This window comes from Sphingomonas prati, assembly GCF_014643515.1.
Classification (GTDB): Bacteria; Pseudomonadota; Alphaproteobacteria; order Sphingomonadales; family Sphingomonadaceae; genus Sphingomonas_R; species Sphingomonas_R prati.
This window is the reverse complement of sequence record NZ_BMJP01000002.1, coordinates 507,294-559,893: the sequence shown is the minus strand read 5'-3', so window position 1 is coordinate 559,893 and position 52,600 is coordinate 507,294. Positions and strand designations below refer to the sequence as shown.

Genomic DNA, 52,600 nt, shown 5'->3' with positions numbered 1-52,600 from the left:
GTGATCACATAAGCGATCCAGGATTGCCTCAGCGCCTCATCCCGTTTCCGGTGAAGCGCCACTGACAAGAAAGCTTCTAGGCGGACCAACGACGGGGGTCAATATCAAATTGCAGTTTTGTGGCAGAAGGGAGTGGAACCGGCTCAGAATGCCGGTTTGCGGGGGCTGTGGAGGTGGTTGACGGGCTGGGTTGGGGGTTTGGAATTGGCGAATCAGGCGTAGGTGTGAGTCGCGTACCCGCCTCCACAGCTCCGTTCCCCGGCGAAAGCCGGGGGCCTGGACACAGGTGTCTGACCTAGGCCCCGGCCTGCGCCGCGGAACTCACAGGGTGGCTCCCCTACCCCGCGCTGATGTAATCCCGCAGCGCGGCGGCTTCCGCCTCGATGCCGTCGATGCGGTGTTTCACCAGGTCGCCGATCGAGACGAAGCCCACCATGCGCTCGCCCTCCATCACCGGCAGGTGCCGGATCCGCCGGCGGGTCATCAGCGACAGCGCGGCCAGCACCGGCATGTCGCCCGTTACGGTGATCGGCGGCGCGGTCATAACCGACTCGGCAGTCCGGTCGATCACCGCCGCGCCCTCCGCCGCCAGGCAATGGACAAGGTCGCGTTCCGACAGGATGCCGACCACCCGGTCGCCGTCCATCACCGGCACCGCCCCGATCCGGCGTTCCGCCAGGAGGGCCACCACCGCGCGCACGGTCGTATCGACCTGTACCGCAACCACGTCGCCATCCCGTCCCCGCATCATCCGCGCGATCGTCATCTCCGCATCCTCCCTGTCCGGCGCGGCATTGTCCGCGTCCACGGGTTGATGATGCGCCCGGACACGGGATAAGGCCACAGGCTGCACGCATCCGTGCCACCAGCGGGACTATGCCCATGGACGATCCACGCAACCGGCTCGCCGATCCGGACTATGCCGCCTTCGCCTGGGGGCGGTATCGCCGGCTGATGCGCTGGATGCTGCTGGCCGCCGCCGTCGCGATCGCAGCTGCGCTGTTCTACCTGCACAGCGCCGGCGCGCCGTTCACGATTGCGCTGGTCGTCTCGACCATCGCCGGGGTCGGCGGCGTCGTGTTGCTCGGTGCGGCGCTGATGGGGCTGGCCTTCCTGAGTTCCGGCAGCGGCCACGATGCCGATGCCGCCATCCACGAGGACGAAACATGACCGACACACCGATCACCGCACCCGTCGAAACCCGCACTGACGAACCCGTCCTGCGCGTCGTCCCCCGCCCGGGCGACATCAACGCCAACGGTCACATCTTCGGCGGCTGGGTGCTCAGCCAGATGGACATCGCCGCCGGCATCGTCGCGGGCCGCACCGCCGACGGCGCGGTCGCCACCGTCGCGATCGATGCGATGGCGTTCCTCCAGCCGATCCTGCTGCTCGATGTCATCTCGGTCTATGCCAAGGTCGAACGCCGCGGCCGCACGTCGATGTCGATCCGGATCGAGGTCGTCGCCAGCCGGGACCGCGGCCGGCGTGAGGTGAAGGTCACCGAAGGTGTCTTCACCTTCGTCGCACTCGATGAGAATCACCGCCCGCGCCCGTTGCCGCCGGAATGATCGCCTGGGGGCTGCTGCTGCTCGGCGGACTGGGGGAGGTGGGCTTCACCACCTGCCTGCGGTTCGTCGACGGGTTCCGCAACCTGCCCTGGACGCTCGGCTTCCTCGTGTCGGTCGCGCTGTCGATGACGTTGCTGGAGGTCGCCGCGCGCACCATTCCGATGGGCACCGCCTACGCCGTCTGGGGCGGGATCGGCGCGCTCGGCACCGTGATCGTCGGCATGGTGTGGTTCGGGGAACCGGTCACGCCCGTGCGGATCGCGCTCGTGCTGGGCGTCGTGCTGTGCATCGGCGGGCTGAAGCTGACGTCCGGCAGCTGACCCGCACCCATCCTGCCCTACGCCGCCGACGGCGATCGGGGCAGGATGGGGTCTGGTGTCGGAATACTATTCCTTGATCGGCCGATCGCCCTGGAGCTGCGACCCGGGATTCTCACCCTTCGCCTTGGCTTCCTTGGCCGCTTCGATCGCCTCGACGATGATCCGCTTGGCCTCCGCCGTGTCGCCCCACTGGCCGACGCGGACCCACTTCTTCTTCTCCAAATCCTTGTAGTGCGTGAAGAAGTGCTCGATCTGCTGCATCACGATCTCGGGCATGTCCGAGCTTTCGGTGATCTTGCTGTAGTAGGGGAACGTCGCGTCCACCGGCACGGTCAGCAGCTTCTCGTCGCCGCCGGCCTCGTCTTCCAGCTTCAGCACCGCGATCGGCCGCACGCGCACCACCGAGCCCGGGATGAACGGCGAACGGGCCACCACCAGCGCGTCGAGCGGATCGCCGTCGGGCGACAGCGTGTGCGGCACAAAGCCGTAGTTCGCCGGATAGCGCATCGGCGTGTGCAGGATGCGATCGACGAACAGCGCGCCCGACTTCTTGTCGAACTCGTACTTCACCGGCTCGCCCCCAACGGGCACCTCGATGATGACGTTGAGGCTGTGCGGCGGATCGTCGCCGATCGGGATATATTCGATGTTCATGGGTGGGGGGAGTATCGCGGCGCCCGTCTACGCTCAAGCACCATTTAACTGCTTTCTGCACCAGTCATCTGGTATCTGGAACGGATTGTAGGAAACGAACCAGCCGGTCGCACGACTCCGGCCCGCGGCGCACAAATGGTTCCCCGTGCCTGCGATCCGTTCTAGGACGCGGGCCGACATGACCAAGATTGCCACACCCCGCCCGATCCGCGGCACCCAGGACATGCTGGGCGAGACTGCGGACCGTTTCCACCACGTCGTCGACATGTTCGACCGCGTTCGCCGGCTCTACGGGTTCCGCCGCGTCGAGATCCCCGTCTTCGAATCGACCGCCGTCTTCGCGCGCTCGCTGGGTGAGACGACCGACGTCGTGTCGAAGGAGATGTACTCGTTCGACGACCGCGGCGGCGAATCGCTGACGCTCCGCCCCGAATTCACCGCCGGCCTGGCGCGCGCCTACCTGACCGAGGGCTGGCAGCAGCACGCGCCGTTGAAGGCCGCGGTCCACGGCCCGGTGTTCCGCTACGAACGCCCGCAAAAGGGCCGCTTCCGCCAGTTTCACCAGGTCGATGCCGAGATCATCGGCGCGGCCGAGCCCGCCGCAGACGTCGAACTGCTCAGTTTCGCGGACCAGCTGCTCCGCGAACTCGAGATCGCCGATGACGTCACGCTGCAGCTCAACACGCTGGGCGATGCCGCCACGCGCGACGCCTGGCGCGCCGCACTGGTCGCGCATTTCGAGGCACACCGCGGCGAGCTGTCGGAGGACAGCCTCGTCCGCCTCGCCAAGAACCCGATGCGCATCCTCGATAGCAAGGACCCGCGCGACCGCCCGATCGCCGACGCCGCCCCCGGCATCGACGACTCTATGTCGGCGGAGGCGGGCGCGTTCTTCGAGGCCGTCACCCGCGGGCTGGAAGCATCCGGTGTCGCCTGGACCCGCAACGCCCGCCTTGTCCGCGGGCTCGATTATTACCGCCACACCGCGTTCGAGTTCGTGACGGACCGGCTCGGCGCGCAAGGCACCGTCCTGGCCGGCGGCCGCTACGACGGCCTGATCGAGACGCTCGGGGGCCCGCACACCCCCGCGGTCGGCTGGGCCGCCGGGATCGAGCGGCTCGGCATGTTGATCGATGCGCCTGCTACCGAAACGGGTTCAGTCGCGATCATCCCGGACGGCGCGACCGACGCGGAGGCGCAGACCGTCGTCGCCGCACTCCGTCGTGCCGGGATCGCCGCCACGCTCGCCTTCGCCGGCAAGCCGAAGCGCCGGATGGAAATCGCGACGAAGGCCGGCGCGGAATACGCCCTCTACCTGCGCGGCACCGATGCGGCCGAGCCGCTCAACCTCGTCCATATGGCAAAGGACCGCGCCAAGGCCGACGCGATGCTCCCAACGATCCGCGCCGCCCTGCCCGGCACTTACGCCTGATGCCGGCCACCCACGCGAGGCAGGTCCGTACCCCCGACCGTTCCCCGGCGCAGGCCGGGGCCTAGACGCCACCGCTTCACCCAGGCCCGGCCTCCGCCGGGGAACAACATCGTCCCCCTACACGTCCAAGCCGCCAGACAGACCACCGGAACCCCCCACCGCATGACCACCATCACCCCCGACCGCATCCGCCAGATCGAGGCGCGGCGCGACGAGCTGTCCGCGATGATGACCAAGGCGGACCTGCCCGCCGAACAGTTCGTCCAGCTGTCGAAAGACTATGCCGAGATCGAACCGGTGGCGCAGGCCGCGACGAAGGTCCGCGAACTGCGCGCCGCGGTCGACAGCCTGACCGAGATGACGCGCGACGCGGACGAGGACATGCGCCAGATGGCGGCCGAGGAGTTGACGGAGGTCCAGGCCGCCCTCCCCCCCGCCGAACGCGCGCTCGCGCTCAGCCTGTTGCCGCGCGATGCCGCCGACGAACGCTCCGCCATCCTTGAGATCCGCGCCGGCACCGGCGGGGACGAGGCGGCGCTGTTCGCGGGCGACCTGTTCCGCATGTACCAGCGTCATGCCGAGGACCGCGGCTGGCGCGTCGAGCTGATGTCCGCCTCCGCCGCCGACATGGGCGGCTACAAGGAGGTCGTAGCCTCCGTCACCGGCGCCGGCGTGTTCGCCCGGCTGAAGTTCGAATCGGGCGTCCACCGCGTCCAGCGCGTCCCCGTCACCGAATCGGGCGGGCGCATCCACACGTCGGCCGCAACCGTCGCGGTGCTGCCCGAGGCGGAGGAGGTCGACGTCCAGATCGACGAGAAGGACCTGCGGATCGACGTCTACCGCTCATCCGGCCCCGGCGGGCAATCGGTCAACACCACCGACAGCGCGGTCCGCATCACCCACCTGCCGAGTGGGCTGGTCGTGATCCAGCAGGACGAGAAGTCGCAGCATAAGAACAAGGCCAAGGCGCTCCGCGTCCTGCGCTCCCGCCTCTACGACCTCGAACGCGAAAAGGTCGACAGCGCCCGCGCCGGCGCCCGCCGCTCGATGGTCGGCAGCGGCGACCGCTCCGAACGGATCCGCACCTATAATTTCCCGCAGGGCCGCGTCACCGACCACCGCATCAACCTCACCCTCCACCGCCTCCCCGAAATCCTCGAAGGCCATATGGACGAACTCATCGGCGCCCTGATCGCCGAGGACGAAGCCGCCAGGCTCGCAGCGCTCGATGGCTGAGGACAACACACCTTCTAGCCCTCTCCCCCCTGGGGAGAGGGTTGGGAGAGGGGTGGCCACAAGCGATGGTCGTTCAGCAAACGCGAAACAAAGCCCTCCCCCCTCTGGGGGGAGGGTTGGGTGGGGGGCTGCGGCTGGCGGCGACCGTCCCACCAAGAACAACCCCCCACCCCACCCCACCCCCCATGGGGGGGAGGGAGTCCGGTCAGCGCTCGCGCAGGCAACCCAACTCCTCACCCAAAGCACCACCCCCCGCCTCGACGCCGAACTCCTCATGGCCCACGCCCTGAACACCACCCGCGACCAGCTCCTCCTCACCCACCTCGACGCCCCCACGCCGGACACCTTCCCCCCCCTCCTCGCCCGCCGCCTCACCAACGAGCCGATCGCCTACATCACCGGCACGCGCGGCTTCTGGAGCATCGACCTCACCGTCGCCCCCGGCGTCCTGATCCCGCGCCCCGACAGCGAAACCCTGATCGAGGCCGCGCTCGACCATTTCGGCACGCTGGGCCCGCGAACGATCCTCGATCTCGGGACCGGCTCCGGCGCACTCCTGCTCGCCGCGCTGACCGAATGGCCAACCGCCACCGGCACCGGCATCGACGCCAGCCCCGCCGCCCTCGCCCAAGCGCAGGCCAACGCCGACCGCCTCGGCCTCGGCCACCGCGCCCGCATCATGCCCGGCGGCTGGCACGGTACCGGCGACGCCTACGACCTCGTCCTCTGCAACCCGCCCTACATCGGCACCGCCGAACCGCTCGAGCCCGACGTCATCGACCACGAACCGCACGCTGCGCTGTTCGCCGGCGCGGACGGCCTAGACGACTACCGCGCGCTCGCCCCACTCCTCGCCCGCCAGATTGCCCCCGGCGGCATGGCCGCGGTCGAGATCGGCGCAACGCAAGCCCCCGCCGTCACCGCACTGTTCCAGGCCCACGGCCTCGCCACCACCACCCGCCACGACCTCGCCGGCCGCGACCGCTGCATCGTCGCCACGCCCGCAAAGCCGTAAGGTAACGCCCCCACCGAACTGGAATTCCACCCGCACCCCCGTAATTCCGCTTGGAATCGGCCTCGGACCTGCCTAGAGGTTGTACGGGGATCAGGTTCCAGCGGCGGATGACGCCCGGACATGGTCGCCACCACCCCTATCTGCACCGTCGCCTCTGTCCGGGGCGCGGACAGGCAAAGGGCCGAAGCGTCTGCGGTCACCGGATCGCATCACTGCTCCGGACGGTGCCGGCACACTCCACGGGATGGGCCCGGCATGACGAAGTGGTGAGAAACATCCCACGTACGACAAGGACAGCGACTTGATCAACAATCGCCAGAACGGCCGCCGTGGCCGTGGCCGCAACGGTGTGCGTCCCCAGGGCAGCGGCAGTGGCGGGGGGACCGGTCGGCCCGAACAGGGCAACCGGATCGACAATCGCGCGCGCGGCAACGCAGCGCAGCTGCTCGAGAAGTACAAGGCGCTGGCCCGCGACGCGCAGATGGCCAGCGACCGCGTCATGACCGAATATTATCTCCAGTTCGCCGACCATTATTTCCGCGTGCTGGCCGACACCCGCGCGCGCATGGACGAACAGCGCCGCCCCCAAGGCGAGCCGCAGGGCGCTAACAGCTACCAGGACGATGACTACGCCGACGACGGCGAAGGCGACATCACCGACAGCTTCGACGATCCGCGTCCCGACCAGCAGCCCCGCTACCAAGACCGCCAGGACCGCGGCCAGAACGGCCAGGGCCAGAATGGCGGCCAGCAGGGCCAAGACCGCAACCGCGGCGACGGCCAGGGCTACCAGCGCAACGGCAACGGCAACGGCCAGGATCGTCAGGATCGCAACCGCGACGGCAACGGTCAGCAGGGGAACCAGCAGGGCTATCAGGACCGCGGCCCCCGTTCGGACCGCCAGGACCGCCAGCAAGCCGACGGTCAGGACCAGAACGGCTACGCCCAGGATCGTGGCCCCCGCCCCGACCGCGGCGACCGCCAGGACCGTCAAGACCGCCCGCGCCGCGACGGACAGCAAGACGGCCAGCGCCAGGACCGCGGCCCGCGCCAGCGCGACGACGGTCAGGAACGCGGCAACGAAGGCCAGACCTACCGCACGATCCGTGCCGAGGGCCGCGCCGAAGGCCCCACGGACCGCGACCAGCAGGATGGCGCCGACCGCACCGCCACGCGCCCGTCGTCCGATCGCGGCCCCGTCGCCTCTCCGCTCGCCGCGTCGCAGCCGGCCCCCCAGCCGATGCAGCAGCCCGCCCAGCCGGCCGGCGAGACCGGCGAAGCGGCCCCCCGCCGCCTGCGCACCCGCCGCCCCGCGGCTGATCAGGCAACGCCGGACTTGATGCCGCCGGTCGAGGCCGCGCCCGCGCCCGCGCCGATGGCCGCCCCGGAAGAGGCCGCCGCCGAAGCCCCGCGCCGCGGTCGCCCGCGCACCCGCGCAGCGGCCCCGACCGAGACGGACGAACGGATCGATCAGCTCGCGCTGCCGCCCGCCTTCCTCTCCACCCCGGCCGCCGCGGAACCTGCCCCCCGCCCCGAACCGGTCGCCGCCGATGCCGGCGCGACGGAAGACAAGCCCCGCCGCCGCCGCCGCCCCCGCGCGGAGATCGACGACACCGGCGACGTCGCCGCCTGAACCCAAACGAAAAGGGGCGGTGCATCCAACGATGCACCGCCCCTTTTCTATGTTGCACCCTAGCCGCGGGGTCTGAACCAATCCAACGCCCCGTCCTGGCCTACGCCTCGGCCCGGCAGATGCGATCCGGGCCATTGATGGTCACGCGGTGCGGGCCGCTGCCCTATCTAGCGGCTTGGACAAGTAGAGCGACGATGTCGTTCCCCGGCGAAGGCCGGGGCCTAGGCGCAGCGGTTGCATCTAGGCCCCGGCCTGCGCCGGGGAACCGTCAAGGTGGAGTTGGCGGCGCCGTATCGAGTACGTTCACCGCTCTCGCGTATCCCCGCGCAGGCGGGGATCCAGGTCGGAGCGTGGACCTAGACCCCCGCCTACGCGGGTGTACGGATGTGTGTCGCGAGCGGGGCACGCATCCCAGATCCGAACGCTACCCCGCCGCCAACCGCTCCAGCGCAGCACCCTCGATCCGCCAAGGCTGCCACCCGGTCGAAGGCCGCGCCCCGATCGCCTCGTAAAACCCCGCCGCGGTCTCGTTCCAGTCCAGCACCGCCCAGTCGATCCGCGCGCAATCGCGCCGCACGGCCTCACGCGCCAGGGCCCGGAACAACGCCTTGCCCGCCCCGGTCCCGCGCGCCGCATCCGCCACGAACAGGTCCTCCAGATACAGGCTCGGTCGCCCCGTCCACGTCGAATAGGTCTGGAACCACAAGGCGACCCCCACCACCGCCCCATCCAGCACCGCGACATGCGCAAACACCTGCGCACCCTCACCGAACAACGTCTCACGCAGCGACGCCGCCGTCGCCTGCACCGCATCCGGCTCCCGCTCATACACCGCCAGCGCAACGATCAGCGCCAGCACCGCCGCCACGTCGCCGGGTTCCACCCGCCTGATCGTAACCTCCGTCATCTGCCGCTATCTGATCCGCGCCATCGTCTCAAGCCGGACGGGTTCCGCCAGCCAGTCGGCATAAGACCGGAACACCGCGGCGGTGTAGGGCTGCGCATGATGCAGGCGCAGCGCCGCGTCATCCGCCCATTCCTCGTACAGATAGACAGTTGCGGCCGCGTCATCGGCATGCACGACGAACTGCAGGCACCCCGCCTCCGCCAGCGTCTGCGGCACGATCGCCAGGATCGCCGCCTTTGCCTCATCGAAATGCGCGGGCCTCAGCACGATCCGCGCCATCGCGATCAGGCTCAAGCTGCCACCCCCTGCTGCGCTTCCGCCGCCAACTCCGCGGCCGCTTCCGCCGCCTCGATTTCGGCCGCCTTGGCTTCCACCAGCCGGACGATATGGTCGACCATACCCTCGTCCTGCACCGTGTGGTCGGTGATCCCCGACAGATACACCATGTGCTTGCCGGCCCCACCGCCGGTCAGGCCGATGTCGGTCTCGCGCGCCTCGCCCGGGCCGTTCACGACGCAGCCGAGTACCGACAGCGACAGCGGCGTAGCGATATGGCTCAGCCGCGCCTCCAGCGCCTCGACCGTGCGGATCACGTCGAACCCCTGCCGCGCACAGGACGGGCACGACACGACCCGCACGCCGCGCGTCCGGATGCCGAGCGCCTTCAGGATCTCGTAGCCGACCCGCACTTCCTCTTCGGGTTCGGCCGACAACGACACGCGGATCGTGTCGCCGATCCCGAACCACAGCAGCGATCCCATCCCGATCGACGACTTCACCGTCCCGCCGATCAGCCCGCCCGCCTCGGTGATGCCCAGGTGCAGCGGGCAATCGACCTGCTCGGCCAGCTGCTGATACGCCGCCACCGCCAGGAACAGGTCGGACGCCTTCACCGCGACCTTGTACTCGTGGAAATCATGGTCCTGCAGCAGCTTGATATGGTCCATCGCGCTCTCGACCAGCGCGTCCGGGCACGGCTCGCCATATTTCTCGAGCAGGTGCCGCTCCAGGCTCCCGCCGTTCACCCCGATCCGGATCGAACAGCCGTTCGCCTTCGCCGCGCGCACGACCTCCGCCACGCGCGCGCTCGACCCGATATTGCCCGGGTTGATCCGCAGGCACGCCGCGCCCGCGTCCGCCGCTTCCAGCGCGCGTTTGTAGTGGAAATGGATGTCCGCCACGATCGGCACCTTGGCCGCCCGCACGATCTGCTTCAGCGCGACGGCCGACTCCACGTCGGGCACCGACACCCGCACGATGTCGACGCCCACCTCCTCGCACCGCCGGATCTGGTCCACGGTGGCGCGCACGTCGGTGGTCGGCGTGTTGGTCATGGTCTGCACCGACACCGGCGCATCGCCCCCGACGGGGACTTTCCCCACCATAATCTGGCGGGACGGACGACGGACGATATCGCGCCACGGACGGAGGGACATGGGTTTTCCCGGATGGTTGGTGTCCGACCTATATAGCGGAGTACGCCCGAAAGCCCAAGCAAAGCCCCCTCCCTCTCAAGGGAGGGGGTTGGGGGTGGGTGCAACAGCACCTCAAACGCACCGTATCAGACACGCCGAACCGCGATCCCATCAGCCCCTCTCCTTCAGGGGAGGGGTTGGGGTGGGGGCAACAGCACCTCACCCATAACCTTGCGACGATGAAGAGGTAGCCCCCACCCCAACCCCTCCCCTAAAGGAGAGGGGCTAAGAAGAACCAACCGGAGCCCAGCACAATGACCCCCACCACCCCCCGCTGGACGCTCGTCCTGCACGGCGGCTCCGGCTCGATGACCCGCGACACGCTCTCGCCCGAAGCCGACGCCGCCGGCCGCGAAGGGCTCCACGCAGCCCTCCTCGCCGGCAGCCGGATCCTCGCCTCCGCCGGCTCCGCGCTCGACGCGGTCGAGGCCGCAATCCGCGTGCTGGAGGACGATCCCGCCTTCAATGCCGGCCGCGGGTCGGTCTTCACCGCCGACGGCACGATCGAATGCGATGCCGCGATCATGGACGGCTGCGACCGCCGCGCCGGGGCCGCCGCCGGGCTCACCACCACGCGCAACCCGGTCACGCTCGCCCGCGCCGTCATGGAACGCAGCCCGCACGTCCTGCTCGCCGGCCCCGGAGCCGACACGTTCGGCCAGGAACAGGGCCTCGATCAGGCCGACCAAACCTGGTTCGCCACCCCCGAACGCCGCCGCCAGCTCGACGAGATGCTCGCCAATCCCGACGGCGCGTTCGACATCGGCATGAAATACGGCACAGTCGGCGCGGTCGCGGTCGACGGCGAAGGCCATGTCGCCGCCGCCACCTCCACCGGCGGCCTCACCGCGAAAAAATGGGGCCGGATCGGCGACTCCCCACTGATCGGCGCCGGCACCTATGCCGACGACCGCGCCGCCGCCGTTTCCTGCACCGGCGCGGGCGAATATTTCATCCGCCTCGGCGTCGCGGCCGAGATCGCCGCCCGCGTCCGCCTGTCCGGCACCACGATCGAGGACGCGGCGGACACCATCATCGACGAACTGGGCGAACTCGGCGGCAAGGGCGGCGTCATCGTCGTTGGCCCCGACGGCTCCGGCGGCTGGGCGTTCAACACCCCCGGCATGTACCGCGCCATCGCTACCCACGACGCCCCCCCCGAAGTCGCGATCTACGGCGACGAGTGAAGCGCAACCTAACCCCCTCCCCCCACCGGGGGGAGGGTCGGGGCGGGGGGCTTGGCTTGGGGTGAGCGAGCCTCACTCAAGAACTCCCCTCGCAGTAACGGCGAACTCCCCCCAACCGCTTCACCCAGAAAAGCCCCCCACCCCAGCCCTCCCCCCGACGGGTGGAGGAAGCCACCTCACCCTCGACCCACCGCCCCCCTGTCGCTAACCTTGGCGTCATGAAGCTCTCCACCCTACGCCTCCCCGCCGCATGGGCGACCGTCGCCGCGGCCCTCCTCGCCCCGACCATCGACCCCGCCGCACTCGGCCCCGCGCTCGCCGGGCTCCTGTTCGCCTGGCTGCTCGGCATCATCTTCTGGTCCGCGTTCGGCGTGGTGCACGAGGCGGAGGAGCTGGCCGAGGCGCTCGGCGAACCGTTCGGCACGCTCATCCTGACGCTCTCGATCGTGATCATCGAGGTCGCGCTGATCGCCGCCGTCATGCTCGGGTCGAAAGACGTCCCCACGCTCGGCCGCGACACGATGTTCGCGGTGCTGATGATCGTGCTCAACGGCGTTGTCGGGCTCGGCCTCCTGATCGGCGGCCTCCGCCATCACCAGCAAAGCTACAACCTCCAGGGCGCCAGCGCCTATCTCGCGATCACCATCCCGCTGTCGATGATCGCGCTCGTCATCCCCAATTTCACCACCACCACGGTCCGCGGCACGCTCTCCACCGCGCAGTCCGGGCTGTTCTCGCTGCTGACGGTGGCGCTCTACGGCGTCTTCCTCTGGCTCCAGACCGGTCGCCACCGCAGCTTCTTCCGCCCCGTGCCGGCCGGCGCCGCCCCCGCCGCGCTGCCACCCGCCGAAGGCGCCGACGCCCCAGCCACCCCGATGCCGCACGCCGACGCCGCGACGTCGAAATCCACCACCGGCCGCCACGTCGTCCTGCTGCTCGCCAACATCCTGCCGATCGTCATCCTGTCGAAGAGTCTCGCCAAGCTCCTCGACGCCGGCATCGCCGCACTCGGCGCCCCCGCCGCGCTCAGCGGTGTCGTCATCGCCATGATCGTGTTCACGCCGGAGGCGATCTCCGCCCTGCGCGCCGTCCACGCGAACCAGCTCACTCGCGCGATCAACCTGTGCCTGGGGGCCGCCGCCTCCACGCTCGGCCTCACCGTGCCGGCGGTGCTGCTGATCGGCGTGCTGACCGGCCAGTCGGTCGTGCTCGGGCTCTCGTCCGCCAACATGGTGCTGCTCGCGATCACACTGGTGCTCAGCACGCTCACCTTCTCCGGCACGCGCACCACGATCCTGGAGGGCACAGTGCACCTGTCCATGTTCGCGGTCTTCCTGATCCTGGTGTTCGCCCCCTGATCGCTGCTCGCTTTCATCCCACGACGGGCGTAGCGGAAAGCCATGATTCGCCCCTTTCGCATCGCCGCGCCGTTGCTGGCCTTTGTCGCGCTCTTCACCGCCGGCCCCGCCGCCGCGTGGTGGGAATATGGCCACCAGACCATCGCCACGATCGCGATGGCGGAGGTGAGCCCCAAGACCCGCGCCGCGATCCGCCGGCTGATCGCGCAATCGCCGCAGCTCCGCACCCCGACCTGCCCGATCCGCTCGATCGAGGACGCCAGCGTCTGGCCCGATTGCGTCAAGCCGCTCGGCGACCGGTTCAGTTACGCCTATAGCTGGCACTATCAGAACGTCGACATCTGCAAGCCGTTCGACATCAAGACGCCGTGCGCCGACGGCAACTGCGTCTCCGCACAGATCGAACGCGCCGCCCGCATGCTCCACGACGCGAAGCTGCCGACGGTCGACAGGATCGAGGCGCTCGCCTTCCTCGTCCACTTCGTCGGCGATCTGCATCAGCCACTCCACGCCGGCGACCGCTCCGATCGTGGCGGCAACGATCAGCCCGCGAACTACGGTATCATGGCCGGCCGCCGGAACCTGCACACCGTGTGGGACGGGCTGCTCGCCGATCGCGCGATCTCGACGCCCCCCGGCGGCGCGCTCGGCGTGCTGTCCGAAATCCCGGCCGCCGATCGCCCCGCCGCCGCCGCGGGCAGCGTGGCCGACTGGTCGCGCGAAAGCTGGCAGGCGTCGCACACCGCCTATGCCGACCTCCTCGGCGGCGACGGCTGTGGCCCGCAACCGGCCGGCCGCCCGACATTGTCGAACGAGGCGATCGCCCGCGAAATCCCGCTCGCCCGCCGCCAGGTCGCGCTCGGCGGTCTCCGTCTGGCCAAGCTCCTCGACGAGGCGCTCGGCGACGTCGCACCCGATCCGTCGCGCGTCCCCCGCCCGCGCCGCCGCTGAGATGCGTTATTTCCTCGACACTGAGTTCAACGGCTTCGGCGGCGAACTGATGAGCGTCGGCCTGGCCGCCGAACATGGCGACGACGACTATTACGTCGTCCTGCCGCTCCCCGACCAACTCCACGACTGGGTCGCGCGCCACGTCGTCCCCTATCTGCGCAGCGTCCCGCCGATGCTTCACACCGAACTTGACCGCATCGCCGCCGCGCACGACATCGCCAACTATCTCCGCGCGGACCGCGACCCCGTCATCGTCGCCGACTGGCCGGAGGATATCGCGCTGTTCTGCCGCCTGCTGATGACCGCGGAGACCGACGTCGTCGACCTCCCCGGCCTCCGTTTCGAATATCTCCGCACCCCCGGCTTCTCCACTGCCCGCAACAGCAAGGTCCCCCACAACGCCCTCCACGACGCCCGCGCCTTGCGCGACTTCGTGCTGGGGAGTGAGCGGTAGGGATTAGGAATCAGCTAAGGAGCACGCGTCCCGCACTACTCAACCGCATCCCGGACTTGATCCGGGATCCAGGATCACAAGCGCTGCCGACCGAGGTAGCGCAACAACAAGCCCCCTCCCTTTCAAGGGAGGGGTTGGGGGTGAGTGCAACAGCACCCAAACGCGACCTCAACGGAAAAGCAGAAACCTCAACGCCCCCACCGCCAGCGCCACCGCCCGCCTTCGGTGTGCCGCGCCGCCAGCAACACCATCACCGCCACGATGGCAAGGACCGCGCCACCGCCGACCGCACCATCCAACCAGTGCCGCGCCACGACCAGCGCCCCGACGCTTCCGACCAGCAAGGCCCAACCCTGCCAGGCCACCGGCATCCCCGCGCCATAGCCAAACGACTTCGCCCGAAACCAGACCTGCCTGCCCGTATCCGCCATGACGACCGTTCCAAGTTCGGCGCAAAGTTACACCTGGAGCGAACAGCCTTCAACGAGGATCGCAGCCGGGACGACTGGCGCGCTTCTAGGTCTCGAAGCCCCAGCCTCGCAGGTACCAAGCCGGGCGCACGCATCGCACCCCCGGCCCGGCCCCCGCCGCAATCACATGGAACCCGCGCCGACCGGCACCACGGTCACCGCACGGCGGTTCTGAGCGTATGCGCTCTCGTCCGAACCGGTCGCGACCGGCCGTTCCTTGCCGTAGCTGATGACCGAGATCCGGCTCGCATCGACACCGTTCGATGCCAGAAAGTTCTTCGCCGAATTGGCGCGGCGATCGCCCAGCGCCAGATTATACTCGCGCGTCCCACGCTCGTCGCAATGCCCCTCGACGGTCACGCGGACGTTCGGGTTGCGCTGCAGCCACTGCGCCTGGCGCAGCAGGATCGCCTGCGCTTCGGAATCGACGTCGGAACTGTCGGTCACGAACAGCACCGTGTCGCTGCCGGCCTGCGCGATGAAGTCCGCGCGGCTGCCGGGCACCGCGGCGCCACCGATCGCGCCACCGGTCGGCGCGTTGTTCGTGCCGTCGTCGATCATGCCCGAACCGGCGGGGGGCGGCGGCAGGACCGCAGGCTTCTTCTTGGCGCAACCCGCGACCGCGACCAGCATGGTGCCGGCCAGGACCAGTTTCGTCAGATGGTTCATGTTCGGTCTCCCTTGAACATTCGCGGCCCCGCCTCGGCCTTTAAGAACAGTCTGGCGGATGCATCAGGGCAGCAACGGCCCCCACGCAGGATCGGATCCGTCGAGCGGGGTCGGCACCGGGCGCAGGTTCTTGCCGGTCAGGTCGACCGACCACAGATCCGCTTTCCCGCTGCCCTGCCCCGTCCGGAAGAACAGGATGACGCGGCCATTGGGGGACCAACTGGGCCCCTCGTCCTGCCACGCGTTCGTCAGGATGGTCTCGTTGCCGCCGCCCGGCGTCATCGTCCCGATCCGGAACCCGCCCCCGATCTTGGTGAACGCGATCAGGTCGCCGCGCGGGCTCCACACCGGCGTGCCGTAGCGCCCCCCGCCGAAGCTGATCCGGTTCTGGCCCGATCCGTCCGCGCCCATCACATAAAGCTGCTGCCCGCCCGAACGGTCGGATTCGAACACGATCCGGCTGCCATCCGGCGAATAGCTCGCACCCGTGTCGATCCCCGGCGACGTCGTCAGCCGCTGCGGCGTGCCCCCGCTGGTCGGCACGCGGTAGATGTCGGTATTGCCGTTGACCGACATCGAAAACACGATCGACCGCCCGTCCGGCGAGAAGCGCGGAGCAAACGTCATGTTCGGCTGGTTCACCACCAGCCGCTGCTTGCCGCTGCCCACGTCGTAGACATAGATTCGCGGCCGGTCGTTCTCGAACGACATGTATGCGATCGTCTGCTGGTTCGGCGCGAACCGCGGGGTCAGCACGATCGACCGGCCGTTGGTCAGGAACCGGTGGTTGGCACCGTCCTGGTCCATCACCGCCAGCCGCTTCAGCCGCCGCGTCTTCGGCCCGGTCTCCGACACATAGACCACGCGACTGTCGAAATACGGCCCCTCGCCGCTCAGCCGCGTATAGACCTGGTCCGCGCATTTATGCGCCGCGCGCCGCCACTGCGCCGGCGGCACGACGAAGCCCTGCCGCGTCAGTTCGGTCTGCGCGAACACATCGTACAGATAGCAGCCAACCGTCAGCGTCCCGTCGCCATTGGCCTGCACGAAACCCTGCACCAGCGCCTGCGCGCCCGTGCTGCCCCAGCCGGCAAAGTCCGGCGCGGTCACCTGCGGGAACGACACGGGGCGCAGCGCGGACCCGACCAGCGGTGTGAACAGCCCGCTGTTGCGCAGGTCGTTGGTGATGATCTCCGACACCTGCCGCCCCAGCGACGCGGTATCGCCGGCGGGCGTGCCGGCCGCGGCGGGTGTCGGCATCACCGGCACCGCGATCGGCATCGGCGCGGAGATCCCGCCGACCACGTCGACCTCGAGCGGTCCGCTCGATGCGCCGGCGGGGGGCGCGGCCGGTGCAGGCGGCGGCGTCTGAGCGACCGCGGTCCCGGAAGCCAGCAGCGCGATCATGATCGAAAGGGTGCGCGTCATGTCCATCCTCATCCGGGCAGCTTGTAGCGTATCACGATATCGTTCCAACCCTGCCCGTTTCCGACCTCGTAGAGTTCGGGCGGCAGTTTCAGCGGCGAACATTCGCGTGCGATGCCGATCGCCAGTTCGCCGACGCGCGTCGCGTACCGGCCATTCTCGTCGTCCGTGCCGGTCTGGCCCAGCACCGTCGGCGCGGTCGCCAGCGTCCCGTCCTTGCGGAACTGCAACCGCATCCGCGTCACGATCCGGTTCGATCCCGGCCCGGGGCTCGACCGCCGGTCCGCGCACGGCAGCAACTGCCGCTGGATCGCGCCGACCAAGCCCGCCATCTGCGTCGCGCTCACCGTCGCGGCGCGCGGCGTCTGCGTCTTGCTGGTGCTCTTCTCTGCGGTGATCCCCTTCAGGAAATCATCGCCCAGCGCCGCACCCGCGGTCCGCTTGCCCGTGCCCGCCCCGGCCTTCGCCGTCGCGGTCGCGGCCTTGCCGGGCGCCGGCCGGCCATTGCTCTTGGACGGTGCCGCCTTCGACGGAGCAGCCTTGGACGGCGCCGCCTTGCTCGGTGCGGCCTTGGCGGGTGCGGCCTTGGCCGGCGCGGGCTTGGCCGGCGTCGGTTTCGCCTTTGCGGGCGTCGGTTTCGGCGTCGGCTTTACCACCGGCTTGGGCACGGGTTTCGGCACCGGTTTCGGCGCGGGGGTGGGCTTCGGTTTCGGTTTCGGCGTGGGTTTGGGCGTCGGCGCGGGGGCCGGCGGGGTCGGTTTCGGCTTCGGCACCGGCACTGGGTCCGGCTCGGGTGCCGGCGGCGGCGGCGTCGGGCGCGGTTCGGGAGGCGCGGGCTCGGCCTCCGCGGCGGACGCTTCCTCGGGCTTGCCCAGCTCGGGCGCTTCGGACTGCGCGGGCACCTCGGTCGCCGGTTCGGGCGCGCCGGACACCAGCCCGACCTCGTCGGCGAACTGGATGTCGATCGGGTCGCTCACCGGCTTCGGCGGCAGCGGTTTCGGTGCGAGCAGCCCCAGCGACAGCACCGCCAGCAGCGCCGCATGCGCCGCAACCGATATGGCGAGGCCCGCCTTCTCCGACCGTTCCATCGTCATCGGGTCAGCGTGCGCCCGCCGCCGTGTCGCCGGTCGACACGGCACCCGCCGCCCCGCCACCGGACACTTCGGCACCGACGGTCACCAGCGCCACCTTGTTCAGCCCCGCGGCGTTCAGCTCGCCCATCACCTTCATCACGCGGCCATAATCCAGCTGCCGGTCCGCACGCAGGAACACCTGCGGCGGATCCTTGCCCGCGCCGTCCGCGGCCGCCTGGGCAAGGCGCCCGGGCAGATCGGCATCCGACACCTCGGTCTCGCCGATGAACACGCGGCCCTGCCCGTCGAGCGACAGCTGAATCGGCTCCTGCTCCTGCTCCAGCCCGCCCGCGCGGCTTTCCGGCAGCTCCACCGGCACGCCCGCGGTCAGCAACGGTGCGGTCACCATGAAGATGATCAGCAGCACCAGCATCACATCGACCAGCGGCGTGACGTTGATCTCCGCCATCGGCGCGCGCCGGCCGTTCGACCCGCGCCCGGAAATGGGACCCATCGCCATCAGCGCGCCCCCGCGCCGGACCGGTCGCCCCTCACGCCTCCAGCTCCCGGCTCAGCGTCGCATGGAACCCGTCTGCAAACCGGTTCAGCTTCGCCTCGAACCGGTTCAGCCGGTGCGTCAGGCGGTTGTAGGCGATGACCGCGGGGATCGCCGCGAACAGCCCGAGCGCGGTCGCGAACAGCGCCTCGGCGATGCCCGGTGCCACCACCGCCAGGTTGGTCGACTGCTTGCCCGCGATATCGGTAAACGCGCGCATGATGCCCCACACGGTGCCGAACAGCCCCACGAACGGCGCGACCGACCCGATCGTCGCCAGCACGGAAATGCGGTCGTACAGTCGGTCCATCTCCGCACCGACCGATGCCGCCATCGCGGTCGCCAGCCGGCTGCGCGTGCCCTCGCGGTCCACCACCTTGCCCGCGGTCGACCGCCGCCACTCGCTGACGCCCGCGGAAAACACCCGCGCCGACGGCAAGTCTTCCTTGCCCGCGCCGTCGTACAGCCGGTCGACATCCTCCGCCTTCCAGAAATCGCGCTCGAACGCCTCCGACTTCGCCCCCACGCGGCGCAGCTTCATGCCGTGGCCGATGATGATCACCCACGTCCAGATGCTGGCGAGGGTCAGCCCGATCATCACCGTCTTCACGATGATGTCGGCCTGCAAGAAGAGCGTGATCGGCGACAGCATGGATGCGCTCGTCGTCACTTCGATACCGGTCATGCGCCTTGGTCGTCCTCTGTCAGTCGTTCGAAAATCTCGGTCCACGCGCGCGGTTGCCGCCGTGGGCGCCCGCCCGGTGCCAGGAACGCCGCGGTCACCTCCGCCGTGGCCAGAACCTCGTCACCGTGCATGACTGTCTGATGAATGACGCAGGTCGCCGCGCCGGATCGCACCACGCGGCTGACCACCTGCAACGCATCGTCCAGCCGCGCGGGGCGGAGATAGCGGATCGCCAGGTCGGCGATGGCGTAGGCGCCGGTCCCGTCGTCATGTGCCGCCCGCTGGTCGATCCCGGCGGCGCGCAGCATATCTGACCGCGCGCGCTCCATGTAACGCAGATAGTTGGCGTGGTAGACGACCCCGGTCAGATCGGTATCCTCGAAATACACGCGCAGCGCGAACCGGTGCTCCGCGCCCACAAAGCCCCCCGCATAGGGCCGGTCCAGATCGTCCCGCGTCATGTCGGCGGGTCTAGCGGTTAACGAAAACGAGACAACCCGATTCCGGGCGGGCGAATGATCCCTGCAGAGATGCCTGCCGACCCGCCGGTTACCGCTAAGCCGAAATAATCTCACGAAACACCGCTTGCTCCGCTCGGAACGATCCTGTCATCTAACTGACGCGCGAATGTCGTTAGTCGGCGTCGCAAATGAAGCACCGGGGAGGGGCGTTGTCTTGTTCAGTCAGGGTTTGCGAAGAATAATATCGAATGCCGGTTAGGGCCATATTGTCTCGGGGGAGACCGCAGAGGGACATCTGATCGCGTGCCAGTATCAGCATGTCCGGCCGGGCACATATCGCGTGGAATTCGATCTGGCCGTTTTTCCTGCGACCGGGGGGCCATCGAATCCAGCGGACGTCGTGGCCGAGATCGACGTGGTGGCGGCGTCCGGAATGGCGGTCCTGGCCAAGTACGTGGTCGCGAGGGCCGATCTCGGGCTGGATAAACGGACAGTCTCGCTGGATATTATGCTGCGCGAATTCAGGTCGCTCGAATATCGCGTCCAGGCCGCGGGCCGTGGGTCGATTAAGGCGTGGGAGCCGCGTCTGATCAAGGTTTCCGACCAAATTGATCCCTGGCGCCCGCCGATCCGCAGACCGATACCACCGATCCGGTGGAACTGGCGCGACAGGTCCACGCCGTGCTCCGCCTCCTCGAACCAAAGGCGGCAGTGGGATATGCCAAGATCCGGCTCGGCAACGTGGGCGATGGCGGCTATGTCTCGCTCGACGATTTCCGGTCAGGCGACATCGCGTTATCGCTCGGCATCAACGACGATATCAGCTGGGATCTGGATACGGCAGACCGCGGACTGACGATCTACCAGTTCGATCACACGGTCGACGATCCCGCCCCGCATGATCCGCGGATGATCTTCCATAAAAAGATGATCGGCACGCACAACGATTGGGGCACGCAGCGGCTGGCGGACCTTGTCCACGCGCACGACAAGCGCGAGGCGCGCCCGAATCTCGTTCTCAAGATCGATATTGAAAGCAGCGAGTGGCCGGTATGGGACGACATGACCAAGGAAGAACTCGGCCGCTTCTCCCAGATCCTGTGCGAGATCCATTCTCTCAACGATCTTGGCAATCTCGAATCACGACGGCGCATCCATCGCTGCCTTCAGAAACTGCACAGGAACTATGCCGTCATTCACGTGCACGGGAACGTCTGCGGGGGCATCACGAACATCGGAAACGTGATCTTCCCGAGCGTCCTGGAGGTCAGTTTCGCAAACCGTAGTTGCTATGATTTTGTCGCGACGGACGAACTGTTCCCCACCTCGCTTGACGCGTCGTGCGACGCCAACGCGCCGGACATGTTCCTTGGCGCCTTCCGGTTCTGATGCGGTAGGCAAGAGGGCGATAGTCGCGCGTTCCATTCAGCCGCGCGCGCATTTCCAGACCTCTCGTCGGGTTCGCTGACGGAACTGCTGCCGACCGACCGCGCAAGCCGTCCGGCCCATCAGGAATTGATGGGCCGGATCGTTTCGTGCTTATTGCGGGTCGTTGTTGCCCGGCGTGGTCTTGCCGGTCGCGTCCGACTTGGTCTGCGTGCCGGTGCGGTTGCGCTTCGACGTCGCCTTGCGCTGCTTGCTGCTGTTGGTCGTGGCACGGTCGGTCGAGGAATCGGTCGAGCCCATGCTCGTTCCTGAACCGGTCCCCATGCTGCCCGTGCCACCCATCGTCCCGGTGCCCACGCAGCCTGCTGCGCCCGAACCCATGCTACCGCCCATCGATCCGCTCTGCACGCCACCGGCGGCGCCCGTGCCACCCATACCGCCGGACTGCGCAACCGCACCGGTCGTCAAGCCCAGAGCGGCAACCGAAATCACAATCATCTTGAGATTATTCATGATGCATACTTCCTATCGTGGACTCTCCCAACGTCCCGATGTTCACTAAATTTCCCCGTCTTTTAAATTAAGAAGTACCGGTTGATGTGCATCTATATACTAGATCAAATTATCTGCGGTGGATAAGTACCGGGTAAACTATGAACATGCAGCAAATCCCGCTCCCGCATCTCTTCGGGGCGAATACGCCGCGGTCCATTCCCCTGCACGATCGTGCTACCCCTCGAACAGCCCACCCTGCACCACCGTGCCCTCCGGCTCCGGCAGGCCGATATGCCCCCACGCCCGCGAATTGAGGCATCGTCCGCGCGCCGTCCGCGCGACCAGCCCCAGCTGGATCAGATAGGGTTCGATCACCTCCTCGATCGTATCGCGCGGTTCGCTCAGCCCCGCGGCAAGCGTCTCCACCCCCACCGGCCCGCCGCGATAGATGTCGGCGATCATCAGCAGGTACCGCCGGTCCATCGCGTCCAGCCCGAGCGAATCGACCTCCAGCCGGGTCAGCGCGCCGTCCGCCACCTTTGCATCCACCACCGCCGCGCCCGCCACATCGGCGAAATCGCGCACCCGCCGCAGCAACCGCCCCGCGATCCGCGGCGTACCCCGCGCCCGCCTGGCAATTTCCACTGCGCCGTCCGCCGAAATCGCCATGCCGAGCAGCCCGGCCGCGCGCGTCACCACGCGCTCCAGTTCCTCCACCGAATAGAATTGCAGCCGGATCGGGATCCCGAACCGGTCGCGCAGCGGCGTCGTCAGCAACCCCTGTCGCGTCGTGGCGCCCACCAGCGTGAAGCGCGGCAAATCGATCCGCACGCTTCGTGCCGACGGTCCCTCGCCGATCATCAGGTCGAGCGCGCGGTCCTCCATCGCGGGATACAGCACCTCCTCCACCGCGGGGTTCAGCCGGTGAATCTCGTCGATGAACAGGACGTCGCCGTCCTCCAGGTTGGTCAGCAGCGCGGCGAGATCGCCCGACTTGGCGATCACCGGGCCGGATGTCGCACGGAACCCGACCCCCATCTCGCGCGCCACGATCTGCGCCAGCGTCGTCTTGCCGAGGCCGGGCGGACCGAAGAACAGCACATGGTCGAGCACGTCGCCGCGCGCCTTGGCCGCCGACACGAACACGCGCAGATTCTCACGTGCCGCCTTCTGCCCCACGAAATCGTCCAGCGTCTTCGGACGCAGCGCCGCATCGACATCCTCGGGTCGGCGGGCGGGGGTCACCATGCGGTCGTCGTCGTCGATCATGTCGCGGCCTTAGCGCGTTTTGGGTCTGTTCCAAACCGAGCGGACACGGTCGAGCCCGTCCCCGGCGGCACTCATGATTCATCACGCGTATTTCAAGAATGCGGTGAACTGACATCTGGACAAGTTAGGTGGATGCACGGAAGCATGGTATGCGCGTTCATCATCGGCAGCGTCCTTGGGCGTCGGTGGCTGTGAGACTTGTGTGCTCCCGCCTTTTGGCCGGAGTATCGATCGTGAACCCACAGGCTGCGGCCCTTCGACTCTTCGTGAAGCGTCTTGCGTCACGCTCCTGTCTCACGAACGACGAGGTGAGCGGCTTGCTCGCACTCGGCGGCAGCTTGAAACGCTATGCCGCGCACACCGATTTCGTCCGGGTCGGGGAGTTGATTGATCACAGCTGCCTGATCGTCGACGGTCTTGTCGGCCGGTTCGGCCAGAATGGCGACGGCCTGCGGCAGATTTCCGGTCTCTACATCAGCGGCGATATGGCCGATCTGCCATCGGTGGTCAGCCCCCGTGCCGGTTGGGGCATCGGTGCACTCACCGTCACCACAATCGTGCGTATCCCGCACGCCGACCTGCGCCGGCTGGCCGGGCGACATCCCGGCGTGGCGGAGGCGCTCTGGCGCGATTGCGTGGTGGACGGGTCGATCTTCTCGGAATGGGTGGTGAACGTCGGCCGCCGCAACGCACTGTCGCGAATCGCGCATCTGTTCTGCGAAATGGCGATTCGGTGTGAGCAGGCGGGTCTCGGCAGCCGCACATCCTTTCCCTTGCCGATCACCCAATGGGACCTTGGCGACGCGACGGGCCTGACGAGCGTCCACGTCAACCGCACATTGAAGGAGCTGCGCATGGCGTCCGTCGCCGATCTGCGATCCGGCGTCGTGTCGGTCCATGACTGGGACAAGCTCGTGTCCGTGGGTGATTTCGATCCGGCGTTCCTGCTGCTCGATAGCCCGGCGCCGCGGATCACCGACGCGGCCTGACGGCAACGTCTAGCCGGGATGCCCGACCGACGCGCCCAGCGTGATCGACACCACGGTCCGCCCGGCATAATCGGTCACGACGATGCGATCGTCGAGCGGCAGGCGACCTTCCTGCACCGCACCGGCCAGCACGTCGCGAGCCGCCCGGACGGCCGCACGGCGCGCGGACCGGTCATCGGCAAGCGTCGTACCTTCCTCGTCTTCGACGACGGACCCGCCCTCGTGGAGGTGGAGGAAGTACGTAGGCACGGATGGGAAGCGAGCACGGCCGGGCTTCGTTCCAGTTAAAATTGATCTATGTTACACGCATATCGTTTCGATCAGGCCGTCGCGACCCGCTCCAGCGTATTGTCGCCCATCTCATGTTCGAGTTGCCAGCGGTAATTCCGTGCCAGCGCGGTGTGCGCTTTCCAGGACCGTTCACATTTCGCGGAGGCAGCGGCTGCCTCCTCACGCGCGATGATGTCGGCAAGATCGTCGGGGTTGAGTCCGTTCATGACGTTTCACTCCGCACAAAAGATGACCCTGTGTGTGCGGACTGGGATTGCCTTGCCTTAAAGCAGGTGAACGATGCGCCATTTTAACGCGCGACCGCCGGCGATCCGGCCGATCGCACTGCGGAGTCTAGTCAACGATCGCGTTACGCCGCGACAGGATGTCACGCCCGCGATCAGTCCTGCACGAATCGCATACGCCGGGAGGTCGCCCCGACCGTCCTGCTTCGCGCGCGACGCGAAGCAGGATCCGCGTCGCCTAGAACCGCCCGGACAGCGACACGCCTAGCACGCGCGGCTCGTTATACACCGCGGCCATATAGTTCTCGATCACGCCCTTCAGGTTCTTTTCCTTGGTGATGTTCCGCGCGAACAGCGCGATCTCGTACGCGCCGCCGGCCGCTTCGTATCCGATCCGCGCACCACCCTCGAAATTGTCCTTCGCGTAGAATTCGTCGGTCCGGTACAGCACCAGGTTCGTATAACCCTGCATGTTCCAGTCGGTCGCCACGAACGCCCGCCCGCCATTGCCCAGCGGCACATCGTACCGCGCCGCGAAGTTCAGGTTGTATTTCGGCGCGTTGGGCAGCGGGTTGCCGTCGATCGACGCGAACGTGTTCGCCCCGACCCGGATTGTCGGATCGTTCACCGTACACACCACCACGCCGTTCAGCTGGCAGACCTGCGCATAGACGTTCGGATCCTTGATCTCGGTATGGAGCAGGCTGACCCCAGCCGTCAGCGACAGGTTCGGGATCGGGCGCAGCTCGGCATCCGCCTCGAACCCGTAACCGTCCGCCTTGTCCGCGTTGAACAGCACGCCGTTGCCGTTCACGTCGTTGCCGTTCAGCTGGATGTTCTTCACGCGGTACGCAAAGCCGGTCGCGTTCAGCCGCAGCTTATTGTCGAACAGCCGCGTCTTGATGCCCGCCTCGTACGACGTGTTCGTCTCCGAATCCGCCGTGGTGAAGTCCGAATTGAACACCGCCGACCGCCCCTGGATCGTCGGCCCGCGGAAGCCGCGCGCCACGCGCGCATACAGGCTCACCTCCGGGCTCGCCTCGTACAGCGCACTCACGTCCCAGCTCGGCTTCGTGTCCGACAGCCGCACGAACCGCCGCCCGGTATAGGTCACGGCACCCGCCGCGGTGTCGGCGGTCTTCACCAGCCGCGTCTTCTTGGTATCCTTCGTCTCGCGCGCACCGGCCGTGATGGTCAGCTTGTCGGTGACGGCATAGCTCGCCTGCCCGAACAGTGCCCAGCTGGTGTTGACGTTGTTCAACCGCACCCAGTTGTTCGGGTTGCGCCCCGCCGTCGTCAAAAAGAACGCGCGCTGGTAGAAATCGGTCGTGTCGCGGCTGTCGAAGTAGAAACCGCCGACCTGCCAGCGGAATCGCCCGGCATCGTCGCTCGCCAGCCGCAGCTCCTGCGTCCACTGGTCCAGGTCGCGGATCTGGCCCTGCGACTGGCCGAAGCCGTTCGCCACGCCGTTCACCGGATAGACCGACGCCGCGCCGCCGTCCGTATCGCCGCGGCTATACCCGCTCGTCGTCTCGTACGCGGTGATCGACGTCAGCGTGGCGCCGCCCAGGTCCAGCCCGGCCTTCAACGACCCGCCATAGGTCTTGTACGCCTGCGGATTATTGTCCGCCTCGTCGTAGATGACGCTGTTGCGCGGCGCGTTCGGCTCGTTCGATCCCTTGGTCAGCGCCTGGCGCAGGAACAGCGTCGACGTGCCGTCATAATCGCGCGCATGGGCCGATGCCAGGATCGACAGCGTCTCGGTCGGCGTCAGCAGCACCTGCAACCGCGCGTCGCGCTCGTCGAAACCGCCCATCGCGTTCTTCTTCGGCGTCACCGTGCCGTCGGCGCTGGCGCCCTCGTAGCGGTTGTCCACATAATCGTCGCGGTGCTGGTACAGCCCGGACACCCGGATCGCGACCTTGTCCTGCACGATCGGCCCGCCGACGCCGCCGTCGAACGTCACCGTGTTGTACGATCCGTACGTCGCCTGCGCGCGGCCCTCGAACGTCTGCGTCGGGCGCAGCGTGTCGAACTTGATGATGCCCGCGGTCGTGTTCCGCCCGAACAGCGACCCCTGCGGCCCGCGCAGCACCTCGATCTGCCCCACGTCATAGACCGGGTTCGATTTCAGCACGACATGCTCCAGCACGACATCGTCCTGGATGATCGACACCGGCTGCGACGCACCCAGGTAGAAATCGATATTGCCGAGCCCGCGGATGTAGAAACGCGGGAAGATCCGCCCCGTCGTCGTCTCGGCGTACAGGCTCGGCACCCGCCCCGCGAGCGCGAGCAGCGTATCGTCCCCGCCGCTCGTGTAGGCGCGCAGGTCCTCGCCGCGCACGACGCCCACCGACACCGGCACGCGCTGCAGATTCTCCGACCGGCGCTCCGCGGTCACGACGATGTCCTCAAGGCCGGCGCTACCGTCGGTCGCCCCGGACTGTCCGGTCTGCACGAATTCCGGCGACGTCTGCTGCGCCGCCACCAGGCCAGGCGCGGTCAGGGCAGCCATGGCGATACCGGCCAGGACAACATTCTTGTAAGCGATGCGCGACAACGATCTTCCCCCGGGGCGCGCCCGCCGTCCAACCGACGCGGCCCCGCTACCCCCCAGGGAGCGCGGCTAGTTACCGATCACGATGAAATTGTGACAGATTGTTGCCACCGCGCACGAACCGTTCACCATGTTGCCCCCCGGCAACAGTCAGACCGGCCGGGCAGCCTTCTTCAGCGCCAGACGCACCAGCGCATCCAGCGTCGCGCCCGGCCCGAGCTCTTCTTCCGCCGCGGTCACCGCCGCAGACGCCTCGACCGGCCGGAACCCCAGGTTCGCCAGCGCTGACAGCGCATCGCCCGCCGCGGACCCCTTCACCTGCGGCGCCGTTATCCCCGGCCCGAGCACGATGCCGCCGGTCTTGTCCTTCAGCTCGGTGATGATCCGGATCGCCAGCTTCGGCCCCACGCCATTGGCGCGCGCCACCATCGCCTTGTCGCCCGCCGCGACCGCGCGGACCAGCTCCACCGGCTCCAGCACCGACAGGATCGCCAGCGCCACGCGCCCGCCCACGCCCTGCACCGACGTCAGCAGCCGGAACCAGTCGCGCTCCGCCCCGCTGGCAAAGCCGTAGAGCGTCATCGCGTCCTCGCGGACCTGCAATTCGGTGAACACCATCACCTGGCCCCCGACCGGCCCCAGCGCCGCCAGCGCCCGCGTCGACATCCACACCAGATAGCCGACGCCGCCCACGTCGATCACCGCATGGTCCGCCGCGCTCTCGGCCAGCACGCCCGTCAGCCGCGCGATCATGACGGGATGACCCTACGCGCCAACGCCCGCGCGCTCGCCAGATGATGCGCATGGGTGATCGCCACCGCCAGCGCATCGGCCGCATCCGGCCCCGCCAGCTTCGCGCCGGGCAACAGATGCGCCATCATCGCCTGAATCTGCTTCTTGTCCGCACCGCCCGTCCCTACCACCGCCTTCTTAACGATGCTCGGATGATATTCGCCGATCGCCACGCCCGCGGTGGCGGCCGCCAGCAACACGACACCGCGCGCCTGCCCCAGCTTCAACGTCGACTGCGCGTTACTATTGCCGAGCACTTCCTCAACGGCCGCCCCACCCGGCTGATACGTCCGGATCACCGCCCCCAACGCCTCGAACAACAACGTCAACCGCCGCGGCAACTGCATCCCCGGCTCCGTCTTGATCTGCCCGTTGGCGACATGAGACAGCCGGTTGCCTTCGGCGGAGATGACCCCCCAGCCAGTGGTTCCGAGACCGGGATCAAGCCCAAGCAGGATCACTGCCTGCCCTGCGTTGCAGGAGAGAGGCCTACCGTTATTCCTGGCGCCTCAGAAAGCCCCTCTCCTTCAGGGGAGGGGTTGGGGTGGGGCCAACGCTCGGGGCTGGAAACAACGGCAGCCGCAAGCACCTCCAGCACGCCCGAAACATTCCCCATCACATCCGCATTCGAAAACCGCAGCACCCGAAACCCCTTGCTCGCCAGATACGCATCCCGTCCAACGTCGGATTCAGCATCATGCGTATCGCCATCGACCTCAATCACCAGCGCCCGCGATGGGCAGAGGAAATCGACGATATACGAATGAATCACCTGCTGCCGCCGAAACTTCGCGCCGCTGAGTTGCGAGTTGGAGAGCGCCCGCCACAACTGCTTCTCGGGCTCGGTCGGGTTGCGCCGCATCTGCCGACCGCGCTCCTGCAAAGTCGCATCCAGGATCATCGGTCGTCCCCACCCCAACCCCTCCCCTGAAGGAGAGGGGCTTTCTGTATCGTCTGGAACAACACTAAGCCCCCCCCCCTTTAGGGGAGGGGTTGGGGTGGGGCTACGCTTGAAGGAGGAGTACAACCGCCCCGCCAAACGCAAGCCTCACCCCCCCAGCCGTTCCATCACATCCTCTGGAACGTCGTAGTTCCCCCAAACCGTCTGCACGTCGTCGTCGTCGTCCAGCACGTCGATCAGCTTCATCAGCGTCGCGGCGTCCGCCTCGTCGACCGTCACCATCGTCTGCGGGCGCCAGGCGAGCTTCGCGCCCTCCGCCTCGCCCAGCACGGCTTCCAGCGCGCGTGCCACCTCGTGCAGGTCGGCCACCGCGGTCCAGATCTCGTGGCCCTCGTCGGAAGACTGCACATCCTCCGCGCCGGCCTCAAGCGCCGCCTCGAACACCGCATCCGCGCTGCCGGCCTTGGCGGGGTAGGAGATCAGCCCCATCCGGTCGAACCCGTGGCTCACGGATCCGCTCGCGCCCATGTTGCCGCCGTTCTTGGCCATGCCGGTCCGTACGTTCGTCACGGTGCGGTTACGGTTGTCGGTCAGCGTCTCGATGATCAGCGACACGCCGCCCGGGCCGAACCCTTCGTAGCGGATCTCCTCGTAATTCTCCGAATCCGTGCTCGACGCCTTGTTGATCGCGCGCTGGATGTTGTCATTGGGCATCGACTGCGCGCGCGCCGCCAGCACGGCGGACCGCAGCCGCGCGTTCATGTCCGGATCGGGCAGGCCGCTTTTCGCCGCCACCGTGATCTCGCGGCTCAGCTTGGAAAAGAGCGACGAGCGCTTCTTATCCTGCGCGCCCTTGCGGTGCATAATGTTCTTGAACTTGGAATGGCCGGCCATGTGCGGGCTGCTCGCCTCTGTTATCGGGAAACCCGCTGTCTAGCGTGCCCGTCCCGCCTCGTGCAACCGCCACGCGGCAACACCCAGCGCCACGGTCAGCACCAGCTGCGCCAGCGACGCCGCCGAATCGATGAACACGATCCCGATCAAAGCGGTCCCGGCCAGCGCCGACCCCGGCGCATCGAGCAGCATCGTCAGCATCAAGTGCACGGCAAAACACGGCGCCACTACCGCCAGATACGCGCCGGCAAAGGTCACCAGCCGCCCGCGCAACACGCCCCATCCACCACCCGGCCCCAGCGTCCGGTCGCCGATCGCCAGCGCCGCGAGCCACGGCGCCAGCGGCAGCAGCACGAGATTGGCGAACGTCGTCGCCGCAAACGACCACAGCCACACATCGGCCAGCCGTGCATCCACCGGCAGCAACGCCTTCGCCGCCGCCAGCGGCAACAGCGTGAACAGGATCGTGCCGGCCAGCACCGCGCCGAACCGCAGCAGCGGGCCGCCCGCCAGGCTCGTCGGATGAATGCCCGCCGCCGCGCGGTACAGCGCGAAATTGAGCAGCAGCAGCGCCAGCAGCTGCGCGGTCGCGGCGAACGCGGCGCCGATGTCGGGCGCCTCGCCCGGCGCCGCCGCGGTGCCCAGCCGGAGCAGGGTGACGCCGATCACCAGCAGCGCGGCGACCAGCCACAACCCGGCGGGCAACCCGCGCAGCACGTCGATCGCCGCCTGCACCCAGGTGCCCGTCGTGCGCCGTCCCCGCCGCTTCGCCGTCGTCATGCCGCCCCTCCACCGGCCCGGCGCCGGATCGCCCGGTGCCGTCCGTCTGCGCCTGTTCTAGTGCAGGCCGAGCGCGTTGCGATAGGTTTCGACGAGCGCGTCCATTTCGTCGCGCGCATCCTTTTCCATCTTGCGCAGCCGCACGATGGTCTTCATCGTCGCCGGCACGAACCCGGTCGCCTTGGCCTCCAGATAGACATCCTTGATGTCGTCGGCCATGCCCTTCTTCTCTTCTTCCAGCCGCTCGATACGCTCGATGAACAGCCGCAGCTGGTCGGCGGCGACATTGTCGTCACCCATGGTCAGTCTCCCCGATCCCAAAGAACGCCGCTCCTACGGGCATGCGGCCCCTCCGATCAAGTGCGTGACTCGGAGGGTCTCCTAAAGCCCCCTCCCTTTCAGGGACGGGGTTGGGGGTGGGTGCAACAGCTTCACGAAACCAACGTCGCGACGATGGACAGGTACCACCCACCCCCAGCCCCTCCCTTGAAAGGGAGGGGAGAAGCCACCTCAAGGATTAAGCTTCAAGCTCTCTTCCATCCGCGCGATCTGCTCCGGCGTCGCAGGCTGCTGATGCGCCGCTTTCCACTCCGAATAGGGCATCCCGTACACCGCGGCGCGCCCGGTCTCGCGGTCGATCGTGCCGTCGGACGCCTCCGCCACCCAGTCGCCCAGGCAGTTCCGGCAGAACCCGGCCAGCCCCATGATATCGACATTCTGTGCATCGTCGCGGTGGCGCAGATGCGCCACCAGCCGGCGGAATGCGGCGGCTGCCACCGCATCGGGAATCATATCGACCTTGGTCTCGTCCATGCTGCACTCCATTTGTTTGCCCGTGGCCCGCAAACCGCCTAGTCGGTCGCTGTCCTTATCTGAAAGAGGAAACCGTCTTGGTCGATCCGATGTCCGCCGCCGACGCCAGTGCCAGCGGTGCTGCCCCGTCGCTCCGCCCGCGGGCACGCAAGGTCCGCGTTCTCGCCACGCTCGGCCCCGCCAGCGCCGATCTCGCGATGATCCGCAAGCTCTACCTCGCCGGTGCCGACGCGTTCCGCATCAATATGAGTCACGGCGCGCATGCCGACAAGGCCACCGTCGTCGCCGCGATCCGCTCGCTCGAACAGGAATATGGTCGCCCGACCACCATCCTGTTCGATCTGCAGGGTCCGAAACTGCGCGTCGGCGCCTTCGACGGCGGCATCGTCGTGCTCAAGGTCGGCGACCCGTTCGTGCTCGATCGCGATCCCACCCCCGGCGACACGACCCGCGTGTCGCTCCCGCACCGCGAGATCTTTGAAGCGATCGCGGTCGGCACGCGGCTGCTGCTCGACGACGGCAAGCTCGTGCTGCGCGTCACCGCCTGCGCGCCCGACCGGATCGACACGGTGGTGGAGGTCGGCGGCGCGCTGTCCAATTCTAAGGGGCTGAACGTCCCCGACGTCGTGTTGCCGATGGCCGCGCTGACCGAGAAGGACCGCCGCGACCTGGCCTTCGCGCTGGAACAGAAGGCCGACTGGATCGCGCTGTCGTTCGTCCAGCGGCCCGAGGACGTTGCCGAGGCGCGCAGCCTGATCGGCGGCCGCGCCTCGTTGCTCGCCAAGATCGAGAAGCCCGCCGCGGTCGACCGGCTCGAGGAGATCCTCGAACTCGCCGACGCGGTCATGGTCGCGCGCGGCGATCTCGGCGTCGAAATGCCGCCCGAGGAGGTCCCGCGCCTCCAGAAGCATATTGTCGAAACAGCCCGCCGGCTCGGCCGCCCCGTCGTGGTGGCCACGCAGATGCTCGAATCGATGATCCGCGCACCCACGCCCACCCGGGCGGAGGTGTCCGACGTTGCCACCGCGATCTACGACGGCGCCGACGCGGTCATGCTGTCCGCCGAAAGCGCCGCCGGCGACTGGCCGGAAGAATCGGTGGCGATGATGGAGCGCATCGCCATCTCGGTGGAGGCCGACCCCGGCTACAACGCGCGCATCCACTTCACCCAGACGCCGGCCGACCCCACCACGGCCGACGCGCTCGCCGCCGCGGCGACCGACATCGCCACGACGATCGGCGCGAAGGCGATTCTCTGCTTCACCTCGTCGGGCTCCACCGCACGCCGCGTCGCGCGCGAACGCCCGTCGGTGCCGCTGCTCGTCCTCACCCCCGTCCCCGACACCGCGCGCCGACTGGGGCTCCTCTGGGGCGCGCACGCCGTGCTCACCCGCGACGTCGACAGTTTCGAAGCGATGATCGCCAAGTCCAAGCGCATGGCCCTCCGCCACGGCGTCGCCGGGGCGGGCGACCGCATCATCGTGATGGCCGGCGTCCCCTTCGGCACCCCCGGCGCCACCAACGTCCTGCACGTCGTCCGCCTGACGGGGGACGAACTGGCCAACTACAAGCGGGTGTAAGCGCTTCTGGCGTTTGGGGCTTCTGAGCCCCCTCCCTTTCAAGGGAGGGGGTTCGGGGGTGGGTGCTACCTCTTCAACCACGGAACACCGGATTCGGGGTGCTGTTGCACCCACCCCCCAGCCAAGAGGTCCAAACGCAAAAGGTCCGGAAACACCCATCGGTGTTCCCGGACCCGGCGAACCAGACCTCCCGCCATCAGGCGGGAGGAAAGATCAGCCCTGGCGTGCCTTGAAGCGGCGGTTCGTCTTGTTGATGACGTAGGTCCGGCCACGGCGACGGATCACGCGATTGTCGCGATGACGGCCCTTTAGGGACTTGAGCGAATTGCGGATCTTCATGGCCGTACGCGCCTTGTCTGTCTTGATCGGTTGTCGAAAGAAGCCGGCCTCCTATGCGGCCCCCCGACATGAGTCAAGGCAAAGGCGCCACGTCGTGCTTGACGCGGCCGCATCACATGCCACTGAGAAACACAGCAGGGCATGATGAAGCGTGAGGACCGTCCGATGAGCCGAACCCCGACAAGACACATGATCGCCCGCACGCTGGCGTTCGCCACGCTGGCCGCCCTCGCCGGCTGCGCCACGCCCGGTCCCGAGACGCGCGTCACGCGCTTCCATCTGAACCAGCCGATCGCCCCCGGCCAGATCGCGGTCGAACCGCGCGACCCGCGCCAGGTCGGCGGGCTGGAATTCCAGTCCTATGCCGCCGCGGTCGGTGCCGAACTCTCGCGGCTCGGCTTCCGCGTCGCGCCCGGCGTCGCCACCTCCGAACTCGTCGCGGTCGTCGATTTCAACCGCACCACGCGCGAAGCCGGCATCGCGCAGGCCCCGGTCTCGATCGGCCTCGGCGGCGGCGGCTTCACCGGCGGCGGCGGGCGGCGCGGCGGCGGGGGCGGCATCGGTCTCGGCGGCGGGGTCAGCTTCCCGGTCGGCAAGGCGCGTTCGCGCTACGTCACGATGACGGAGATGAAGGTCCTGCTGAAACGCCGGTCGGACGGCACCGCGATCTGGGAAGGCACCGCGCAGCAGTCCGCCCGTTCGGATGCCAAAGGCGCCGATGCCGTCACCGCCGCCCGCGTGCTCGCCGCCGCCCTGTTCCAGGGCTTCCCCGGCGAATCCGGCCGCACCGTCACGGTGAAGTAAAATAACGAGTATCCGCCACATGACTGCCTGCATCAGCGCCGCCTTCGACAGCGGCAACATCCGGGTCGCGGACCAGCGCGGCGACGTCTTCGATCTCGAAATCGTCGCCGATCGCGATTCGGATTTCTACCAGTGGTTCCATTTCCGCCTGTCCGGTGCCGCCGGGCGGGCGGTGACGCTGCGGATCGTCAACCTCGCGGGCTCCGCCTATCCCGGCGGCTGGCCGGGCTATGCGGCCCGCGTGTCGGAGGATCGCGCCGACTGGCGGATGGCGCCCACGACCTACACCGACGGCATCCTCGAAATCACCTACACCCCGACCGCGGACAGCGCGTGGTTCGCCTATTTCGCGCCCTATTCGATGGAACGCCACCACGACCTCGTCGCGCGCACCGCGGCGAAACCCGGCGTCACCGCCAGCGTGCTCGGCCACTCGCTCGACGGGCAGACGATCGATTGTCTGACGATCGGCGACGGCCCGCTGCCCGTCTGGCTCTACGCGCGCCAGCATCCGGGCGAGAGCATGACCGAATGGTGGATGGAGGGCGCGCTCGACTTCCTGACCGATCCCGGCGCGTCCATCGCCCGCGCGTTGCGCCAGCGCTGCACCTTCCACATCGTCCCCAACATGAACCCCGATGGTTCGTGTCGCGGCCACCTGCGAACCAACGCGGCGGGCGTGAACCTCAACCGCGAATGGCATGATCCGACGCCGGAGCGCAGCCCGGAGGTCCTGGCCGTCCGCAACGCGATGGACGAAACCGGCGTCGCCTTCGCGATGGACGTCCACGGGGACGAGGCGATCCCGCACGTCTTCATCGCCGGGTTCGACGGCATCCCGTCCTGGACACCGCGCCAGGGCGATCTCTACGCGCGGTACCTGACGACGCTGTCGCGCCGCACGCCCGATTTCCAGACGCGCCACGGCTATCCCGTCACGGCTGCCGGTCGCGCCAACCTGTCGATGTCGACCAACCAGCTCGCCGAACGCTATGGCTGCGTCTCCACCACGCTGGAAATGCCGTTCAAGGACAATGACGACCTGCCCGATCCGCAATACGGCTGGTCGCCCGCGCGTTCGATGCGGCTGGCCGAGGATTGCCTCGCCGCCCTATGGGAAATGATCGACGCCATCCCCGCGCCCCGCGCGCGCTGACATCTCCGGAGCCTGCCCGCATGCCGACCCTCGTCCTGATCCGCCACGGCCAGTCCGCCTGGAACCTGGAAAACCGTTTCACCGGCTGGTGGGACGTCAACCTGACCGACCAGGGCGTGCGCGAGGCGCGTGAGGCGGGCGTCGCGATGGCCGCCGCGGGGCTCGATTTCGACATCGGCTTCACCAGCGTCCAGACCCGCGCGATCAAGACGCTCAACATCGCGCTCGAAGCGATGGGTCGGCTCTGGTTGCCGCTCGAGAAAGACTGGCAGCTGAACGAGCGTCACTATGGCGGCCTGACCGGTCTCGACAAGGCGGAGACCGCCGCGCTCCACGGCGACGACCAGGTCCACGTCTGGCGCCGCTCGTTCGACGTGCCCCCGCCCCCGTCGGAGGCCGGCGGTAAATACGACATGACGCACGACCGCCGCTATGCCGGCATCGCGGTGCCGTCGAGCGAGAGCCTGAAGGACACGATCGAGCGCGTGCTCCCCTACTGGGACAGCCGCATCGCCCCCGAACTGCGCGCCGGCAAGCGCGTCGTCATCTCCGCCCACGGCAACTCGCTCCGCGCGCTCGTGAAGCACCTGTCCGGCATCTCCGACGCCGACATCGCCAGCCTGGAGATCCCGACCGGCAAGCCGATCGTCTACCAGCTCGACGACGATCTGAACGCGGTCGAACGCTACTACCTCCACGAACGCAACGCGAACTGAACCTCGGTCCCACCTAGGCCCCGGCCTGCGCCGGGGCCTAGATGCCACCTCTCCCAAAGGCCTGCCCAACATGACCACCCCCCGCGTCGGCATCATCATGGGCAGCCGGTCCGACTGGGAAACCATGCGCCACGCCGCCGACACGCTCGTCGCCCTCGGCGTTGCGCATGAAACGAAGGTCGTGTCCGCGCACCGCACGCCGCAACGGCTGTACGACTATGCCACCACCGCCGCCGCGCGTGGGCTGCATGTCGTGATCGCCGGCGCGGGCGGCGCGGCCCACCTGCCCGGCATGGCCGCCGCCATGACCCGCCTCCCCGTGCTCGGCGTCCCCGTGGAGTCAAAGGCGCTCAGCGGCATGGACAGCCTGTTGTCGATCGTCCAGATGCCCGCCGGCATCCCGGTCGGCACGCTCGCCATCGGTCGCGCGGGCGCGGTCAACGCTGCTTTGCTAGCCGCCGCGATCCTCGCCACCACCGATGCCGACCTCGCCACCCGGCTTGATGCCTGGCGCACCGCCCAGACCGACGCCGTCGCGGAGTCGCCCGAATGATGCTGCCGCCCGCCTCCACCATCGGCATCGTCGGCGGGGGGCAGCTCGGCCGCATGCTCGCCATCGCCGCCGCCCGGCTCGGCTACCGTGTCCATATCTACGCCCCCGACGCGGACTCGCCCGCAGCCGAGGTCGCCGCCGAATTCACCTGCGCCGGCTATGACGACCTCAACGCGCTCGCCATGTTCGCTGCCAGGGTCGACGTCGCGACCTACGAATTCGAAAATATCCCGGTCGCCGCACTCGATGCGCTCGCCGCGGTCGTGCCGCTCCACCCCTCCCCCCGTGCGATCGGCGTGGCGCAGGACCGGCTGGCGGAAAAGACGTTCGTTGCCGACCTCGGCGTGCCCGTGGCACCCTGGGCCCCCGTCGACGACCGCGCCGGGCTCGATGCCGCAATCGCCGCGGTCGGCACGCCCGCGATCCTCAAGACGCGCCGCTTCGGTTACGACGGCAAGGGCCAGGGCCGCCTCGCCACCCCGGCCGATGCCGACGCCGCCTGGGACCAGATCGGGCAAGCCCCCGCCGTGCTCGAAGGCCATGTCGCGTTCGACCGCGAATTTTCCGTGCTGCTGTGCCGCGGACAGGACGGCGCGGTCGTGACGTGGGACGCGCCCGACAACACCCATGTCGACGGCATCCTGGCGACCTCGATCGTCCCCGCCACCGGCATCGTCGCAGCGCAAGCGGCGGACGCGACCGCCACCGCCGTCCGGATCGCCGACGCGCTCGGCTATGTCGGCACGCTCGCCTGCGAATTCTTCGCCTCGACCGCCGGCCCGGTGTTCAACGAAATGGCCCCGCGCGTCCACAACAGCGGCCACTGGACGATTGAGGGCGCCCGCACCTCGCAGTTCGAAAACCACATCCGCGCGGTGTGCGGGTTGCCCTTGGGCGGCACCGACACCGTCCACCCGCGGGTCGAAATGCACAATTTGATCGGCGACCAGGCAAACGCCTGGGACGAGATCCTGTCCGACCCAACCGCGCATCTGCACCTGTACGGCAAGGCGGACGCGCGTCCCGGCCGCAAGATGGGCCACGTGACCCGACTGCTGGACTAGGCGCACCAGAAAAGCCCCCTCCCTTTCAAGGGAGGGGGTTGGGGGTGGGTGCTACCTCTTCAATTATGCAGCACAGGATTCGTGGAGCTGTTGCACCCACCCCCAGCCCCCTCCCTTGAAAGGGAGGGGGAGCCCCAAGCCCAAGACTAGCCCCTCTCCTTCAGGGGAGGGGTTGGGGTGGGGGCAACAGCACCTCCCCTACGACCTCACCGGCTTGCTAGCGCTCAGCCCCACCCCAACCCCTCTCCTCCAGGAGAGGGGCTAAGAACCTCGCGAACCTACTCAACAGCAACAGCCGCCGGCACCACCTCGACCGGCAACCCGGTCTCCGCCAGCTGCGGCCGCACCTTCGCCGCGTCGCCCACCACGATCCACACGATCTTCGCCGGATCAAGCGCCGCCCGCGCGGCGGCATCCAGCTGCGGCGCGGTCAGTGCGCGATACTGCGCAGCCAGTCGCTGATAATGGTCGTCGCGCCAGCCATACAGGTCGATCCGCTGCAGCCCGCCCAGCACGTCGCCCGAGCCTTCGAACGTCCCTGCCAGTTCGCGCACCCGGCCGTTCACCGTCCGCTCCAGCTCCGCCTTCGTGACCCCGTCCTTCGTCAGGAACGCCGCCATGTCGGCCTTCAGCGCGACGATCGACGCACCCGTCCGGTCGGTCTGCACCGGCGCGGACACCAGGTACGGCACCGGCCCGAGCAGCCGGCTGACCGACCCGCTGACGCCGTAGGACCAGCCCTTGGTTTCGCGCAGGTCGGTGTTCAGCCGCGACAGGAACGACCCGCCCAGCACGTCGTTCGCCACCTCCAGCCGGGTCAGGTCGTCGGTGCCCTTATACCCCAGCACCGCGCCGCCCACGATCAGCGACTGCGGCGACTGCGGTCGATCGATCAGCAGGATGCGCCCGCGCGGCGCCGGCGTCGGCGCGGACAGGTCCTTCGTCACGCGCGGCACCGCCGGCGCACGCCAGCTGCCGAAACTCTGTTCCAGCATCGTCTGCACGCTCGCCAGCGGGGCGGACGACACGACGAAGATCTTCGCCCCGTCCGGCCGGATCCACGCGCGGTGGAACGCCGCCATGTCCGCCGGGGTCAGCCTGGCGACCACCGCCGGGTCGCCCGTCCCGCTGAACGGCACCGCATAGGGATGGTTCGGCCCGTACAGCACCGCCGGTAGCGTGCGCAGCGCCACGCCCTGCGGCTGCGTCAGTTCGGAGGCGATCCGCGCCAGCTGCGTATTGCGCAACCGGTCAACCTCCGCCGGCGCAAAGGCCGGGTTGCGCACGATATCCTGCATCAGGTCGAGCGACGGCGCCAGATTGGCAGTCAGCGCGTCGAGCGACACCGTCGTCCGGTCCATCGATGCGCGCGCGCCGATATTGGCACCCAGCCGTTCCTGCGCCTCGGCGATCTGGATCGAATTGCGCGTCTCGGTGCCTTCATCCAGCAGCGCCAGCATCAGCGATTGCGTGCCGAGCTTCGCCTTCGGATCGGCCGCGTTACCCGCGTCGAAACTGATCGCCACCTTGGTCACCGGCACGGCGGTCCGCTGCGCGTAGACGACCTGCATGCCGTTCGACAGCGTCGCGCGCTGCACCGCCGGGAATTCCAGCTCCTTGATCGTGCCGACCGTCGGCAACCCGCCGCGCCCCACCGGACCGGCGGCGGCGGTCGTCGCGGCATCGTCGGTCTTCACCGCCACGGGTGCCGCCTCGACATAATTCTCCCGAGCGCCGGGCACGATCGACAGCGCATAGACCGGGCGCGACAGCCACTTCTGCGCCACCGCCTGCGCCTGCGCCGGCGTCACCGCGGCCAGCGCCGCCAGCTGCTTGGCATAGAAACCGGGGTCGTTCGCATAGACCGCACCCTCGGCCAGTGCGACCGCCTTGCCACCGAACCCGCCGACCGACTCCAGCCCCTTGATCTGCCGCGCCGCGGTGGTGGTGACGTACCGCGACACCTCGTCCGCGGTCGGCCCGGTGCGGACGAAGTCGGCGATGATCGCGTCGAGCCGCTTTGCCGCCACCGCCGGGTCAACGCCCGGCCGCACGTCCATCGACACCGAAAACTGCCCGGCATCCTCGAACCCGCTATACGATGCCGACACCGCGACGGCGAGCTTCTCGCCCCGCACCAGGATGTTGTCGAGCCGCGAACTGGCAAGGCCACCCAGCACGCCGCCCACCACGTCCAGCGCGGCGGCATCCTTGTCCAGCATCCCCGGCACCGCCCAGGTGCGCAGCAGGCGCGTCGTCGCGACGCGATCGTGCATCACCTCGTCCTTGCGCGCGGGCAGCGTCGGTACGGGTGCCACGACCTTGGGCGGCGTCGGGCCGCGCGCGATGTCGCCGAAATACTTGGTGGTCAGCGCGCGTGCGGTGGCGACGTCGACATCGCCGGCCAGCACCAGCACCGCATTGTTCGGCCCGTAATTGTTGCGGAACCAGCCCTTCACATCGTCCATGCTCGCCGCTGACAGGTCGGTCATCGAACCGATCGTGCTGTGCCGGTACGGATGTCCGACCGGGTACAGCGTCTCGCCAATCCTGTAGTCGACCAGCCCGTAAGGCTGGTTGTCGCCCGACCGCTTCTCGTTCTGCACCACGCCGATCTGGTTGGTCAGGTTCTTCTGGTTGATCGCCCCCAGCAGATGCCCCATCCGGTCGCTTTCCAGCCACAGCGCACGCGCCAGCGCCGGCGTCGGCACCGTCTCGAAATAGTTGGTCCGGTCGTAGTAGGTCGTGCCGTTATAGTCGGTCGCACCGACCTGCTCGAGCGGCTCGAAGAAGTCGCCCGGCGCATTCTCCGATCCGTTGAACATCAGATGCTCGAACAGATGGGCATAGCCGGTCTTACCCGCCGGCTCGTTCTTTGATCCGACATGATACCAGACGGACACCGCCACCACCGGTGCCTTGCGGTCGGTATGGACGATCACCCGCAACCCGTTGGGCAGCGTGAACTGTTCGTAGGGGATCTTCACCTGGCCCACGAGGTCCGCCGGCTTCGCCACCGCCGCGGCGGGCGCCTGCGCCGCGACGGCATGCGGCACCAGCAGCAGCGGGGTGAGCAGGGACGAGGACAACAAGGAGGGGGTCAGCCAGCGACGCATGCGAATTCCTTCAGGATCTACCGTTCACTATGTCAGCCCGCCCGGCGGTGGCCAAGGGGGGTGCCGCACGCTAGGCCGGCCGGGCAGGAGATTGCGATGAACCAGCCGTCCGATCCGACCGACATCCCCGAACGGCTGCTCGGCCGCGCGGCCGGCACGCTCGATCCGGAGGAACGCCGCGTCGTCGACAGCATGGCCGCGCGCCGCCCGATCAGCCTCGACATCGGCGAGGAAGCCGAAAACCGCGCCACCTTCTGGGATCGGCTTGCCGACCGGGTCGCCGCGGTCGGCGGCAGCTGGGCGTTCATCTTCACCTTCCTCGGCGTGCTGGTCGGCTGGATGATCCTCAACACCGGCATCCTCGGCCGGCTGGGTGAGGCGTTCGATCCCTATCCCTACATCTTCCTCAACCTGATGCTGTCGATGGTCGCCGCCCTCCAGGCACCCGTCATCATGATGAGCCAGAACCGCCAGGCGACCAAGGACCGGCTCGCCGCCAGCCACGATTACGAAGTCAACCTGCGCGCCGAACTCGAAATCATGCGGCTCCACGAAAAGATCGATGCGCTTCGGATCGAACATCTCGAAGCCATGACGCATATGCAAGGCGAAGTGATTACCGTGCTCCACAACAACTCGATATCATCGACTGCAGATTGACGAGCAACAAAGCTCCCACATAGTAATCCAACGTCTGATCGAACGGGCCTTACCGGACGATGTCCTGCGCCTTACCGATATGTAATGCTGAACTGAAACCAAACTGTCATGCTGCCGAAATAGGGGCGCTCTCGAGCCGAAGGACCATCGTCCCGGCAAAAGGGGTTTTGACATGATCCGCGCCGTTTCCTCCATTTCGCTGGGTGCGCTCGCGCTCGTCCTCGCCACACCGGCCCTGGCTCAGACCGCCCCGGCGACCGCCGACGCGCAGGTCCAGACCGACGCCGCCGCGACCGCCGCCCCGACCGCGTCCAATGACGGCCTCCAAGACATCGTCGTCACCGCCACCAAGCGCGAGACGAACCTTCAGAAGACCCCGATCTCGATCTCCGTGCTCGGCGCTCAAGCGCTGGCCGATCGCCATGTGCAGAGCCTGTACGATCTAGCCGACGGCGCGGTCCCCGGCCTGCGCGTCGCCACGTTCGAAGCGCGCCAGTCCGCGCTCACCATCGGCATCCGCGGCATCGTGCCGCTCGACGCGAACCAGCCCGCGCGCGAACAGGGCGTCGGCATCTATGTCGACGGCGTCTATATCGGCCGCCAGCACGGCCTGAACGCCGCGCTGTTCGACGTCGAGCGGATCGAGGTTCTGAAGGGTCCGCAGGGCACGCTGTTCGGCCGCAACACCGAAGGCGGCGCGCTGTCGATCGTCACGAAGGCACCGAGCGGCAAGTTCGGCCTGCGCGCAACCGGCGGCATCGGCAATTACGGCGCCTATAATGGCGACATCCACCTCGACCTGCCGGAAGTCGCCGGGCTCAGCTTCAAGCTCGACCTGGTCAAGCAGAGCCAGGACGCGACCACCAAGAACCCGCTCGAGGGGCAGACCGGCTGGAACTACTATAACCGCCAGGGCCTGCGCGCCGCGGTACGGTGGAAGCCCACCAGCACCATCACGAACGACTTCGCCTTCGACATTGCCAAGGACAAGAACAGCCCGTTCTACAGCCAGCTGCTGAACGCGAACCCGAACGGCTGCGTCGCGGGCTCGCAGGCCGCGGTGGCGGCCTGCACGCTGCCCGGCACCGCCTACACGTCGCTCACCGGCACGGTGAAGTCGTTGCTGCCGGGCGTCGTCGTCAACGGCGACAGCCGCATGAAGACCGCCGACATCGGCGTTCCGCAGCAGCCGAGCATCGACAAGACGCACGGCTTCACCAACAACCTCCGCTGGCACGTCTCGGATGCGCTCGAACTGCGCTCGATCACCGCTTGGCGCGGCGTCGATGCGACCCAGTGGGACAATTCGGGCGGCGCACACCGCGTCCCCGTCGTCACGCTGACCGCGGCCTGCACCGCGGCCGCACCCTGCGCCTTCAGCCGCTACAGCCTCGCGGATCTGAAGCAGGACCAGTTCAGCCAGGAACTGCAGGCGGTCGGCACCGTCGGCGCCGTCGACTATGTCGCCGGCCTCTACTACTTCAACGAACATGTGCAGGATGACGCCGCGACGCCCAACTCCACCGGTGCGATCGCGACGCTGAACGCCGCCGGCCAGGTCACCGGCGCCACCTACACCACCATCCCGTTCTGCACCGGCCAGACCGTCGCCACCGACACCGCCTTCATCGGATCGGCGGCACAGGGTTGCTCGATCGATCGCGCGTCGGAAGTCCATTCGAAGAGCTACGCCGCCTACGGTCAGGCGACCTGGAACGCGACCGACCTGCTGCACATTACGATCGGCGGTCGCTACACGCATGACGAGAAGCAGGGCGTGCTGCATATCTCGCGCAACGTGAACTACGATACGAACACCGCCGCTGCGACCGCCGCCGGCTACCAGCCGCTCGACAAGACGTGGAACCGGTTCAACCCGACCGCGACCGTCGCCTACGACGTGACCCCCAACGTCCACGCCTACGCCAAATATGCGACCGGCTACCGCTCGGGCGGCGCCAGCTCGCGCACCCAGAACTACCAGCCGTTCGGCCCGGAGGACGTGAAGTCCTACGAAATCGGCTTGAAGAACGACCTGTTCGACCACCGCGTGCGCCTGAACCTGGCCGGCTACATCATGGACCGCAAGAACAGCCAGGTCGACATCAGCTCGATCCAGCCGTTCAACGGCTCCAGCTTCAACAACCTCGTCACGATCAATGCCCCCGGCATCACCAAGATCCGCGGGATCGAGGCCGACCTGACGGTCAACCCGCTGGAGGGCCTGACGCTCGGCGCATCCTACGCCTACACCTACACGCACATCCCGCGCATCCCGATCACCTACACGGCGGGCGGCCAGTCGACGACCGTGCTGCAGCAATTCTACATCGTCTACACGCCGCGCAACGCGGTCAGCGGGACGATCGACTACGCCCTTCCGCTCGGCGACAGCGACACCAAGCTGCGCTTCCACCTCGACGGCAACTATGCGCAGGCGACCCAGGCGTTCGACCAGTTCGCGACGAAGGCGGACTCGTCCTTCATCGTCAACGGCCGCGTCGGCCTCGCCGACATCGCGATCGGATCGGGCCACACGTTCGGCATTTCGGCCTGGGCGCGCAACCTGTTCGACGAACAATATATCTTCCGCCGCGATCCCTCCAACAGCCTGCCCGGCGCCCCGACCACCAACGTCTCGACCGGCAGCATCAGCAACATCCTGGGCGACTACGGCAACTACAACGCCCCCCGCACCTTCGGCCTCGAAGGCACGATCAAGTTCTGATCGCGCACGGATGACCCCAGAAAGTGCCCCGGCGCAGGCCGGGGCCCAGACGCAACAGCGTCACCAACGACAAACCGTACCCCCGCGCAGGCGGGGGTCCAGTTCCACCCTGCGACCTGGACCCCCACCCGCAACTCCGTACACACGACACCCTTGTGTGACATAAGCGCAACACCATATCCCCACCAACATCTGGGGAGTGACCATGAACCTCGAAAAATTCACCGACCGCGCCAAGGGCTTCATCCAGTCCGCGCAGACCGTCGCGATCCGCATGAGCCATCAGCGGATCGGCACCGAACATATGCTGAAGGCGCTGCTCGAGGATGAGCAGGGCATGGCGTCCGGCCTCATCACCGCGGCAGGTGGCGACGCGAAGGCCGCGCTGCGCGAAACCGACGCCGCGCTCGCCAAGATCCCGGCCGTCTCCGGCGGCGGCGCGCAGCAATCGCCCGGCATCGACAACGATCTGGTCCGCGTGTTCGACACCGCCGAACAGGTCGCGCAGAAGGCGGGCGACAGCTACGTCACCGTCGAACGCCTGCTGTTGGCACTCGTCCTGTCGCCCACCACCGCGGCGGGCAAGGCGCTCGCCGCCGCGAAGATGAAGGCCGACGCGCTCAACACCGCGATCAACACGCTCCGCAAGGGCCGCTCCGCCGATACCGCCGGCGCGGAGGACCGCTACGACGCGCTCAAGAAATTCGCCCGCGACCTGACGCAGGCCGCCCGCGACGGCAAGCTCGATCCCGTCATCGGCCGCGACGAGGAGATCCGCCGCACGATCCAGATCCTCGCGCGCCGCACCAAGAACAACCCCGTGCTGATCGGCGAGCCCGGCGTCGGCAAGACCGCGATTGCCGAGGGCCTCGCGCTCCGCATCATCAACGGCGACGTGCCCGACGGCCTCAAGGACCGCCGCCTCATGGCGCTCGACATGGGTTCGCTGATCGCCGGCGCAAAGTATCGCGGCGAGTTCGAGGAGCGGCTGAAGGGCGTGCTCGACGAGGTCCGCCAGGCCGAGGGCGAGGTCGTGCTGTTCATCGACGAGATGCACACGCTGATCGGCGCGGGCAAGTCGGAGGGCGCGATGGACGCCGGCAACCTGCTGAAACCCGCGCTCGCCCGCGGCGAACTGCACTGCATCGGCGCCACCACGCTCGACGAATATCGCAAATATGTCGAAAAGGACGCCGCGCTCCAGCGTCGCTTCCAGCCCGTCTTCGTCGGCGAACCCACGGTCGAGGATACGATCTCGATCCTGCGCGGGCTGAAGGAGAAGTACGAACTCCACCACGGCGTGCGGATCGCGGACGGCGCGCTGGTCGCCGCCGCCACGCTGTCGCACCGCTACATCGCCGACCGCTTCCTGCCCGACAAGGCGATCGACCTGATGGACGAGGCCGCCTCGCGCCTGCGCATGGAGGTCGAGTCCAAGCCCGAGGAGATCGAGTCGCTCGATCGCCGCATCATCCGGCTGAAGATCGAGCGCGAGGCGCTGAAGCGCGAGACCGACGCCGCGTCGAAGGACCGCCTCGACACGCTGGAGGCCGACCTCGCCGATCTGGAGGAACAGTCCGGCGCGCTCACCACGCGTTGGCTGGGTGAGAAGGACAAGATCAACGCCGAGGCGGTGCTCAAGGGCCAGCTCGACGCCGCGCGGATCGAACTCGACCAGGCGCAGCGCAAGGGCGATCTCGGCCGCGCCGGGGAACTCTCCTACGGCGTCATCCCCGGCCTCGAACGCCAGCTGGCGGAGGCGGAGACCGCCGCCGAGGGCGCGATGCTGCGCGAGGAGGTGACCGCCGACGATATCGCCGGCGTCGTCAGCCGCTGGACCGGCATCCCCGTCGACCGCATGCTTCAGGGCGAGCGCGACAAGCTGATCGCGATGGAATCGATCATCGGCAAGCGCGTCATCGGCCAGGATCAGGCGGTGAAGGCCGTCAGCCGCGCCGTCCGCCGCGCGCGGGCCGGCATGCAGGATCCCGGCCGCCCGCTTGGCTCCTTCCTGTTCCTCGGCCCCACCGGCGTCGGCAAGACCGAGCTCACCAAGGCGCTCGCCGGCTTCCTGTTCGACGACGATGCCGCGATGGTCCGGATCGACATGTCGGAATATATGGAGAAGCACGCCGTCTCGCGGCTCGTCGGGGCGCCCCCCGGCTATGTCGGCTATGACGAGGGCGGCGTCCTGACCGAGGCGGTCCGCCGCCGGCCCTACCAGGTCGTGCTGTTCGACGAGGTCGAGAAGGCGCATCCGGACGTCTTCAACATCCTGCTCCAAGTGCTCGACGATGGCCGGCTGACCGACGGACAGGGCCGCACGGTCGACTTCTCCAACACGCTGATCGTGCTGACCTCGAACCTCGGCAGCCAGTATCTCGCCCACCTGACCGACGACCAGACGGTCGAAAGCGTGGAGCCGCAGGTGATGGAGATCGTGCGCGGCCACTTCCGCCCGGAATTCCTCAACCGGCTGGACGAGATCATCCTGTTCCACCGGCTGGGTCAGGCGCACATGGCCCCGATCGTCGATATCCAGGTCGCGCATGTCCAGCGGCTGCTGGCGGATCGGAAGGTCACGCTGGCGCTCACCGACGCCGCCCGCGCCTGGCTCGGCCGGGTCGGCTACGATCCGGTCTATGGCGCACGGCCGCTCCGTCGCGCGGTGCAACGCTACCTGCAGGACCCGCTCGCCGACGCGATCCTGCGCGGCGACGTGCCGGACGGTAGCACCGTCAACGTCGACGAAGGCGACGGCGCCCTGGTGATCGCGGCGTAACGGCGCCGACGAAGACCGTCCCCCAGCCGCGACGCGTTTCCGTCGTCGCGGCTGGACAGCATCGGCCCGGCATCGCATCCTGTCAGACAATATGACCCCGCCGGACCCCAACCGCCTCTTCGCACAGGCCGAAGACGCCTTTCGCCGGCGCGACTATGCCGCGGCCCGGTGCGACCTGCTGGCCATCCGGCGCACGGTCGGCGTCCACCCGGTCGTCGCGCATCTGGCGGCGCTCGTCGAACAGGCCGACCGCCGGCCGGATGCCGCATGTGCCGCATTCGCCGACGCACTGGCCGCCGCACCCAATGATCCGCAGATCGCCAACAACTATGCTAATCTGCTCCACGACCTTGGCCGCACGGCGGACGCGCTGGCGCTGTTCGGGACCGCCATTGCCGCGCATCCGGATGTCGTCGATCTTCGCCGCAACCGTGCGCTGACCCTGCTGGCCGTGGGCGATCCGGCCGCCGCGCTCGCGGACATCGCGGTCGCGATGCGGCTGCGTCCGGATGTCGTCACCGTCACTGCTCAGGGCCAGGCGCTCCTCGCGCTCGGCCGGCTCGACGCCGCGGCGGATGCGTTCGACGCCGCCCTCGCCGCGGAACCGCAGCGGCTCGCGGCGCTGAAGGGCCGCGCACAGATTGCGCTGGCCCGCGGCGAGCCCGACGCCGTCGCCCGATACCGCACCCTCCATGCCCGCCCCGATCGCGATCCCGCCACGCTGCTCGGCCTCGCCGAAGCGCTCGAGGCGGTCGGCGATCCCGCCGGGTTGGCGCTACTGACCGACGCCGTCACCCAACAGCCGGACTGGATAGACGGGCAGGAACGGCTCGCCCGGATGCGATCGGAGGCCGGCATGGTCGACGATTGCGCCGAATTTCGCGCGGGGCTGGCCCGCCGTCCGCGCGACGCCGCTCTTCATGCGGCCTATTGGCAGGCGCTCGCCCGGGGGGGTCGGCATGCCGCCGCACTGGTGGCGCTGGAGGACAGCGGCCTCTGCGGCACCGACCCGGCATATCGTCTGACCGAGGCCGTCCTCGCCAGCGAGGCGGACCAGCCGGAACGCGCCACCGCGCTGTTCGCCACGCTCCCGCGCAGTTTCGACGGCGATCTGGCCCATGGTCGCCACGCCCTGCGGAACGGCGATCCCGCCGCAGCGGCCGCCCGGCTTGAGGCATGCGTCGCGGAACGCCCGGATGCGGTGTCGGCATGGGCGCATCTCGGCCTTGCGTGGTCGGTGCTGGAGGATCCGCGCGCGGACTGGCTCTACCGTCCCGATGTGTTCGTCCGCACACACGATCTTTCGCTCGATCAGGCCGCACTCGCCGATCTGGCCGAACGCCTGCGCGGGTTGCACCGCACGCGCGCGCACCCGATCGGCCAATCGCTGCGCGGCGGCACGCAAACGCGCGCCGCGCTGTTCGCGCACCACGACCCCGCCATCCGGGCGCTGCGTGATCGGTTGGCCGCGGCGGTAGCCGCGCATGTCACTGCCTTGCCGCCGGTCGATGCGGCCCATCCGCTGCTGCGCCACCGCCACGCGGCATTCGCGTTCGCCGGGTCGTGGTCCGTCCGACTGTCGGCCAGCGGCTTCCACGTCAGCCATATCCACCCGATGGGCGTGCTCAGTTCCGCCTGCTACATCGCGCTGCCCGCGGCCGTCGCGGACGAGGAGGCGCGCGCCGGATGGCTCGAAATCGGCCGCCCGCCCGCCGCGCTCGGTCTCGACCTGCCGCCCTTCGCAACGATCCGGCCGCAACCCGGCCGCCTCGTCCTGTTCCCCAGCTACGTCTTCCACGGCACCCGCCCGTTCGCGGACGGGGAACGGCTCAGCGTCGCGTTCGACGTGACCGCCTCCTGACCGTTCAGGACGGTCCGTGCGCTCATCCAAAGGCCGACCGAACAGTCCTGCCGCGATCAGTGCGGGTTCGCTGGTCTCCGCAGAGCCTCAACACTGACAAAGAATGTCTGGTGAACGCCGCTCCGACAGCAGAGCCGGACGCCGGCTGAAACCGACGTCCGAAGCACCGCGACGCAATAACGGCTGTCTGTTCCCCATCGCGCACGCCGGCGCAACCCGGCCGAACTCTCCACCAGTGCCACACACGAAAAAGGGCGGGGGACATCGTCCCCCGCCCCGCTTCGATCGTCCTTCCGCAGGGATTAGAAGCGGAAGTTGGCCGAGATGAAGAAGTCGCGGCCCAACACGTCATACGTGCCCGGGTAGGTGTTGGCCTGCTGCGCGTTCGATCCGATGATCGGCGGCGTCTTGTCGAGGATGTTGTTCACACCGCCGGCCAGCGAGAACTGATCGCTGACGTCGAATGCGACCGTCAGATCGTACTGGTTGTACGCCTTCAGGTTCTCGACGACATAGTCGACGCCGTCGTCGTCGTCCCGCACGCTGCCGACATGGCGCCAGCGGCCGCTGAGCGTGAACGGGCCGTCGATCAGCGAGAGACGCGAGCTCCACTTGAACTTCGCCTGCGGTTCGCCGCAGTTCAGACCGAACCGACCCGCGCATTCGATCGTGTCGGGCAATTCCGCGATCAGCTTGGTGTCGTTCTTCTCGGTCCACGTTCCGATGAACGAGAAGTTGAGCTTGCTCTCGCCACGACCGGTGACGCTGAAGCCGAGCGGCTGCGTATAGTCGACCGCAAGATCGATACCGGAGGTCTTGAGCGACGCGAGGTTGGCGTTGGTCGCCGCCACCACGTTGAACGTCCCGTCGGCATTGCCGGCACCGTCGATGATGCCGGTATCCGGGTTACGCTGGATCAGCTGACAGATCGCGCTGTTGCCGTCCTGCAACGTATTGTAGCAGAGGTCCAGGATGCTCGCGACGCCGCCACCGGCGGCGGATACGACGTTATCCACCTTCACGTTGAAGTAATCGACCGAGATATTCAGTCGCGGAATGAACGTCGGGCTGATGACCGTGCCGAAGGTGTAGGACGTCGACCGCTCTTCCGACAGGTCCGGGTTGCCGCCGAACGACCCCTGGATCTGCGTGTTCGGCTGCAGCGTGGCGCTGCCGACGAGGCCGGCGGGGACGCCGGTCGCGATGCAGGTTGCATTGATCGCCGCATCGTTCTGCGCACCGGCCACGGCACACGGATCGGTCGCATTCGGGAAGCCCTGCTGCTGACCGCCGAACAGTTCGCCGACGTTGGGTGCCCGGATCGCCTTCTGATACGTCGCGCGGAACAGGATGTCGCGGATCGGCGACCACTTCACGTCGCCAGCATAGGTGAAGACGCCACCGACCGCCTCAAGCGAATAGTCGGAATAGCGCGCGGCACCGTGCAGTTCGAGCAGGCGGACGAACGGCTGGTCGGCGACCAGCGGGACGTTCAGCTCGGCGAACGCTTCCTTGACGTTGTAACCGCCGGAAGTGGGCTGGCCGGCATTAAAGCCGATCACGTCACCCGAAGACAGCGCGGTATCGGGAATGAACCGGCTGTTGACCGAGCGATACTCGCCGCCGACCGCGAAGCCGACATCCTGTCCGCCCATGCCCAGGTTGAACAGGCTGCCCGAAAGGCTGCCCGATGCGACCTGAAGCACCGAGATGTCGTTGTTCTGCGACAGGATCGTGATCGAATCGAGCGCGTCGCCGCTGATGGTGCCTTCGCCGAACGGGTTGACCGAACCGTCCAGAACGCCGGCCGCAAACGCGCTGCGCGAAATGTTACCGTTCTGGACCTGCGAGTTGCGGGTCCGTGCATAGCTGTAATAGGCGTCGTAGTTCAGCTTGTCGCTGAGATCGCCCTTCACGCCAATCAACGTCCGGAACGCGTTCCGCTCGTCTTCCTGGATGCGGCTGCCGGTCTCGGTCACGCGGCGGTTGATCGTCAGCGACACAACGCCAGCCCCGGGAAGCGCTCCGGTACGGCCGCGCGCCACGTTTGCCGCGTTGATCGCGGCCTCGTTCGCGTCGATCTGGTTCAGCTGCGCAATGTCGGCGGCCGACAGATACTGCGACGAATTGGCGATGTTGACGTCGAACGTGCCCGTGACCGGCGTCGCGGCAAGCGCGTTCACGACGCGATTGTTCGCGAACGACACTTCCATGTAGCCCGTGACATGGTCGTTGACTTCATATTCGCCGTAGGCACCCGTCAGGAACCGCTCCTGCGGCACCTGAAGATAGTTGACCGGTGCGAAGTTGTAGGCGTCGGTCGTCTGATACGCACGCGACGTGCCCGGCGTGGCGAAGATCGCGCCATTGCCGGTGTAGTTCGTCCCGGCCGCCCGATTGAGCGTGACCGCCCCCAAGCCGTTGCCCGCGGCGACCGCCTGCGTGCCGGCAGCGGCGAAGCGCCCCGCCGGAATCGTGGCAGAACCGCCGACGACGAGGCCGGACGCGCCGTCCTGCTGTGCGAAGCGCGAGAAGTCGCGGTCGCCCTGGAACACGGCCTTGCGCTTGTAATATTCGGCGTACGCCGTGATGTGGCCACGGCCGTCCGCGAAATCAGTGCCCATCGCGATATGCGAATCCCACCGCGCGCCGTCACCCTGTTCGGTCAGCGAATACTGGCTGCCGATTTCGATGCCGTTCAGATTGTTGCGCAGGCGGAAGTTGACGACACCCGCGATCGCGTCCGAACCGTACACGGCCGATGCGCCACCGGTCACAACGTCGACGCCTTCGAGCAGGAAGCTCGGAATCACGTTCAGATCGGTGATCTGGGACGTATCGTAGAACATGTAACGACGGCCGTTGACCAGCACCAGCGTGCGGGCCGCGCCTAGGGCACGCAGGTTCAGGGTGGCGACACCGCCGCCCGGGTTGTTCGAGAAGGACGTTGTGCCGGGCACGACTTGCGGCAGCGTGTTGATGACGCTTTCCACGTTCACCGCGCCCGAGAGCTTGAATTCTTCGCTCGACACCACCGTCAGCGGGCTCGACGACGACAGGTCGCGGCGCGCGATGCGCGAACCGGTGACGACGATCGCGCCTGCATCGCTGTCGGACGGCGAAGCGGTGGCCGAACCGGTCGGCACGGCGGACAGGCCGTTGTCCTGGCTGGTCGGGCTTCCGGCCTGCGCGAAGGCGGGTGCGGACACCATTGCAAGGCACAGTGCAGCCGATGCTGCACCCGTGCGCAGCGCGCGACGGCGGATATCGAACTCGGAAGTCATGATGTTGCCCCTTATCTCTTAGCGAGATCGATGCGCCTGTTGACGCCTTCGACCCATCGGCTGGACCGGCTGCCCGTTTTTCTCGTTTCAGCCGCTCCGTGACCGGAACTTGTCCGGCGTCCGCAAGCAAGTAAAGCCGGGACGTTGCGCTGCAACACGATCGCCTCCTTTGTGTCGCTTTCTTGCAACATTCGATCAAAGGCGATACCAAACCGCCTGTTCGGTGTCGGATTTCCCATACTGGACAGCGGGCCGTTATGGGGTACCAATCGGCCATGGCCCAGCTCCCGCTCCGCACGCCCCGCGCGCCTTTCCTCACCATCGCCGCCGCGCTGTCGTGCGGCACGGTGCCGGCCCATGCGGCGGACACGCCCCCGGCCCGCCCCGCGGTGTTCCAGTCGCTGATTGCCTGCCGCGACATTGGCGTCGCGGCTGATCGGCTCGCCTGCTTCGATCGGGAATCGGCGCTGCTGGACAAGGCCGAACGCAACCGCGACGTCGTGGTGGTGGATCGCGGGCAGGTCCGCGCCGCACGCCGCACGCTGTTCGGGCTGACGCTCCCGTCGCTTGTCCTGTTTGGCGGCGAACGCGACCGCGACACGCCCGAAGGCAAGGCGGAAGCGGCGGAGGTCGACCGGCTCGAAACCACGATCCGCGGCGCATCGCGCACCGCGATGGGCAAATGGATCATCGTGCTGCAGGACGGCGCGCGCTGGGTCCAGATCGACGAGCGCTCGCTGCCCAGCGACCCGCGCGCCGGACAGCCGATCCGCATCCGCCGGGCCGCAATGGGAAGCTACCTGGCGAACGTGAACAACCAGATCGCGATCCGCGTCCGCCGCGAAAACTGATGGCTTAGCCGGGCAGTTTGGCCGGCGGTTCAACCGACATCGGCCCCGCCAGCCGCGCAGGATCGACACGCTGGTCACGCACCATCACCGCCCAGTGCAGATGCGGCCCGGTCGACCGCCCAGTCGTGCCGATCGCACCCAGCAACTGGCCGCGCCGCACGCGCTGACCATCGACCACGT

51 protein-coding genes and 1 pseudogene (1 of these 52 running past the window's edge) are annotated in these 52,600 nt (G+C 68.0%); 24 read left to right on the top strand and 28 right to left on the bottom strand.

What is annotated here, in order from left to right:
* Positions 1–337: 337 nt before the first annotated feature.
* Positions 338–766: a CBS domain-containing protein gene (locus IEX50_RS10535; RefSeq protein WP_157176820.1), complete on the bottom strand. Its 429-nt coding sequence runs from the start codon at positions 764–766 to the stop codon at positions 338–340.
* A gap of 116 nt (positions 767–882) precedes the next feature.
* Between IEX50_RS10535 and IEX50_RS10530 the strand changes: the two genes are divergently transcribed.
* Genes IEX50_RS10530 through IEX50_RS10520 form a run of 3 tightly spaced genes read left to right on the top strand, consistent with a single transcriptional unit; the run spans position 883 to position 1,891 of the window.
* Complete coding sequence (locus IEX50_RS10530; protein WP_229673893.1) at positions 883–1,170, top strand: hypothetical protein; 288 nt, start codon at positions 883–885, stop codon at positions 1,168–1,170.
* Entirely contained in the window at positions 1,167–1,571 is a 405-nt protein-coding gene (locus IEX50_RS10525) for an acyl-CoA thioesterase (RefSeq protein ID WP_157176541.1), read from the top strand. Before IEX50_RS10530 ends, IEX50_RS10525 begins: the two co-directional genes overlap by 4 nt.
* Positions 1,568–1,891, top strand: a complete 324-nt coding sequence (locus IEX50_RS10520; protein WP_221237549.1) for a DMT family transporter — start codon at positions 1,568–1,570, stop codon at positions 1,889–1,891. The genes IEX50_RS10525 and IEX50_RS10520 overlap by 4 nt, the downstream gene beginning before the upstream one ends.
* A 66-nt stretch (positions 1,892–1,957) precedes the next feature.
* Here the strand turns inward: IEX50_RS10520 and ppa are convergent, their stop codons facing one another.
* Positions 1,958–2,545 (bottom strand): inorganic diphosphatase, encoded by a 588-nt coding sequence (gene ppa, locus IEX50_RS10515; protein WP_076068080.1) that lies wholly within the window; start codon positions 2,543–2,545, stop codon positions 1,958–1,960.
* Between the two features lie 178 nt (positions 2,546–2,723).
* Here ppa and hisS point away from each other — a divergent pair, with 178 nt between their 5' ends.
* From hisS to IEX50_RS17455, 4 genes and pseudogenes are all read left to right on the top strand, one after another.
* Complete coding sequence (gene hisS / locus IEX50_RS10510) at positions 2,724–3,977, top strand: histidine--tRNA ligase (RefSeq protein WP_157176542.1); 1,254 nt, start codon at positions 2,724–2,726, stop codon at positions 3,975–3,977.
* Positions 3,978–4,139: 162 nt separating this feature from the next.
* On the top strand, positions 4,140–5,213 hold the full coding sequence (gene prfA / locus IEX50_RS10505) for a peptide chain release factor 1 (protein WP_157176543.1): 1,074 nt from the start codon (positions 4,140–4,142) through the stop codon (positions 5,211–5,213).
* 199 nt (positions 5,214–5,412) lie between these two features.
* A pseudogene (prmC, locus tag IEX50_RS10500) lies at positions 5,413–6,228 on the top strand (peptide chain release factor N(5)-glutamine methyltransferase); the annotation flags it as partial.
* Between the two features lie 301 nt (positions 6,229–6,529).
* Positions 6,530–7,861 carry a DUF4167 domain-containing protein gene (locus IEX50_RS17455; protein ID WP_198350655.1) on the top strand — a complete coding sequence of 444 codons (1,332 nt, stop codon included), beginning with the start codon at positions 6,530–6,532 and terminating at the stop codon, positions 7,859–7,861.
* 424 nt (positions 7,862–8,285) lie between these two features.
* Here IEX50_RS17455 and IEX50_RS10490 read toward each other — a convergent pair whose 3' ends face one another.
* Genes IEX50_RS10490 through ispG form a run of 3 tightly spaced genes read right to left on the bottom strand, consistent with a single transcriptional unit; the run spans position 8,286 to position 10,204 of the window.
* Positions 8,286–8,768 carry a GNAT family N-acetyltransferase gene (locus IEX50_RS10490; RefSeq protein WP_157176545.1) on the bottom strand — a complete coding sequence of 161 codons (483 nt, stop codon included), beginning with the start codon at positions 8,766–8,768 and terminating at the stop codon, positions 8,286–8,288.
* A gap of 6 nt (positions 8,769–8,774) precedes the next feature.
* Positions 8,775–9,062, bottom strand: coding sequence for a putative quinol monooxygenase (locus IEX50_RS10485; protein WP_229673891.1), 288 nt, complete (start codon positions 9,060–9,062; stop codon positions 8,775–8,777).
* Positions 9,059–10,204, bottom strand: coding sequence for a flavodoxin-dependent (E)-4-hydroxy-3-methylbut-2-enyl-diphosphate synthase (gene ispG / locus IEX50_RS10480; RefSeq protein WP_157176546.1), 1,146 nt, complete (start codon positions 10,202–10,204; stop codon positions 9,059–9,061). Before ispG ends, IEX50_RS10485 begins: the two co-directional genes overlap by 4 nt.
* A gap of 293 nt (positions 10,205–10,497) precedes the next feature.
* Here ispG and IEX50_RS10475 point away from each other — a divergent pair, with 293 nt between their 5' ends.
* From IEX50_RS10475 to IEX50_RS10460, 4 genes are all read left to right on the top strand, one after another.
* Positions 10,498–11,430 carry an isoaspartyl peptidase/L-asparaginase family protein gene (locus tag IEX50_RS10475; RefSeq protein WP_157176547.1) on the top strand — a complete coding sequence of 311 codons (933 nt, stop codon included), beginning with the start codon at positions 10,498–10,500 and terminating at the stop codon, positions 11,428–11,430.
* A 218-nt stretch (positions 11,431–11,648) separates the two neighbouring features.
* Positions 11,649–12,788, top strand: a complete 1,140-nt coding sequence (locus IEX50_RS10470) for a calcium:cation antiporter (RefSeq protein ID WP_157176548.1) — start codon at positions 11,649–11,651, stop codon at positions 12,786–12,788.
* A gap of 42 nt (positions 12,789–12,830) precedes the next feature.
* Positions 12,831–13,739 (top strand): S1/P1 nuclease, encoded by a 909-nt coding sequence (locus tag IEX50_RS10465; protein ID WP_157176549.1) that lies wholly within the window; start codon positions 12,831–12,833, stop codon positions 13,737–13,739.
* A gap of 1 nt (position 13,740) precedes the next feature.
* Positions 13,741–14,193: a hypothetical protein gene (locus tag IEX50_RS10460; RefSeq protein WP_157176550.1), complete on the top strand. Its 453-nt coding sequence runs from the start codon at positions 13,741–13,743 to the stop codon at positions 14,191–14,193.
* 188 nt (positions 14,194–14,381) lie between these two features.
* Here IEX50_RS10460 and IEX50_RS10455 read toward each other — a convergent pair whose 3' ends face one another.
* The 7 genes from IEX50_RS10455 to IEX50_RS10425 form a co-directional block, all read right to left on the bottom strand.
* On the bottom strand, positions 14,382–14,624 hold the full coding sequence (locus IEX50_RS10455; protein WP_157176551.1) for a hypothetical protein: 243 nt from the start codon (positions 14,622–14,624) through the stop codon (positions 14,382–14,384).
* Positions 14,625–14,786: 162 nt separating this feature from the next.
* Positions 14,787–15,332 carry a peptidoglycan-associated lipoprotein Pal gene (pal, locus tag IEX50_RS10450; protein ID WP_157176552.1) on the bottom strand — a complete coding sequence of 182 codons (546 nt, stop codon included), beginning with the start codon at positions 15,330–15,332 and terminating at the stop codon, positions 14,787–14,789.
* Positions 15,333–15,395: 63 nt separating this feature from the next.
* Entirely contained in the window at positions 15,396–16,766 is a 1,371-nt protein-coding gene (tolB, locus tag IEX50_RS10445) for a Tol-Pal system beta propeller repeat protein TolB (RefSeq protein ID WP_157176823.1), read from the bottom strand.
* A 2-nt stretch (positions 16,767–16,768) separates the two neighbouring features.
* The gene (gene tolA / locus IEX50_RS10440; protein WP_157176824.1) at positions 16,769–17,845 is read right to left on the bottom strand and encodes a cell envelope integrity protein TolA; all 1,077 of its coding nucleotides are present in this window, start codon (positions 17,843–17,845) and stop codon (positions 16,769–16,771) included.
* 10 nt (positions 17,846–17,855) lie between these two features.
* The gene (gene tolR, locus IEX50_RS10435; protein WP_157176553.1) at positions 17,856–18,350 is read right to left on the bottom strand and encodes a protein TolR; all 495 of its coding nucleotides are present in this window, start codon (positions 18,348–18,350) and stop codon (positions 17,856–17,858) included.
* 31 nt (positions 18,351–18,381) lie between these two features.
* A complete protein-coding gene (gene tolQ / locus IEX50_RS10430; protein ID WP_157176554.1) occupies positions 18,382–19,071 on the bottom strand; it encodes a protein TolQ in 690 nt (229 codons plus the stop codon).
* Positions 19,068–19,532 carry a YbgC/FadM family acyl-CoA thioesterase gene (locus IEX50_RS10425; RefSeq protein WP_157176555.1) on the bottom strand — a complete coding sequence of 155 codons (465 nt, stop codon included), beginning with the start codon at positions 19,530–19,532 and terminating at the stop codon, positions 19,068–19,070. The genes tolQ and IEX50_RS10425 overlap by 4 nt, the downstream gene beginning before the upstream one ends.
* Positions 19,533–20,273: 741 nt before the next feature.
* Here IEX50_RS10425 and IEX50_RS10420 point away from each other — a divergent pair.
* Entirely contained in the window at positions 20,274–20,921 is a 648-nt protein-coding gene (locus IEX50_RS10420) for a hypothetical protein (protein WP_157176556.1), read from the top strand.
* 150 nt (positions 20,922–21,071) lie between these two features.
* Here IEX50_RS10420 and IEX50_RS10415 read toward each other — a convergent pair whose 3' ends face one another.
* Together IEX50_RS10415 and ruvB are read right to left on the bottom strand one after the other, a co-directional pair.
* A complete protein-coding gene (locus IEX50_RS10415) occupies positions 21,072–21,431 on the bottom strand; it encodes a hypothetical protein (protein ID WP_157176557.1) in 360 nt (119 codons plus the stop codon).
* A gap of 216 nt (positions 21,432–21,647) precedes the next feature.
* On the bottom strand, positions 21,648–22,682 hold the full coding sequence (ruvB, locus tag IEX50_RS10410; RefSeq protein WP_221237550.1) for a Holliday junction branch migration DNA helicase RuvB: 1,035 nt from the start codon (positions 22,680–22,682) through the stop codon (positions 21,648–21,650).
* A gap of 317 nt (positions 22,683–22,999) precedes the next feature.
* Here ruvB and IEX50_RS10405 point away from each other — a divergent pair, with 317 nt between their 5' ends.
* Positions 23,000–23,671: a Crp/Fnr family transcriptional regulator gene (locus tag IEX50_RS10405; RefSeq protein ID WP_188699459.1), complete on the top strand. Its 672-nt coding sequence runs from the start codon at positions 23,000–23,002 to the stop codon at positions 23,669–23,671.
* Positions 23,672–23,680: 9 nt separating this feature from the next.
* On the opposite strand, the gene IEX50_RS10400 is transcribed toward IEX50_RS10405, so the two are convergent.
* The 10 genes from IEX50_RS10400 to IEX50_RS10355 form a co-directional block, all read right to left on the bottom strand.
* Positions 23,681–23,920, bottom strand: coding sequence for a DUF6894 family protein (locus tag IEX50_RS10400; RefSeq protein ID WP_157176559.1), 240 nt, complete (start codon positions 23,918–23,920; stop codon positions 23,681–23,683).
* A gap of 71 nt (positions 23,921–23,991) precedes the next feature.
* The gene (locus IEX50_RS10395) at positions 23,992–24,168 is read right to left on the bottom strand and encodes a hypothetical protein (protein WP_157176560.1); all 177 of its coding nucleotides are present in this window, start codon (positions 24,166–24,168) and stop codon (positions 23,992–23,994) included.
* A 256-nt stretch (positions 24,169–24,424) separates the two neighbouring features.
* Positions 24,425–26,704: a TonB-dependent receptor gene (locus IEX50_RS10390; RefSeq protein ID WP_157176826.1), complete on the bottom strand. Its 2,280-nt coding sequence runs from the start codon at positions 26,702–26,704 to the stop codon at positions 24,425–24,427.
* Positions 26,705–26,896: 192 nt separating this feature from the next.
* A complete protein-coding gene (gene ruvA / locus IEX50_RS10385; RefSeq protein WP_157176561.1) occupies positions 26,897–27,499 on the bottom strand; it encodes a Holliday junction branch migration protein RuvA in 603 nt (200 codons plus the stop codon).
* Entirely contained in the window at positions 27,496–27,999 is a 504-nt protein-coding gene (ruvC, locus tag IEX50_RS10380; protein ID WP_157176562.1) for a crossover junction endodeoxyribonuclease RuvC, read from the bottom strand. Before ruvC ends, ruvA begins: the two co-directional genes overlap by 4 nt.
* Entirely contained in the window at positions 27,996–28,439 is a 444-nt protein-coding gene (locus IEX50_RS10375) for an endonuclease domain-containing protein (protein ID WP_157176563.1), read from the bottom strand. Before IEX50_RS10375 ends, ruvC begins: the two co-directional genes overlap by 4 nt.
* Before the next feature lie 147 nt (positions 28,440–28,586).
* The gene (locus tag IEX50_RS10370) at positions 28,587–29,333 is read right to left on the bottom strand and encodes a YebC/PmpR family DNA-binding transcriptional regulator (protein WP_157176564.1); all 747 of its coding nucleotides are present in this window, start codon (positions 29,331–29,333) and stop codon (positions 28,587–28,589) included.
* A 39-nt stretch (positions 29,334–29,372) separates the two neighbouring features.
* On the bottom strand, positions 29,373–30,113 hold the full coding sequence (locus IEX50_RS10365; RefSeq protein WP_157176565.1) for a hypothetical protein: 741 nt from the start codon (positions 30,111–30,113) through the stop codon (positions 29,373–29,375).
* 57 nt (positions 30,114–30,170) lie between these two features.
* Entirely contained in the window at positions 30,171–30,413 is a 243-nt protein-coding gene (locus IEX50_RS10360; protein ID WP_157176566.1) for a DUF2312 domain-containing protein, read from the bottom strand.
* A gap of 210 nt (positions 30,414–30,623) precedes the next feature.
* Positions 30,624–30,926: a DUF1244 domain-containing protein gene (locus IEX50_RS10355; protein ID WP_184075108.1), complete on the bottom strand. Its 303-nt coding sequence runs from the start codon at positions 30,924–30,926 to the stop codon at positions 30,624–30,626.
* A gap of 89 nt (positions 30,927–31,015) precedes the next feature.
* Here IEX50_RS10355 and pyk point away from each other — a divergent pair, with 89 nt between their 5' ends.
* Positions 31,016–32,506 carry a pyruvate kinase gene (gene pyk / locus IEX50_RS10350; RefSeq protein ID WP_157176827.1) on the top strand — a complete coding sequence of 497 codons (1,491 nt, stop codon included), beginning with the start codon at positions 31,016–31,018 and terminating at the stop codon, positions 32,504–32,506.
* 213 nt (positions 32,507–32,719) lie between these two features.
* Here the strand turns inward: pyk and ykgO are convergent, their stop codons facing one another.
* Positions 32,720–32,845: a type B 50S ribosomal protein L36 gene (ykgO, locus tag IEX50_RS10345; RefSeq protein ID WP_004210176.1), complete on the bottom strand. Its 126-nt coding sequence runs from the start codon at positions 32,843–32,845 to the stop codon at positions 32,720–32,722.
* Positions 32,846–33,010: 165 nt separating this feature from the next.
* On the opposite strand from ykgO, the gene IEX50_RS10340 reads away from it, so the two are divergent.
* The 5 genes from IEX50_RS10340 (at position 33,011) to IEX50_RS10320 (ending at position 37,138) form a co-directional block, all read left to right on the top strand.
* Positions 33,011–33,649, top strand: coding sequence for a DUF4136 domain-containing protein (locus IEX50_RS10340; protein ID WP_229673889.1), 639 nt, complete (start codon positions 33,011–33,013; stop codon positions 33,647–33,649).
* Between the two features lie 19 nt (positions 33,650–33,668).
* Positions 33,669–34,805: a M14 family metallopeptidase gene (locus tag IEX50_RS10335; protein WP_157176569.1), complete on the top strand. Its 1,137-nt coding sequence runs from the start codon at positions 33,669–33,671 to the stop codon at positions 34,803–34,805.
* Positions 34,806–34,825: 20 nt separating this feature from the next.
* Complete coding sequence (gpmA, locus tag IEX50_RS10330) at positions 34,826–35,521, top strand: 2,3-diphosphoglycerate-dependent phosphoglycerate mutase (RefSeq protein ID WP_157176570.1); 696 nt, start codon at positions 34,826–34,828, stop codon at positions 35,519–35,521.
* A gap of 70 nt (positions 35,522–35,591) precedes the next feature.
* A complete protein-coding gene (gene purE, locus IEX50_RS10325; protein WP_157176571.1) occupies positions 35,592–36,074 on the top strand; it encodes a 5-(carboxyamino)imidazole ribonucleotide mutase in 483 nt (160 codons plus the stop codon).
* Entirely contained in the window at positions 36,071–37,138 is a 1,068-nt protein-coding gene (locus IEX50_RS10320; RefSeq protein WP_157176572.1) for a 5-(carboxyamino)imidazole ribonucleotide synthase, read from the top strand. The genes purE and IEX50_RS10320 overlap by 4 nt, the downstream gene beginning before the upstream one ends.
* 278 nt (positions 37,139–37,416) lie before the next feature.
* On the opposite strand, the gene IEX50_RS10315 is transcribed toward IEX50_RS10320, so the two are convergent.
* Complete coding sequence (locus IEX50_RS10315; protein ID WP_157176573.1) at positions 37,417–40,254, bottom strand: M16 family metallopeptidase; 2,838 nt, start codon at positions 40,252–40,254, stop codon at positions 37,417–37,419.
* 96 nt (positions 40,255–40,350) lie between these two features.
* Between IEX50_RS10315 and IEX50_RS10310 the strand changes: the two genes are divergently transcribed.
* The 4 genes from IEX50_RS10310 (at position 40,351) to IEX50_RS10295 (ending at position 48,285) form a co-directional block, all read left to right on the top strand.
* Positions 40,351–40,914, top strand: a complete 564-nt coding sequence (locus IEX50_RS10310; RefSeq protein WP_157176574.1) for a DUF1003 domain-containing protein — start codon at positions 40,351–40,353, stop codon at positions 40,912–40,914.
* Positions 40,915–41,086: 172 nt separating this feature from the next.
* Positions 41,087–43,642, top strand: coding sequence for a TonB-dependent receptor (locus tag IEX50_RS10305; protein WP_157176575.1), 2,556 nt, complete (start codon positions 41,087–41,089; stop codon positions 43,640–43,642).
* 205 nt (positions 43,643–43,847) lie between these two features.
* Positions 43,848–46,424: an ATP-dependent chaperone ClpB gene (gene clpB, locus IEX50_RS10300; RefSeq protein WP_157176576.1), complete on the top strand. Its 2,577-nt coding sequence runs from the start codon at positions 43,848–43,850 to the stop codon at positions 46,422–46,424.
* Between the two features lie 91 nt (positions 46,425–46,515).
* Entirely contained in the window at positions 46,516–48,285 is a 1,770-nt protein-coding gene (locus IEX50_RS10295; protein WP_157176577.1) for a putative 2OG-Fe(II) oxygenase, read from the top strand.
* Positions 48,286–48,587: 302 nt separating this feature from the next.
* Here the strand turns inward: IEX50_RS10295 and IEX50_RS10290 are convergent, their stop codons facing one another.
* Positions 48,588–51,569 (bottom strand): TonB-dependent receptor domain-containing protein, encoded by a 2,982-nt coding sequence (locus tag IEX50_RS10290; RefSeq protein ID WP_184075110.1) that lies wholly within the window; start codon positions 51,567–51,569, stop codon positions 48,588–48,590.
* Positions 51,570–51,844: 275 nt separating this feature from the next.
* On the opposite strand from IEX50_RS10290, the gene IEX50_RS10285 reads away from it, so the two are divergent.
* Positions 51,845–52,420: a hypothetical protein gene (locus IEX50_RS10285; RefSeq protein WP_157176579.1), complete on the top strand. Its 576-nt coding sequence runs from the start codon at positions 51,845–51,847 to the stop codon at positions 52,418–52,420.
* 4 nt (positions 52,421–52,424) lie between these two features.
* On the opposite strand, the gene IEX50_RS10280 is transcribed toward IEX50_RS10285, so the two are convergent.
* On the bottom strand, positions 52,425–52,600 hold the 3' portion of the coding sequence (locus tag IEX50_RS10280) for a M23 family metallopeptidase (RefSeq protein ID WP_184075143.1). 655 nt of this gene lie beyond the right edge of the window; the window shows 176 of its 831 coding nt (coding positions 656–831); its start codon lies beyond the right edge, outside the window; the stop codon is at positions 52,425–52,427.

Coding starts and splice junctions, on each gene's coding strand:
- IEX50_RS10305 (WP_157176575.1), top strand. CDS start 41,087: ATGATCCGCGCCGTTTCCTCCATTTCGCTGGGTGCGCTCGCGCTCGTC.
- IEX50_RS10370 (WP_157176564.1), bottom strand. CDS start 29,333: ATGGCCGGCCATTCCAAGTTCAAGAACATTATGCACCGCAAGGGCGCG.
- IEX50_RS10315 (WP_157176573.1), bottom strand. CDS start 40,254: ATGCGTCGCTGGCTGACCCCCTCCTTGTTGTCCTCGTCCCTGCTCACC.
- IEX50_RS10460 (WP_157176550.1), top strand. CDS start 13,741: ATGCGTTATTTCCTCGACACTGAGTTCAACGGCTTCGGCGGCGAACTG.
- IEX50_RS10355 (WP_184075108.1), bottom strand. CDS start 30,926: ATGGACGAGACCAAGGTCGATATGATTCCCGATGCGGTGGCAGCCGCC.
- IEX50_RS10295 (WP_157176577.1), top strand. CDS start 46,516: ATGACCCCGCCGGACCCCAACCGCCTCTTCGCACAGGCCGAAGACGCC.
- pal (WP_157176552.1), bottom strand. CDS start 15,332: ATGAACCATCTGACGAAACTGGTCCTGGCCGGCACCATGCTGGTCGCG.
- tolQ (WP_157176554.1), bottom strand. CDS start 19,071: ATGACCGGTATCGAAGTGACGACGAGCGCATCCATGCTGTCGCCGATC.
- IEX50_RS10530 (WP_229673893.1), top strand. CDS start 883: ATGGACGATCCACGCAACCGGCTCGCCGATCCGGACTATGCCGCCTTC.
- IEX50_RS10520 (WP_221237549.1), top strand. CDS start 1,568: ATGATCGCCTGGGGGCTGCTGCTGCTCGGCGGACTGGGGGAGGTGGGC.
- hisS (WP_157176542.1), top strand. CDS start 2,724: ATGACCAAGATTGCCACACCCCGCCCGATCCGCGGCACCCAGGACATG.
- gpmA (WP_157176570.1), top strand. CDS start 34,826: ATGCCGACCCTCGTCCTGATCCGCCACGGCCAGTCCGCCTGGAACCTG.
- IEX50_RS10425 (WP_157176555.1), bottom strand. CDS start 19,532: ATGACGCGGGACGATCTGGACCGGCCCTATGCGGGGGGCTTTGTGGGC.
- tolB (WP_157176823.1), bottom strand. CDS start 16,766: ATGGACATGACGCGCACCCTTTCGATCATGATCGCGCTGCTGGCTTCC.
- IEX50_RS10395 (WP_157176560.1), bottom strand. CDS start 24,168: ATGAACGGACTCAACCCCGACGATCTTGCCGACATCATCGCGCGTGAG.
- clpB (WP_157176576.1), top strand. CDS start 43,848: ATGAACCTCGAAAAATTCACCGACCGCGCCAAGGGCTTCATCCAGTCC.
- IEX50_RS10290 (WP_184075110.1), bottom strand. CDS start 51,569: ATGACTTCCGAGTTCGATATCCGCCGTCGCGCGCTGCGCACGGGTGCA.
- IEX50_RS10465 (WP_157176549.1), top strand. CDS start 12,831: ATGATTCGCCCCTTTCGCATCGCCGCGCCGTTGCTGGCCTTTGTCGCG.
- tolA (WP_157176824.1), bottom strand. CDS start 17,845: ATGGAACGGTCGGAGAAGGCGGGCCTCGCCATATCGGTTGCGGCGCAT.
- IEX50_RS10335 (WP_157176569.1), top strand. CDS start 33,669: ATGACTGCCTGCATCAGCGCCGCCTTCGACAGCGGCAACATCCGGGTC.
- tolR (WP_157176553.1), bottom strand. CDS start 18,350: ATGGCGATGGGTCCCATTTCCGGGCGCGGGTCGAACGGCCGGCGCGCG.
- IEX50_RS10390 (WP_157176826.1), bottom strand. CDS start 26,704: ATGGCTGCCCTGACCGCGCCTGGCCTGGTGGCGGCGCAGCAGACGTCG.
- pyk (WP_157176827.1), top strand. CDS start 31,016: ATGTCCGCCGCCGACGCCAGTGCCAGCGGTGCTGCCCCGTCGCTCCGC.
- IEX50_RS10415 (WP_157176557.1), bottom strand. CDS start 21,431: ATGAATAATCTCAAGATGATTGTGATTTCGGTTGCCGCTCTGGGCTTG.
- IEX50_RS10340 (WP_229673889.1), top strand. CDS start 33,011: ATGAGCCGAACCCCGACAAGACACATGATCGCCCGCACGCTGGCGTTC.
- ispG (WP_157176546.1), bottom strand. CDS start 10,204: ATGTCCCTCCGTCCGTGGCGCGATATCGTCCGTCGTCCGTCCCGCCAG.
- ppa (WP_076068080.1), bottom strand. CDS start 2,545: ATGAACATCGAATATATCCCGATCGGCGACGATCCGCCGCACAGCCTC.
- IEX50_RS10470 (WP_157176548.1), top strand. CDS start 11,649: ATGAAGCTCTCCACCCTACGCCTCCCCGCCGCATGGGCGACCGTCGCC.
- IEX50_RS10365 (WP_157176565.1), bottom strand. CDS start 30,113: ATGACGACGGCGAAGCGGCGGGGACGGCGCACGACGGGCACCTGGGTG.
- ykgO (WP_004210176.1), bottom strand. CDS start 32,845: ATGAAGATCCGCAATTCGCTCAAGTCCCTAAAGGGCCGTCATCGCGAC.
- IEX50_RS10490 (WP_157176545.1), bottom strand. CDS start 8,768: ATGACGGAGGTTACGATCAGGCGGGTGGAACCCGGCGACGTGGCGGCG.
- IEX50_RS10310 (WP_157176574.1), top strand. CDS start 40,351: ATGAACCAGCCGTCCGATCCGACCGACATCCCCGAACGGCTGCTCGGC.
- IEX50_RS10525 (WP_157176541.1), top strand. CDS start 1,167: ATGACCGACACACCGATCACCGCACCCGTCGAAACCCGCACTGACGAA.
- IEX50_RS10535 (WP_157176820.1), bottom strand. CDS start 766: ATGACGATCGCGCGGATGATGCGGGGACGGGATGGCGACGTGGTTGCG.
- purE (WP_157176571.1), top strand. CDS start 35,592: ATGACCACCCCCCGCGTCGGCATCATCATGGGCAGCCGGTCCGACTGG.
- IEX50_RS10360 (WP_157176566.1), bottom strand. CDS start 30,413: ATGGGTGACGACAATGTCGCCGCCGACCAGCTGCGGCTGTTCATCGAG.
- ruvB (WP_221237550.1), bottom strand. CDS start 22,682: ATGATCGACGACGACGACCGCATGGTGACCCCCGCCCGCCGACCCGAG.
- prfA (WP_157176543.1), top strand. CDS start 4,140: ATGACCACCATCACCCCCGACCGCATCCGCCAGATCGAGGCGCGGCGC.
- IEX50_RS10455 (WP_157176551.1), bottom strand. CDS start 14,624: ATGGCGGATACGGGCAGGCAGGTCTGGTTTCGGGCGAAGTCGTTTGGC.
- IEX50_RS10475 (WP_157176547.1), top strand. CDS start 10,498: ATGACCCCCACCACCCCCCGCTGGACGCTCGTCCTGCACGGCGGCTCC.
- ruvA (WP_157176561.1), bottom strand. CDS start 27,499: ATGATCGCGCGGCTGACGGGCGTGCTGGCCGAGAGCGCGGCGGACCAT.
- IEX50_RS10285 (WP_157176579.1), top strand. CDS start 51,845: ATGGCCCAGCTCCCGCTCCGCACGCCCCGCGCGCCTTTCCTCACCATC.
- IEX50_RS10320 (WP_157176572.1), top strand. CDS start 36,071: ATGATGCTGCCGCCCGCCTCCACCATCGGCATCGTCGGCGGGGGGCAG.
- IEX50_RS10375 (WP_157176563.1), bottom strand. CDS start 28,439: ATGATCCTGGATGCGACTTTGCAGGAGCGCGGTCGGCAGATGCGGCGC.